The organism is Streptomyces sp. NRRL F-6676 (assembly GCF_000725625.1).
Classification (GTDB): Bacteria; Actinomycetota; Actinomycetes; order Streptomycetales; family Streptomycetaceae; genus Streptomyces.
Window position 1 is genome coordinate 1 of record NZ_JOHS01000021.1, and the last position, 56,570, is coordinate 56,570.

General features: G+C 71.1%; 54 protein-coding genes and 1 tRNA gene (1 of these 55 running past the window's edge). 20 read left to right on the forward strand and 35 right to left on the reverse strand.

The features are described from left to right. Positions 1-164: 164 nt before the first annotated feature. The 3 genes from IO29_RS38530 to IO29_RS15545 all read right to left on the reverse strand — a co-directional run bounded on the left by IO29_RS38530 (position 165) and on the right by IO29_RS15545 (position 3,176). Positions 165-770 carry a hypothetical protein gene (locus IO29_RS38530; protein ID WP_158709341.1) on the reverse strand — a complete coding sequence of 202 codons (606 nt, stop codon included), beginning with the start codon at positions 768-770 and terminating at the stop codon, positions 165-167. A gap of 277 nt (positions 771-1,047) precedes the next feature. Further along, positions 1,048-1,317: a hypothetical protein gene (locus IO29_RS15540; RefSeq protein WP_106969829.1), complete on the reverse strand. Its 270-nt coding sequence runs from the start codon at positions 1,315-1,317 to the stop codon at positions 1,048-1,050. 1,097 nt (positions 1,318-2,414) lie between these two features. Further along, positions 2,415-3,176 (reverse strand): phosphoglyceromutase, encoded by a 762-nt coding sequence (locus IO29_RS15545; protein ID WP_030380050.1) that lies wholly within the window; start codon positions 3,174-3,176, stop codon positions 2,415-2,417. A 196-nt stretch (positions 3,177-3,372) separates the two neighbouring features. On the opposite strand from IO29_RS15545, the gene IO29_RS15550 reads away from it, so the two are divergent. Then, a complete protein-coding gene (locus tag IO29_RS15550) occupies positions 3,373-4,767 on the forward strand; it encodes an MDR family MFS transporter (protein ID WP_234307530.1) in 1,395 nt (464 codons plus the stop codon). Positions 4,768-4,952: 185 nt separating this feature from the next. Here the strand turns inward: IO29_RS15550 and IO29_RS38945 are convergent, their stop codons facing one another. Then, complete coding sequence (locus IO29_RS38945; protein ID WP_199806882.1) at positions 4,953-5,105, reverse strand: hypothetical protein; 153 nt, start codon at positions 5,103-5,105, stop codon at positions 4,953-4,955. A gap of 277 nt (positions 5,106-5,382) precedes the next feature. Next, a complete protein-coding gene (gene phoU / locus IO29_RS15555) occupies positions 5,383-6,072 on the reverse strand; it encodes a phosphate signaling complex protein PhoU (protein WP_030993958.1) in 690 nt (229 codons plus the stop codon). Between the two features lie 198 nt (positions 6,073-6,270). Here phoU and IO29_RS15560 point away from each other — a divergent pair, with 198 nt between their 5' ends. Together IO29_RS15560 and IO29_RS15565 are read left to right on the forward strand one after the other, a co-directional pair. Next, positions 6,271-7,638, forward strand: a complete 1,368-nt coding sequence (locus tag IO29_RS15560; RefSeq protein WP_030380053.1) for a sensor histidine kinase — start codon at positions 6,271-6,273, stop codon at positions 7,636-7,638. Continuing rightward, on the forward strand, positions 7,635-8,315 hold the full coding sequence (locus IO29_RS15565; protein ID WP_007382946.1) for a two-component system response regulator PhoP: 681 nt from the start codon (positions 7,635-7,637) through the stop codon (positions 8,313-8,315). The genes IO29_RS15560 and IO29_RS15565 overlap by 4 nt, the downstream gene beginning before the upstream one ends. Positions 8,316-8,462: 147 nt before the next feature. Here IO29_RS15565 and IO29_RS15570 read toward each other — a convergent pair whose 3' ends face one another. Then, positions 8,463-9,143 carry a copper chaperone PCu(A)C domain-containing protein gene (locus tag IO29_RS15570; protein ID WP_030380054.1) on the reverse strand — a complete coding sequence of 227 codons (681 nt, stop codon included), beginning with the start codon at positions 9,141-9,143 and terminating at the stop codon, positions 8,463-8,465. A 761-nt stretch (positions 9,144-9,904) separates the two neighbouring features. On the opposite strand from IO29_RS15570, the gene IO29_RS15575 reads away from it, so the two are divergent. From IO29_RS15575 to IO29_RS15600, 6 genes are all read left to right on the forward strand, one after another. Continuing rightward, positions 9,905-10,387: a CarD family transcriptional regulator gene (locus tag IO29_RS15575; protein ID WP_003953493.1), complete on the forward strand. Its 483-nt coding sequence runs from the start codon at positions 9,905-9,907 to the stop codon at positions 10,385-10,387. Positions 10,388-11,007: 620 nt separating this feature from the next. Further along, positions 11,008-11,712, forward strand: coding sequence for a 2-C-methyl-D-erythritol 4-phosphate cytidylyltransferase (gene ispD, locus IO29_RS15580; protein WP_037817916.1), 705 nt, complete (start codon positions 11,008-11,010; stop codon positions 11,710-11,712). A 28-nt stretch (positions 11,713-11,740) separates the two neighbouring features. Continuing rightward, on the forward strand, positions 11,741-12,283 hold the full coding sequence (gene ispF / locus IO29_RS15585) for a 2-C-methyl-D-erythritol 2,4-cyclodiphosphate synthase (protein ID WP_420705379.1): 543 nt from the start codon (positions 11,741-11,743) through the stop codon (positions 12,281-12,283). 437 nt (positions 12,284-12,720) lie between these two features. Further along, positions 12,721-14,121, forward strand: a complete 1,401-nt coding sequence (cysS, locus tag IO29_RS15590; RefSeq protein WP_030380057.1) for a cysteine--tRNA ligase — start codon at positions 12,721-12,723, stop codon at positions 14,119-14,121. Between the two features lie 173 nt (positions 14,122-14,294). Beyond that, complete coding sequence (rlmB, locus tag IO29_RS15595; protein ID WP_030380058.1) at positions 14,295-15,236, forward strand: 23S rRNA (guanosine(2251)-2'-O)-methyltransferase RlmB; 942 nt, start codon at positions 14,295-14,297, stop codon at positions 15,234-15,236. A gap of 127 nt (positions 15,237-15,363) precedes the next feature. Beyond that, positions 15,364-17,130, forward strand: coding sequence for a DoxX family protein (locus IO29_RS15600; RefSeq protein WP_234307531.1), 1,767 nt, complete (start codon positions 15,364-15,366; stop codon positions 17,128-17,130). Positions 17,131-17,256: 126 nt separating this feature from the next. Here IO29_RS15600 and IO29_RS15605 read toward each other — a convergent pair whose 3' ends face one another. The 3 genes from IO29_RS15605 to IO29_RS15615 form a co-directional block, all read right to left on the reverse strand. Beyond that, positions 17,257-17,988, reverse strand: coding sequence for a nucleotidyltransferase family protein (locus IO29_RS15605; RefSeq protein WP_030380060.1), 732 nt, complete (start codon positions 17,986-17,988; stop codon positions 17,257-17,259). A 217-nt stretch (positions 17,989-18,205) separates the two neighbouring features. Then, a complete protein-coding gene (locus tag IO29_RS15610; RefSeq protein ID WP_030380061.1) occupies positions 18,206-18,658 on the reverse strand; it encodes a hypothetical protein in 453 nt (150 codons plus the stop codon). A 242-nt stretch (positions 18,659-18,900) separates the two neighbouring features. Then, positions 18,901-20,037, reverse strand: a complete 1,137-nt coding sequence (locus IO29_RS15615) for an ABC transporter ATP-binding protein (RefSeq protein WP_030380062.1) — start codon at positions 20,035-20,037, stop codon at positions 18,901-18,903. A gap of 243 nt (positions 20,038-20,280) precedes the next feature. Between IO29_RS15615 and IO29_RS15620 the strand changes: the two genes are divergently transcribed. Then, a tRNA-Thr gene (locus IO29_RS15620) sits at positions 20,281-20,355 on the forward strand. A gap of 46 nt (positions 20,356-20,401) precedes the next feature. On the opposite strand, the gene IO29_RS15625 is transcribed toward IO29_RS15620, so the two are convergent. The 13 genes from IO29_RS15625 to IO29_RS15685 form a co-directional block, all read right to left on the reverse strand. Then, entirely contained in the window at positions 20,402-21,787 is a 1,386-nt protein-coding gene (locus tag IO29_RS15625; protein WP_030380063.1) for a tyrosine-type recombinase/integrase, read from the reverse strand. A 66-nt stretch (positions 21,788-21,853) separates the two neighbouring features. Beyond that, positions 21,854-22,057 (reverse strand): helix-turn-helix domain-containing protein, encoded by a 204-nt coding sequence (locus IO29_RS15630; protein ID WP_030380064.1) that lies wholly within the window; start codon positions 22,055-22,057, stop codon positions 21,854-21,856. Between the two features lie 452 nt (positions 22,058-22,509). After that, a complete protein-coding gene (locus tag IO29_RS15635) occupies positions 22,510-23,988 on the reverse strand; it encodes a hypothetical protein (protein WP_030380065.1) in 1,479 nt (492 codons plus the stop codon). Positions 23,989-23,990: 2 nt separating this feature from the next. Further along, entirely contained in the window at positions 23,991-24,836 is an 846-nt protein-coding gene (locus IO29_RS15640) for a bifunctional DNA primase/polymerase (protein ID WP_030380066.1), read from the reverse strand. An 89-nt stretch (positions 24,837-24,925) separates the two neighbouring features. Then, a complete protein-coding gene (locus tag IO29_RS15645) occupies positions 24,926-25,381 on the reverse strand; it encodes a hypothetical protein (RefSeq protein WP_030380067.1) in 456 nt (151 codons plus the stop codon). A gap of 15 nt (positions 25,382-25,396) precedes the next feature. Further along, the gene (locus tag IO29_RS15650; RefSeq protein WP_030380068.1) at positions 25,397-25,591 is read right to left on the reverse strand and encodes a hypothetical protein; all 195 of its coding nucleotides are present in this window, start codon (positions 25,589-25,591) and stop codon (positions 25,397-25,399) included. After that, the gene (locus IO29_RS15655) at positions 25,588-25,857 is read right to left on the reverse strand and encodes a hypothetical protein (RefSeq protein WP_030380069.1); all 270 of its coding nucleotides are present in this window, start codon (positions 25,855-25,857) and stop codon (positions 25,588-25,590) included. The genes IO29_RS15650 and IO29_RS15655 overlap by 4 nt, the downstream gene beginning before the upstream one ends. A 141-nt stretch (positions 25,858-25,998) precedes the next feature. Next, the gene (locus IO29_RS15660; RefSeq protein WP_030380070.1) at positions 25,999-28,221 is read right to left on the reverse strand and encodes a cell division protein FtsK; all 2,223 of its coding nucleotides are present in this window, start codon (positions 28,219-28,221) and stop codon (positions 25,999-26,001) included. Positions 28,222-28,299: 78 nt separating this feature from the next. Next, the gene (locus tag IO29_RS15665) at positions 28,300-28,638 is read right to left on the reverse strand and encodes an RRQRL motif-containing zinc-binding protein (RefSeq protein ID WP_030380071.1); all 339 of its coding nucleotides are present in this window, start codon (positions 28,636-28,638) and stop codon (positions 28,300-28,302) included. Continuing rightward, positions 28,635-29,246 carry a GGDEF domain-containing protein gene (locus IO29_RS15670; protein ID WP_030380072.1) on the reverse strand — a complete coding sequence of 204 codons (612 nt, stop codon included), beginning with the start codon at positions 29,244-29,246 and terminating at the stop codon, positions 28,635-28,637. The genes IO29_RS15665 and IO29_RS15670 overlap by 4 nt, the downstream gene beginning before the upstream one ends. After that, positions 29,243-30,301, reverse strand: coding sequence for a conjugal transfer protein (locus tag IO29_RS15675; protein WP_420705381.1), 1,059 nt, complete (start codon positions 30,299-30,301; stop codon positions 29,243-29,245). Before IO29_RS15675 ends, IO29_RS15670 begins: the two co-directional genes overlap by 4 nt. Before the next feature lie 56 nt (positions 30,302-30,357). Then, complete coding sequence (locus IO29_RS15680) at positions 30,358-30,807, reverse strand: Pycsar system effector family protein (protein ID WP_030380074.1); 450 nt, start codon at positions 30,805-30,807, stop codon at positions 30,358-30,360. After that, a complete protein-coding gene (locus IO29_RS15685; RefSeq protein ID WP_030380075.1) occupies positions 30,804-31,073 on the reverse strand; it encodes a DUF6284 family protein in 270 nt (89 codons plus the stop codon). Before IO29_RS15685 ends, IO29_RS15680 begins: the two co-directional genes overlap by 4 nt. A gap of 941 nt (positions 31,074-32,014) precedes the next feature. Between IO29_RS15685 and IO29_RS15690 the strand changes: the two genes are divergently transcribed. Both IO29_RS15690 and IO29_RS15695 read left to right on the forward strand, forming a co-directional pair. Beyond that, a complete protein-coding gene (locus tag IO29_RS15690) occupies positions 32,015-32,803 on the forward strand; it encodes a GntR family transcriptional regulator (RefSeq protein ID WP_030380076.1) in 789 nt (262 codons plus the stop codon). Between the two features lie 2 nt (positions 32,804-32,805). Further along, entirely contained in the window at positions 32,806-33,576 is a 771-nt protein-coding gene (locus IO29_RS15695) for a glycosyltransferase family 2 protein (protein WP_030380077.1), read from the forward strand. On the opposite strand, the gene IO29_RS15700 is transcribed toward IO29_RS15695, so the two are convergent. The 4 genes from IO29_RS15700 to IO29_RS15710 all read right to left on the reverse strand — a co-directional run bounded on the left by IO29_RS15700 (position 33,552) and on the right by IO29_RS15710 (position 37,689). After that, positions 33,552-34,127 (reverse strand): hypothetical protein, encoded by a 576-nt coding sequence (locus IO29_RS15700; protein ID WP_030380078.1) that lies wholly within the window; start codon positions 34,125-34,127, stop codon positions 33,552-33,554. The two genes, IO29_RS15695 and IO29_RS15700, sit on opposite strands and share 25 nt — an antisense overlap. A 37-nt stretch (positions 34,128-34,164) precedes the next feature. Continuing rightward, entirely contained in the window at positions 34,165-35,085 is a 921-nt protein-coding gene (locus IO29_RS15705; RefSeq protein WP_030380079.1) for an FkbM family methyltransferase, read from the reverse strand. Positions 35,086-35,157: 72 nt separating this feature from the next. Next, on the reverse strand, positions 35,158-36,543 hold the full coding sequence (locus tag IO29_RS38535; RefSeq protein ID WP_158709342.1) for a PIN-like domain-containing protein: 1,386 nt from the start codon (positions 36,541-36,543) through the stop codon (positions 35,158-35,160). A gap of 462 nt (positions 36,544-37,005) precedes the next feature. Continuing rightward, positions 37,006-37,689: a rhomboid-like protein gene (locus tag IO29_RS15710; RefSeq protein WP_030380080.1), complete on the reverse strand. Its 684-nt coding sequence runs from the start codon at positions 37,687-37,689 to the stop codon at positions 37,006-37,008. Positions 37,690-37,760: 71 nt separating this feature from the next. Between IO29_RS15710 and IO29_RS15715 the strand changes: the two genes are divergently transcribed. Continuing rightward, positions 37,761-38,264: a GNAT family N-acetyltransferase gene (locus IO29_RS15715; RefSeq protein ID WP_030380081.1), complete on the forward strand. Its 504-nt coding sequence runs from the start codon at positions 37,761-37,763 to the stop codon at positions 38,262-38,264. A gap of 8 nt (positions 38,265-38,272) precedes the next feature. On the opposite strand, the gene IO29_RS15720 is transcribed toward IO29_RS15715, so the two are convergent. After that, the gene (locus tag IO29_RS15720; RefSeq protein WP_030380082.1) at positions 38,273-39,766 is read right to left on the reverse strand and encodes an MFS transporter; all 1,494 of its coding nucleotides are present in this window, start codon (positions 39,764-39,766) and stop codon (positions 38,273-38,275) included. A 177-nt stretch (positions 39,767-39,943) separates the two neighbouring features. Between IO29_RS15720 and IO29_RS15725 the strand changes: the two genes are divergently transcribed. Continuing rightward, positions 39,944-40,615 carry a pentapeptide repeat-containing protein gene (locus IO29_RS15725; protein ID WP_234307532.1) on the forward strand — a complete coding sequence of 224 codons (672 nt, stop codon included), beginning with the start codon at positions 39,944-39,946 and terminating at the stop codon, positions 40,613-40,615. 16 nt (positions 40,616-40,631) lie between these two features. On the opposite strand, the gene IO29_RS15730 is transcribed toward IO29_RS15725, so the two are convergent. Further along, a complete protein-coding gene (locus IO29_RS15730) occupies positions 40,632-41,132 on the reverse strand; it encodes a hypothetical protein (protein ID WP_030380084.1) in 501 nt (166 codons plus the stop codon). Positions 41,133-42,370: 1,238 nt separating this feature from the next. Beyond that, entirely contained in the window at positions 42,371-42,946 is a 576-nt protein-coding gene (locus IO29_RS15740; RefSeq protein WP_030380085.1) for a TerD family protein, read from the reverse strand. A 191-nt stretch (positions 42,947-43,137) separates the two neighbouring features. Between IO29_RS15740 and arfB the strand changes: the two genes are divergently transcribed. Further along, on the forward strand, positions 43,138-43,575 hold the full coding sequence (gene arfB, locus IO29_RS15745; RefSeq protein WP_030380086.1) for an alternative ribosome rescue aminoacyl-tRNA hydrolase ArfB: 438 nt from the start codon (positions 43,138-43,140) through the stop codon (positions 43,573-43,575). Positions 43,576-43,921: 346 nt separating this feature from the next. On the opposite strand, the gene IO29_RS15750 is transcribed toward arfB, so the two are convergent. Beyond that, a complete protein-coding gene (locus IO29_RS15750) occupies positions 43,922-44,404 on the reverse strand; it encodes a flavin reductase family protein (RefSeq protein ID WP_234307533.1) in 483 nt (160 codons plus the stop codon). A 576-nt stretch (positions 44,405-44,980) separates the two neighbouring features. Here IO29_RS15750 and cdgB point away from each other — a divergent pair. Together cdgB and IO29_RS15760 are read left to right on the forward strand one after the other, a co-directional pair. Further along, on the forward strand, positions 44,981-46,726 hold the full coding sequence (gene cdgB / locus IO29_RS15755) for a diguanylate cyclase CdgB (protein ID WP_030380088.1): 1,746 nt from the start codon (positions 44,981-44,983) through the stop codon (positions 46,724-46,726). A 116-nt stretch (positions 46,727-46,842) separates the two neighbouring features. Beyond that, on the forward strand, positions 46,843-47,853 hold the full coding sequence (locus IO29_RS15760) for a carbohydrate-binding protein (RefSeq protein WP_030380089.1): 1,011 nt from the start codon (positions 46,843-46,845) through the stop codon (positions 47,851-47,853). A 58-nt stretch (positions 47,854-47,911) separates the two neighbouring features. Here IO29_RS15760 and IO29_RS15765 read toward each other — a convergent pair whose 3' ends face one another. The 3 genes from IO29_RS15765 to IO29_RS15775 form a co-directional block, all read right to left on the reverse strand. Next, positions 47,912-48,841, reverse strand: coding sequence for a 1-phosphofructokinase family hexose kinase (locus IO29_RS15765; RefSeq protein WP_030380090.1), 930 nt, complete (start codon positions 48,839-48,841; stop codon positions 47,912-47,914). Positions 48,842-49,022: 181 nt separating this feature from the next. Then, the gene (gene nagA, locus IO29_RS15770) at positions 49,023-50,192 is read right to left on the reverse strand and encodes an N-acetylglucosamine-6-phosphate deacetylase (RefSeq protein WP_030380091.1); all 1,170 of its coding nucleotides are present in this window, start codon (positions 50,190-50,192) and stop codon (positions 49,023-49,025) included. 7 nt (positions 50,193-50,199) lie between these two features. Beyond that, a complete protein-coding gene (locus IO29_RS15775; protein WP_267881989.1) occupies positions 50,200-51,309 on the reverse strand; it encodes an ROK family protein in 1,110 nt (369 codons plus the stop codon). 185 nt (positions 51,310-51,494) lie between these two features. Here IO29_RS15775 and IO29_RS15780 point away from each other — a divergent pair, with 185 nt between their 5' ends. The 3 genes from IO29_RS15780 (at position 51,495) to otsB (ending at position 54,136) form a co-directional block, all read left to right on the forward strand. Continuing rightward, positions 51,495-52,736, forward strand: coding sequence for an extracellular solute-binding protein (locus IO29_RS15780; protein ID WP_051707685.1), 1,242 nt, complete (start codon positions 51,495-51,497; stop codon positions 52,734-52,736). Between the two features lie 81 nt (positions 52,737-52,817). Continuing rightward, the gene (locus IO29_RS15785) at positions 52,818-53,078 is read left to right on the forward strand and encodes a DUF3263 domain-containing protein (protein WP_051707681.1); all 261 of its coding nucleotides are present in this window, start codon (positions 52,818-52,820) and stop codon (positions 53,076-53,078) included. Positions 53,079-53,230: 152 nt separating this feature from the next. Next, positions 53,231-54,136, forward strand: coding sequence for a trehalose-phosphatase (otsB, locus tag IO29_RS15790; protein WP_030380095.1), 906 nt, complete (start codon positions 53,231-53,233; stop codon positions 54,134-54,136). Between the two features lie 190 nt (positions 54,137-54,326). Here the strand turns inward: otsB and IO29_RS15795 are convergent, their stop codons facing one another. Both IO29_RS15795 and IO29_RS15800 read right to left on the reverse strand, forming a co-directional pair. Next, positions 54,327-55,715: an alpha,alpha-trehalose-phosphate synthase (UDP-forming) gene (locus IO29_RS15795; RefSeq protein WP_030380096.1), complete on the reverse strand. Its 1,389-nt coding sequence runs from the start codon at positions 55,713-55,715 to the stop codon at positions 54,327-54,329. Positions 55,716-55,914: 199 nt separating this feature from the next. Further along, positions 55,915-56,570, reverse strand: partial view of a glucosyl-3-phosphoglycerate synthase gene (locus IO29_RS15800; protein ID WP_030380097.1) — the 3' portion only. 289 nt of this gene lie beyond the right edge of the window; 656 of the gene's 945 nt are visible here — the last part of the coding sequence; its start codon lies beyond the right edge, outside the window — the gene reads right to left on this strand; its stop codon occupies positions 55,915-55,917.

The window sequence follows — 56,570 nt, forward strand, 5'->3', positions numbered from 1 at the left end:
ACGATCCACGGCCGAGTACTCACACCATCACGAACGGCCGAATCTTCACACCGGTCACGGCCAACCAGCACGTTTCACCAAGATCGTGTTACGAGCTCTAAGCACCGACGAAGACGCCCTCGTTCCCGCCGTTTCCCGACTGATCTGGCGTGGATTTGGCGCGATCAGCTCCCCGACGCTGGCGGCTCTGGTGCTGGGCGCGTGATCGGGCCGTCCGCCCACAGGCGAAGGCACGATGGCGTCGTCTCAAGGGCGCCGACAACAGCTCCGAATTTCCGTCCATCCTCGTGCGCGAACTCAAGGTCATATCGATGAGACTCAGCATCGATAGCGGACTGCACGAGAGTCAGCTTCTCGACCGCCACTTGGTAGTGCCTGTGCAGTCCCGACCGAGCCAACTGCTCGGCCTCCTCAAGACTTCGAATCTGCCAAACCCTCTGCTCTGCACGACTCTTAAGTTTCTCAAAGACGACCTTGATGGCGGCGGCAATGGCTGTCGCTCCGATGCCCCCGGCCGTCCCCGTAGTGACCTGCATGATCACTTCGGAGAAGGATCCTGACGCCCCCCAGTTGTGTACGCCGGTACGTGCTGACACTGTGCTGTGCAAAGGCACATCGCGCTCTTCTGCCCAAATCACAGTGTTCAGTTCGTCGATGACCTCTTCGACGAACATGTCGAGATGATTAAGTTCGAGCTCCCAGACTTCGTCCGGGTACCGCCCCAGGTCATCTCCAAGAGATACAGAGATACGAGACTCTTGTGCTCTCATGACTACTCCAGTCTCAGGGTGTAGCTGGTCGTGCCAGGTTCCTTTGCCGCTTCGCAGGCAAACTTCGCTCCCGATAGCGAAGCTGACGAACGATTTTGAGAACCGTCGTCGTGGCAACATGACCGTCAAGTCAAATGCCACCGCCTCCGCGCTGAGAACAGCCGAACGGCTCCTGGCCAGTTAAGATTGCTCAGGAGCCGTTCCGTGTTCCCTGCCCCGGAGTGGCCCGGTGTGTACCGGGATCCCCCGTAGATCGGGCACGGCTAGGGTGCGGCGCCTACATGTGGGTACGGAGCCAGTCCACGATCTCCTGGTCGAGGTAGCCGGAGTAGTCGTCACGCGTGATGTCCACGACCAAGATGAGGTCGTTGGTGTCCATGTGGCCCTTCAGTGCGGCGCGTACCTGCTCGGCCGACTTCAGGGTGTCGACCAGCCAAGTGGACTGGAGCGCGTGACACCAGGAAGAACCCAGCGACTTGATCTCCTTGATCAGCGTCGTGTAGTCCTGTCCCGGCCTCTTAAGGTCGTACGAGATCATCTGGATCACTACACACCTCTCTCTGAGGTGGGCATGCCAGGGGTGCGGGGCTTGGAATGCCTCGCGCCTCGTTATATGGTCCCCAGGCGCCTAGCAACGCATCTGAAGGCCCTATACCGGGCGGCCCAACCTCGATTGAGCCCCGGTGTGGGGCTTTCTTCGTTGTCCTGACGGTCCATTAGAGCACCACTGGCCGGAAGTGAGCAACCGGCGCCCGCACTCAAACCACTAGTTGTGGGGTGTTGAGGGGGCTCTAGCCACAACATCTTGTGGTCTGGAGCGAGCAGAGGTCAAACCACCGATTGTATCGGGCGGCACTGACAACCGAGCGATGGCCGATTCCTGCCTCTACCGCTACCCACCCCAGCTCCCATCCCGTCTGCCGTCATCCCACAGGCATGTGGTGCGTGCGTGGTTCAGGGGCGTCAAGGTGGAGCGCGCCACTGTACGAACGACCTTGACGCCCCTGGGCCCGCGTCTGCTCGGCTTCGCCTGGGTCGATGGCAGGCAGGTGGGATGGGAGCTCCCCGCGCCCGCCACACTCGACCGGCACTCGCCAGCGGCACCCCCCTCCATCTCGGAGCCTGAGCGCCCCCGCCGGAGGCATGCTCTGACCGGTGGCCGGGCTCTCGGTTGATCAACTCACGGCTTCGGTGCTATCTGTCCGTTGCCCCGCGGCCCGGGCGCCGGCCGGGCTGGAGCGGGGCGGAGACAGGAGCGCAGGCCCGGCCGGGGGTCGGGCCGCGCGCGGGGAGCGGAGCGAGTCGCCTTGGACCAGTAGAGAAAGTTGTAACTCAGTCGGTCGAATGAGAGCTGAAGGCGTATGCGCATGCCGGTAGTTGGGCGTCTTGGCGGTCTGCGAATGGCAGGTAGGTCACTCCTGGCCCCTGGTGTCGTCCATCCGGGTTTGCATCACGCAGCATGCCTAGGCGAGTAGGTAGCAGTGCGCCTGGCGCATCATCCGTGTGGAGACCTCGGCGGTCACGATCCTGCTGAACGGGCGGCCCTGAGTTGTCCGGCACCTGACGGCCCAGAGACGGCCCAGAGGCAGCAACAAGCCCCCTGCTCGCGGAGAACCCGCAGGCAGGGGGCTTGTTCGTGCGGGCTTACTTCTTCTTGCCCTGGTTCTTGACCGCCTCGATGGCTGCTGCGGCGGCCTCGGGGTCGAGGTAGGTGCCGCCGGGGTTGAGGGGCTTGAACTCGGGGTCGAGGTCGTAGGTGAGGGGGATGCCCGTCGGGATGTTGAGGCCGGCGATGTCGGCGTCCGAGATGTTGTCCAGGTGCTTGACCAGGGCGCGCAGGCTGTTGCCGTGGGCGGCGATCAGGACCGTGCGGCCGGTCAGGAGGTCGGGGACGACCGAGTCGAACCAGTACGGGAGCATGCGGGCGACGACGTCCTTCAGGCACTCCGTGCGCGGGCGCAGCTCCGGCGGGAGCATGGCATAGCGGGCGTCGGAGAACTGGGAGTACTCGGCGTCGCGGTCGAGCGGGGGCGGCGGGGTGTCGTAGGAGCGGCGCCACAGCATGAACTGCTCCTCGCCGAACTCCGCGAGCGTCTGCGCCTTGTCCTTGCCCTGCAAAGCGCCGTAGTGACGCTCGTTCAGGCGCCAGGAGCGGTGCACCGGGATCCAGTGGCGGTCGGCGGCCTCCAGGGCGAGCTGCGCCGTGCGGATCGCGCGCTTCTGGACGGACGTGTGGACCACGTCGGGCAGCAGGCCGGCGTCCTTGAGCAGCTCACCGCCGCGGACCGCCTCCTTCTCGCCCTTGTCGTTGAGGTTGACGTCCACCCAGCCGGTGAACAGGTTCTTCGCGTTCCACTCGCTCTCGCCGTGGCGGAGCAGGATCAGCTTGTACGGTGCGTCGGCCATGCCTGTGAGCGTAATGGACGCCCCTGGAGGGGTGCGTGCGGTGGTCGGCACGTGGACGCCGGGGGCGGCTCGTGGGTGATTCTTATTTCGGTGGCTCGGCTCGGTCGGCCTGCGTAAGGTGTGCTCGTTGGGTTCGGCGCTTACCTCGCTGTCGCTGCCCACGCCGTCGTCCATACATACGTTCGTGGGGGAGCCGATGTCAGTCGCCGGTCTGGGTCGCGCCGCGCGCGAGACCGTCTCGGGTATGCCGCGCGCCTTCTGGTGGCTGTGGACCAGCACGCTGATCAACCGGCTCGGCGCCTTCGTCGCCACCTTCATGGCGCTCTACCTCACCGTCGACCGCGGCTACTCCGCCTCGTACGCCGGACTCGTCGCCGCGCTGTACGGGCTCGGCGGCGTCGTCTCCTCGCTCGGCGCCGGGGTGATGACCGACCGGCTGGGGCGGCGCCCCACGCTGCTCATCGCGCAGTCCTCCACCGCGCTGTCCGTCGCGCTGCTCGGCTTCATGCGCGACCCCGTCGCCATCGCCGCCGTCGCTTTCCTGGTCGGCATGGCCAGCAACGCCTCCCGGCCCGCCGTGCAGGCGATGATGGCCGACATCGTGCGGCCCGAGGACCGGGTGCGGGCGTTCTCCCTCAACTACTGGGCGATCAACCTAGGGTTCGCCGTCTCCTCGGCCGGTGCCGGGTTCATCGCCGAGTTCAGCTATCTCGCCGGGTTCCTGATCGAGGCGACGATGACGATGGCCTGCGCGATCGTCGTCTTCCTCAAGCTGCCCGAGTCACGGCCCGCGCCGGCCGACGGCACCACGGCCAAGAGCGACGCCGTCGGCCTCGGGAGCGTGCTGCGCGACCGGCGGTACATGGGCGTCGTCGGGCTGTCGTTCCTCGTCGCCCTCGTCTTCCAGCAGGGGTTCGTCGGCCTGCCGGTGGCCATGGGCGCGGCCGGGTTCTCGCCCGCCGACTACGGCCTGGCGATCGCCGTCAACGGCGTGCTCATCGTCGCCCTGCAAATCCCCGTGACCCGGTTCCTCGTCCACCGGGATCCCCGCAGGCTGCTCGTCGTCTCCTCCCTCCTCGCGGGGTACGGGTTCGGGCTCACCGCCTTCGCCGGGTCGGTGGGCGTCTTCGCGCTCACCGTCTGCGTCTGGACGCTGGGCGAGATGATCAACGCGCCCACGCAGACGGGCCTCGTCGTCCGGCTGTCGCCCGCCCACGGGCGCGGGCGGTACCAGGGCGTGTACACCCTGTCCTGGTCCGTGGCCGCGCTCGTCGCACCCCTGATGGCCGGGTTCGTCATCGACCACCTCGGCGCGCGGTGGCTGTGGGGGCTGTGCGCGGCGGTGGGCACGGCCGCGGCTCTCGGCTACGGCGCGCTGATGCGGCGCCTTCCGGCGGAGGAGCCGGCGAGTACGAGAATCGACACCGTGACGGAGGCGACGGATATCGGCACAGTGACGGAGGCGACGGGTGCCGGCACCGTGACGGAGGCGACGGATACCGGCACGGTGACGGAGGCGACGAGCGTGGTCGCGGTGACCGACGAGGGCTCCGCCACGGGGCGCGACGAGCCGCGACGCACCCGGGCCTGACCCGCGGGCACGGTGACCCGCGGGCACGGTGACCCGCGGGCACGGTGACCCGCGGGCACGGTGACCCGCAGGCACGCTGACCCGCAGGCACGCTGACCCGCGGGCACGGGTCCGCGTCGGCGCCCCAAGCCTCCGGCCGCCGGCAGCGGTCTACCGCACCGCCGCGGCGTACCGCTCCGGCCCCCTCAGCCGCACTGGCACGGCGCCCCGGACTGGCACCCGCACCCGCACCCGCTGCCGCAGCCGCAGGCGGCTATCAGCGGGAGGCCGATGACCTCGGCCGGCGTCTGGGTCTCGCGCTCCTGCGTGGGGTCGGGCGTGCTGGGGGATTCGGCCATGGGTCTCGGTCCCTCCTCGTTGCCGCGGTGGCGCGGTGGCGGCGACGGGCCGGTGCCCGCGCTCCTGCCCAGTGCATGCCCCGTCCGTCGGGCGCATCAACGGCGCACGGAGGCGTTCGAGCACCTCCGCACCCGCCGCGCGCCCCCCGCGCACGCCTCCCCGACGGACCCGACGGACCCGACGGACGTGACGGACCGAGCGTCAGGCCCCCCGAACCCGGGGGGCCTGACGGACCCGAAGGAAGGAACCGGGGGCCGCGCAGCCCCCGAAGGCACCTCAGGCCCCCTCCACCCCCGTCACCGGCTGGATGTCCGCCGCGATCTCGTCCGCGTGCTCACCCGTCACCAGGTACACCACCCGCTTCGCGACCGACACCGCATGGTCCGCGAACCGCTCGTAGTAGCGGCCGAGCAGCGTCACGTCGACCGCCGTCTCGATGCCGTGCCTCCAGCGGTCGTCCATCAGGTGCTGGAAGAGCGTGCGGTGCAGCAGGTCCATGTCGTCGTCGTCCTGCTCCAGCTGCATCGCCAGATCGACGTCCTTGGTGATGATGACCTCCGCCGCCTTCGCCATCAGGCGCTGCGCGAGCTGGCCCATCTCCAGGATCGTCGCGTGCAGGTCGTGCGGGACCGCGCGCTCGGGGAAGCGCAGCCGCGCCAGCTTCGCCACGTGCTGGGCGAGGTCGCCGGAGCGCTCCAGGTCCGCCGACATCCGCAGCGAGGTCACGACGATCCGCAGGTCCGTCGCCACCGGCTGCTGCCGGGCCAGCAGCGTTATCGCCCGCGCCTCCAGCTCGTGCTGGAGGTCGTCGACCTTCTTGTCGGCCTCGATCACGCTCTCGGCCAGCTTCAGGTCGGAGTCGAGGATCGCCGTCGTGGCGCGCCCGATCGCCGACCCGACGAGCCGGGCCATGTCGACCAGGCCCTCGCCGATCGAGTCCAGTTCCTCGTGGTACGCGTCCCGCATCAGGTCTCCCTCTCGTTTCGGCCGGCGGGGCTCCGGAGCCCGGCGACCCCCACGCTCCCACGTTCCGGGCCGTACGCGTCCGTTTCCGGCATCCCAGGTGAATCAGCACTGGCGCCAAGGTGAACGCTGGGCGACGAGTGTTCGAGGTCGCACCCGGATGGCTGTGGTCAGAGCCGATCCCGTGCCTAACCTGGTCGCATGGACGTGAACGCGGCGGTCGCCGCAGCGGCAGCGATCGCCGGAGTGCTCACCGGCGTCATCGCCATGCTGGCGTTCCGCTGGAGCGAACGCGACCAGGCACGCCCCACCCGCACCTCCCTGCACACCGATCCCGTGCTCCCGCCCGGCGTGGACACCGTGCTCTCCGTGCTCCGCTCCTCGGCGGTCGTCCTCGACGAGGCCGACACCGTCGTCAAGGCCAGCTCCGCCGCGTACGCCCTCGGGCTCGTCCGGGGCGGCAAGCTGGCCGTGGAGCCGATGCTCCAGATGGCCCGCGACACCCGGCGGGACGGGGAGATACGGCAGGTCGAACTGGACCTCGCCCGGCGCGGCGGCGGACGCGGGGAGGCCCTCGCCGTCTCCGCCCGCGTGGCGCCGCTCGGCTCGCGGCTGGTGCTGCTCCTGGTCGAGGACCTCACCGAGGCCCGGCGCATCGAGGCGGTACGGCGCGACTTCGTCGCCAATGTCAGCCACGAGCTCAAGACCCCCGTCGGCGCGCTCTCCCTCCTCTCCGAGGCCGTCCTGGACGCCCGGGACGACCCGGAGGCGGTGGAGCGGTTCGCCGGCCGCATGCAGGTCGAGGCCACCCGGCTGACCAACCTGGTCCAGGAACTCATCGACCTCTCCCGGGTCCAGAACGACGACCCCCTGGAGGACGCCGAGCCGGTCCGCGTCGACGAACTCGTCGCCGAGGCCATGGACCGCTGCCGGCACGCCGCCGGCACCAAGCAGATCACCATGGCCGCCGGCGGTACCGCAGACCTCCGGGTCTGGGGCCACCGCGGCCAGCTCGCCGCCGCCCTCGGCAACCTCGTCGAGAACGCCGTCAACTACTCGCCCGCCCGGACGCGCGTCGGGATCGCCGCACGCCGGGTGAACGCGCCCGGCGGCGACCTCATCGAGATCGCCGTCACCGACCAGGGCATCGGTATCTCCGAGAAGGACAAGGAGCGCGTGTTCGAGCGCTTCTACCGCGTCGACCCGGCCCGTTCCCGGGCCACCGGGGGCACCGGCCTGGGCCTCGCGATCGTCAAGCACGTGGCCGCCTCGCACGGCGGGGAGGTCACGGTGTGGAGCTCCGAGGGACAGGGCTCCACCTTCACCCTCCGGCTTCCGCAGGCGGGCACGACCCGTGACCGCGCGCAGCCACCCACCGGCACATCCGGTATATCCGGCACATCCGGCAATTCCGAGATCGAGACCGACGAGATCGACGGGGCCGGCGACAGCGTCGACGCCGGCGCCGACGATCGTCTCGACGACCTCCGCGGCCTCGACGGAGAGGCCCGACGGTCCATCGCACCATCCCCGTACGCACCGCTCACCGCCCCGGAGGTCCTTCCGTGACCCGAGTGCTCGTCGTCGAGGACGAGGAGTCCTTCTCCGACGCCCTTTCCTACATGCTCCGCAAGGAAGGCTTCGAGGTCGCCATCGCGGCCACCGGGCCCGACGGCCTGGACGAGTTCGAGCGCAACGGCGCCGACCTCGTCCTGCTCGACCTGATGCTGCCGGGGCTGCCCGGCACCGAGGTCTGCCGTCAGCTGCGCGGGCGTTCCAACGTCCCCGTGATCATGGTGACCGCCAAGGACAGCGAGATCGACAAGGTGGTCGGCCTGGAGATAGGCGCCGACGACTACGTCACCAAGCCGTTCTCCTCGCGCGAGCTGGTCGCGCGCATCCGCGCGGTGCTGCGGCGCCGCGGGGAGCCGGAGGAGGTCACCCCGGCCGCGCTGGAGGCCGGCCCGGTGCGCATGGACGTCGACCGCCACGTGGTCACGGTCTCCGGCTCCAAGGTCGACCTGCCGCTCAAGGAGTTCGACCTCCTGGAGATGCTCCTGCGCAACGCGGGCCGCGTACTCACGCGCATGCAGCTCATCGACCGGGTGTGGGGCGCGGACTACGTCGGCGACACGAAGACGCTCGACGTCCACGTCAAGCGCCTCCGCGCCAAGATCGAACCGGACCCGGGCGCACCGAGGTACCTGGTAACGGTCCGAGGTCTCGGCTACAAGTTCGAGCCGTAGGCCGCGGTCGCCCGCGCCCTCGCATGAGGGGCGCGGGGAACCGCGCGTCTTTTACGGGCCCGGGGGCTTGCTCCCGGGGGCGGGATCGGGAAGGGGCGGCTGGGGCGAGAAAACCGCCCCAGCCGCCCCGCCGCTGTCTCGCCCGTCCTACTGCGCCGACGCGCTCGACGACGCTGAAGAAGATGCCGAAGAGGACGCCGAGGACGAGTTCTTCGGCGTCTTCGGCGTCTTAGGCGTCGACCCCGACGCCCCCTCCGCCGAAGAGGACGCGGAGGACGACGCCGACGCTGACGACGTCCCACTCGGCGTCGCGGGAATGTCGCTCGGCCCCCACTTGCTGAAGTAGCTCTCCGCCGGCACGACGAACGCCTTCAGGCTCACGTCACCCGTCTCGCTGAACGAGAACGTCACCTTCTGCGCGTCCCCGTCCCGCACGGCCTCGCGCCCACTGCTGAGCACCGCCGCGGCGTTCCCCTCGCCCCCGAGAACCACCGACCCGTGCGCCGGAACGGTGATCTTGCCCTTGCCCTTGGCGGGCGAGAGCTCGGCGGACGGCCCGCCGTCGATCGAGATGGAGTCCAGCGTCTGGGCGCTGCCGGCCGTGTTGAAAACGGTCGCGGAGACCACGGCCGGACCGGTGGCCTTCGGGTCGGGCTGAGTGATGACCAGCGCGTTCTGCACCTTGATGGAACCGACGGTGGTCGCCGCGTTGTCCGGCTTGACCTCGAGCGTCTGGGCGTCGTTGCCGGCACCGCACGCGGCGAGTGAGGCGAGCGAGAACGCGATGGCGGCGGCGGCGAGAGAGCCGCGTCGAAGGCTGCTGCTCACGGCGGCGGCAACTCCTTGAACGTGGGCGGAACGGACGGCTGCCTGAATAAAGCCGCCCTAAGCATCTGTCAGCGGCCTTAGGTTACCGAGCGCCTCCCGAGGGGTCGCACCCGACCCGCCCCTGCGCACCCGACACCGCCCGGGAAGCCCTGCGGCACGCCACGGCGGCACGGCGCCACGGCCGCCGCCCCGCAGCCGTTCCCGGGTGCGCCCGGCGTCGTACGGGAGCCGCCCCGGCGTCGTGTCGGAGCCACGCCGACACCGCGCCCGTCGCGCATTCACAAAAGTCCCGAGAACCACTCCCGCCCCACTTAACCGGCGCTATGCACCACGCCATTTCCGTAACACGGCCGGCGGAAGCCGCCGTACTCCGTGCTGTACTCCGTGCCGTACTCCATGAGTGCGACTTGAGCGCGACTTGATCGCCCCGTGATCACCCGTTCGGTCTGTCTTGATCAATTCCGGATTCGTCTCGTATCCGGCTCCGCATCACCGAACGGAGTAGCGAATGTCGATCACCTGGAGACGGACATTTGCGGACGTTTCCCTGCTGGTCACCGGCTTCCAGGGGGTGTGACGCGCGTGTTTCGCCCTGCCCGCACAGCCGCTCCGACCTGCGAATACCTCGTACCGCTCGACCCCCGCAGCACGTTCCTGTTGCGCTTGTCAAGCCCCGAGATATGCCCTGACCTGCGAAAACGCCATTCAGAAGACGTCGTTTCCGTGTTACCCTGGATAGCCACGGAAGGGGTACCTGTCACATGACGTTCAAGGTTGGCGACACCGTGGTCTATCCCCATCACGGGGCCGCGCTGATCGAGGCTATCGAAACTCGCCAGATCAAAGGCGTGGACAAGACCTACTTGGTGCTCAAGGTCGCCCAGGGCGACCTGACGGTGCGTGTGCCAGCGGACAATGCGGAGTTCGTCGGCGTGCGTGATGTGGTCGGTCAGGACGGACTGGACCGGGTCTTCGAGGTGCTGCGCGCGCCGTACGCCGAGGAGCCCACTAACTGGTCGCGTCGTTACAAGGCAAATCTGGAGAAGCTCGCCTCCGGCGATGTCATCAAGGTCGCCGAAGTGGTGCGCGACCTGTGGCGCCGCGAGCGTGAGCGCGGACTCTCCGCAGGTGAGAAGCGCATGCTCGCCAAGGCCCGGCAGATCCTGGTCAGTGAGCTCGCCCTCGCGGAGAACACCAACGAGGACAAGGCCGAAGCCCTGCTCGACGAGGTCCTCGCGTCCTGACGACGCCCGGTCCTCGCGTCCCGACGCCCGCCGCGTCCTGACGCAACAACGCACACCCGTGCCGCCACCGAGGCGGGACGAACGGCCCGGCGGACCGTACATGTGAGATGCCGCGGTGCCCGATGACGCAACAGCTGTCGCCGGGCGCTGCGGCATGTGCGTATCCGGGCCCACCGCGCCTGCCTGCCCTGTTGTCCGCCTCGCTGCCCTGTGCGTACCCGTGCGGCGCGTACTCATGCGCAGGTGTTCGCATGTCCTGCGCAGTCGTCCGACGCCGGCGTCCTACGCCGTCGGGGGTGGTCCCGGACCCCGGTGCTTCGGGAGAGGTGCTTCGCCCCCGATACTGAGCGTGCCGGGCGGGCAGCCCGCTCGACCGGATGTCACGGAAGGGTCCGGTCGAGGCGCGCACCCGGCACTCCCCAGGGCCATACCCACCCCGGCGGAGCACACAAACCTGACAGGAACCGATGTCCGACGATCCGCGCCCCTCGCCCTCAGGCGCCGCCCCGCACGCGCCCGAACCCGCCTCGCAGACGGCCGATTCCGCCGATGCGCGAAGGCCCGATCCCGCCGCTCCGCAGACGCCGGGCTCCGGCCGGCCCGCGCCCCGCGTGGCCGCGGTGATCCCGGCCGCCGGGCGCGGCGTACGGCTCGGCCCGGGCGCCCCCAAGGCGCTTCGCGCGCTGAGCGGCACGCCCATGCTCATCCACGCCGTACGGGCGATGGCGGCCTCCCGCGCCGTCCAGCTCGTCGTCGTGGTCGCCCCGCCCGACGGGGCCCCCGAGGTCAGGGCGCTGCTGGACGCGCACGCCCTGCCCGAGCGCACGGACTTCGTCGTCGTCCCCGGCGGGGAGAGCCGGCAGGAGTCGGTCCGGCGCGGTCTGGCCGCGCTGCCGCCCGGGCACGACATCGTCCTGGTGCACGACGCGGCCCGGCCGCTGGTGCCCGTGGACACGGTCGACGCCGTGATCGAGGCCGTACGGGACGGCGCCCCCGCCGTCGTACCGGCGCTGCCGCTCGCCGACACGGTCAAGCAGGTGGAGCCGGCGAGCGTGCCGGGGGCGCCCGAGCCCGTCGTCGCCACGCCCGAGCGGGCACGGCTGCGTGCCGTGCAGACGCCGCAGGGGTTCGACCGGGCGACGCTGGTGCGGGCGCACGAGACGGTGACCGGTGAGGTCACCGACGACGCGAGCATGGTCGAACGGCTCGGGCTCACGGTCGTGGTGGTGCCCGGGCACGAGGAGGCGTTCAAGGTGACACGGCCGCTGGACCTCGTCCTCGCGGAGGCGGTCCTCGCCCGGAGGAGGCTCAACGATGGGTTCTGAGACGGCTGCGACGGGAGGAGCGCAGGGCGTGCCGGGCGCACAGGGTGTGCAGGGTGTGCCGGATGCGCAGGGTTCGCAGGGCGTGCCGGGTGTCGTGCTGCCGCAGGTCGGGATCGGGACCGACATCCACGCCTTCGAGGAGGGGCGCGAGCTGTGGTGCGCCGGGCTGAAGTGGGAGGGGGCCGGGCCGGGGCTGGCCGGGCACTCCGACGCGGACGTCGTCGCGCACGCGGCGTGCAACGCGCTGTTCTCGGCGGCGGGGCTCGGTGACCTCGGGCAGCACTTCGGGACGGGGCGGCCCGAGTGGGCCGGGGCGTCCGGGGTGACGCTGCTGGCGGAGGCGGCGCGCATCGTGCGGGCGGCGGGGTTCGTGATCGGGAACGTGGCGGTGCAGGTCGTGGGGGAGCGGCCGAAGGTGGGGAAGCGGCGGGAGGAGGCCCAGCGGGTGCTGGGTGAGGTGGTGGGGGCGCCGGTGAGTGTGTCCGGGGCGACGACGGACGGGCTCGGGTTTCCCGGGCGGGGGGAGGGGCTGATGGCGGTGGCCACGGCGTTGGTGGCGCGGGTGGGATGAGCGGGGGGTGTCTTTCGCCCCCGCCGCCCCTACCCGTCCCATCCCTTCAAGGGGCTCCGCCCCTTGGATCCCGGGGGGAGCTCGGGTGGGTGGGGTTGGGTGGCTAGTGCGGGTGGGTGGGGGCTGGTCGCGCAGTTCCCCGCGCCCCTTACGGGGCACGGTGAGTGCTCGCGCCCCTCGCGGCGGAGCCGCGCAAAAGACACAGCCCCGCGCCCCTTACGGGGCACGGTGAGTGCTCGCGCCCCTCGCGGCGGAGCCGCGCAAAAGACACAGCCCCGCGCCCCTAACGCGGCACGGTGGCTTCTCGCGCCCCCGCGGCGGAGCCGCGCAGCAGACACAGCTCCGCGCCCCTTGCTCGGGGCGTCCTCGGTCACGAAAACGCACAGCTTGGGCGGAACGGTCCTGAGGCACTGGCCTGGGGCCACTACCCTGGTGGGGTGACCATTCGTCTGTACGACACCAGCGCCCGGCAGATCCGTGACTTCGTCCCGCTCACACCGGGTTGTGTCTCGATCTACCTGTGCGGTGCCACCGTGCAGGCCGCCCCGCACATCGGGCACATCCGCTCCGGGCTCAACTTCGACATCCTGCGCCGGTGGTTCGCGTACCGCGGGTACGACGTGACGTTCATCCGCAACGTCACGGACATCGACGACAAGATCATCGCCAAGTCCGCCGACCAGGGCCGCCCCTGGTGGGCCATCGGCTACGAGAACGAGCGCGCCTTCAACGACGGCTACGCCGCCCTCGGCTGCCTGCCGCCCACGTACGAGCCGCGCGCGACCGGCCACGTCACCGAGATGGTCGAGATGATGCGCACGCTCATCGAGCGCGGGCACGCCTACGAGGCCGACGGCAACGTCTACTTCGACGTCCGCTCCTTCCCCGGCTATCTCCAGCTGTCCAACCAGGAGCTGGACAACCTCCAGCAGCCCTCGGGCAGCGGCGAGACCGGCAAGCGGGACCCGCGCGACTTCGCGATGTGGAAGGCGGCCAAGCCCGGCGAGCCGACGTGGGAGACGCCGTGGGGCCACGGCCGCCCCGGCTGGCACCTGGAGTGCTCGGCGATGGCGCACAAGTACCTCGGCTCCGCGTTCGACATCCACGGCGGCGGCCTCGACCTGATCTTCCCGCACCACGAGAACGAGATCGCCCAGGCCAAGGCATACGGCGACGAGTTCGCCCGGTACTGGCTGCACAACGCCTGGGTGACGATGAGCGGCGAGAAGATGTCCAAGTCGCTCGGCAACTCGGTGCTCGTCGCCGAGATGGTCAAGCGCTGGCGTCCGATCGTGCTCCGCTACTACCTCGGCACCCCGCACTACCGTTCGATGATCGAGTACAGCGAGGAGTCGCTGCGCGAGGCCGAGTCGGCGTTCGCGCGGATCGAGGGCTTCGCGCAGCGCGTGGTGGAGCTGGCGGGGGGCGTCGTCGAGCCGTCCGCCGAGGTGCCGCCGGCGTTCGCCGAGGCGATGGACGACGACCTGGGCGTCCCGCAGGCGCTCGCCGTCGTGCACACCACGGTCCGCCAGGGCAACAGCGCGCTGGCCGCCGACGACAAGGAGGCCGCCGTCGCCCGCCTCGCCGAGGTGCGCGCCATGCTCGGCGTGCTCGGCCTCGACCCGCTGGACGAGCAGTGGGCCGGTGCGGGCGGTGAGGGCGACGACCTGCACGGCGTCGTCGACACCCTCGTCCGTATGGTCCTCGACCAGCGCGAGGCGGCCCGCGCCCGCAAGGACTGGGGCACGGCGGACGCCCTCCGCGACCAGCTGGGCCAGTCCGGACTGGTCGTCGAGGACGGCCCGCAGGGACCGCGCTGGACCCTCGGCCCGCGCTAGGAGCGCGGCGTCGGCGTGAGCCTCCGGGCGTGCGCCGGCGCACGCGGGGGGCTGTCCGCCTTCCGCAAGATCGATTGTGCCGTCCGGGCCTCCGGGCGGCACACTGCACAGACGTACGAACTTCAAGAAGCACTCCCTCCTCACTCACCCACTCACGAACAGACAGGCAGGTCATGGCAGCCAACAACCGCCGCATGTCCGGCAAGAAGGGCGCGCAGGTCGGCAGTGGCGGCCAGCGGCGCAAGGGCCTGGAGGGCAAGGGTCCGACCCCGCCCGCCGAGATGCGCAAGGGCCACAAGAAGAACCGCGTCGCCACCGCCAAGGCGAGGCAGACCACGCGCCGCCCGGCGCCCCGGGGCCGCGGCGGCAAGTCCGCCTCCGAGCTGGTCGTCGGCCGCAACCCGGTCGTCGAGGCGCTGCGCGAGGGCGTGCCCGCCAACACGCTGTACGTGCAGCAGTTCATCGACAACGACGAGCGGGTGCGCGAGGCGCTCCAGCTCGCGGCCGAGCGCGGCGGCATCAACCTCATGGAGGCGCCCCGCCCCGAGCTCGACCGGATGACGAACGGGCTCAACCACCAGGGCCTCGTCCTCCAGGTGCCGCCCTACGAGTACGCGCACCCCGAGGACCTCGTCGGGGCCGCCCACGACGCGGGCGAGGACCCGCTGATCGTGGCGCTCGACGGCGTCACCGACCCGCGCAACCTGGGCGCCGTGGTCCGCTCCGTCTCCGCCTTCGGCGGGCACGGCGTGGTCGTGCCCGAGCGGCGCGCGGCGGGCATGACGGCGGGCGCCTGGAAGACGTCCGCCGGTACGGCCGCCCGTACGCCGGTCGCGCGCGCCACCAACCTGACGCGCGCCCTGGAGACGTACAAGAAGGCCGGGATCACGGTCGTGGGGCTGGCCGCCGACGGGGAGGCCACGCTGGGCGACCTGGCGGTGCTCGACGGGCCGGTGGTCATCGTCGTCGGCAGCGAGGGCAAGGGCCTGTCGCGGCTGGTCGGCGAGACCTGTGACGTGCGGGTGCGCATCCCGATGCCGGGCGGCGCGGAATCCCTCAACGCCGGTGTCGCGGCGGGGATCGTGCTGTACGAGACGGCGCGCCGCCGGGCCTGAGCGCCCCCGAATGCCCGTTCGCCCCGTCGCCTGATCGGGGCGAAGCGGGCAGGGCCGCCCACCTTGACGCGGTCCGGACAGATCGACGGGGTCAAAGCAGTGTCCTAACGACACGTCACTCGGTTAGATGAGTGTGGACACCAGAACACCCCGCACACCCTCGGGGGACCGAGCGCCGGGCTTCGGGACGCCGGCCCCGGACGACACTCCCGCGCTGAGCATGGTGAAGGTGCCGAGCGATCCGGCGCAGGTCATCGTCAACCATGCGAGCTTCCGCGTGGAACTGGGCGCGTCGACCCGCCGCGCCCGTTCGACCGCCGTCGCACGGCACTTGAGCGCCACGCAGGGCACCGCGCGCCCCGCGGGCCGGCCCGGCGAGGCCCGGCGCCGCCCCGTCGTCTGGAGCGGCCGCTCCGCCCCCGACGACACGGGCGCCCACCGGCTGCTCCAGGCCGTGCGGGCGGGCGGCGTGCGCCACGGCGAGGAACCGGCGGGCGACACCGGGGCGACGCAGGTCATCCCCCGCGTCGACGGCTTCTCCGGGGACGGCGGCTACGACGACGACATGGGCGACGCGACCGTGCGCACCCCGGTCGTGGGCGGCCCGCGCACCCCCGACTCCGCCGCCGGAACCCGCCTGCTGCCCCAGATGCGCCGCATGGGCAGCGCCTACGACGAAGAGACGTACGGCGAAGAGACCTACGGCGAACAGAAGTACGACGAGCAGGCGTACGGCACGGCCGGGTACGGCGACGCGGGCCAGGACGGCCACGACGGTTACGGCGACGGCGGGTTCGCGGACGACGAGACCGCCGAGGGCGCCGACGGCACCGGACGGCACGCCGGCACCACGCAGGCCGACGTGCGCCACGCCTACTACCCCGGCCGCCGCATGAACCTCGGCGTGGTGCTGCTGCCGCTGCGGGTCTTCCTCGGCTTCATCTCCATCTACGCCGGCATGGGCAAGCTGTGCGACCCCGTCTACTTCGACGGCGGCGAGCGCGGCTCCATGGTCAAGTGGCTCAACTCCCTGCACCCCTGGGAGGCGGCCGAACCGCTGCGGCAGTTCGCGCTGGAGCACCCGGTCGGCGCCGGGCTCGTCATCGCCTTCCTCCAGGTGCTCGTCGGGGTCCTGACCGTGCTGGGGCTGTGGCAGCGGGTCGCGGCCGTCGTCGGCGCCGGGCTCTCGGCGGCGCTCATCGTCACCGTCAGCTGGAAGACCGTCCCGGTCTACGACGCGCCCGACATCATCTGCCTCGCCGCCTGGTCCCCGCTGATCATCGCCGGGGCGCCCGTCTACTCGGTCGACGGCCGGCTCGCCGCCGGGGCCTGGCGCCGGCTCGGCCCGCGCTCCGACATCTGGGACCTGCGGCGGTACGTCCTGCGCCGGGGCGCCCTGCTCACCACCGTCGTCACCGGGCTGACGCTGCTGATCGGCTCGCTGCTCGGCGGTGCGGTGCGGGACGCCGACCGGGTCGTCGTACCGGGGCCCGGCGAGGCGCCGCACAACGAGCAGCCCGGCTCCCCGCTGCCGGAGACGCCGGGCGCGCGGCACCGCAAGGCCAACCCGTCGGCCTCGGCCGAGGCGCCGTCGCAGGGGGCCACGTCCTCGCCGTCGCGGTCCGCCTCGGCACCGGGCGCGAGCCGGACGACGGGCGCGGTCACCGGCGGGCAGCCCAGCCAGACGCAGGGCACGGCCGGGCAGGCGCCGCCGCAGAACCAGACACCGGCCCAGCGGGCGCCGAGCACCAGCGCCGGGCCGTCCACCGCGGGCGGCGCGGGTGGCGCCGGCGGCACGGCGAGCGGCGGGACCGGCAGCACCGGAGGGTCCGGAGGCAACGGTTCCGGTGGCTCCGGCGGCTCGGACCGGCTGGTGGGCGGGCTGCTGGGGTAGGGCGCGAGTACGCCGTACCTCGGTGAACGGCAGGGGCCCCGCGCGGACTGTGCGCGGGGCCCCTGCCGTCGTGTGCCGTCCCGGGGACGGGTTTCCGCGGGGCTTCCGCGGGGCTTCAGCGGGGCTTCAGCGGGGGAGCCCCGCCAGTTCCTTCGCGGCCTCGCGGAGGTCCTTCGCCGTGTCGATGGCGCGCCAGTACGCGCCCTGCGGCAGCGGGAAGCCGGCCAGGCGCCGCTCCCGGGCCAGCCGGGGGAACGTGGTGCGCTCGTGGTCGCCCCGCTCGGGCAGCAGCGAGGCGAACTCGGGGGAGAAGACGTAGACGCCCGCGTTGACCTCGAAGGGCGAGGGCGGGGACTCGATGAAGTCCGTGATGTGGCCGAAGCCGTCCGTCTGCACGGCGCCCCAGGGGATGCGCGGGCGGGCCAGTGCGAGGGTCGCGACGGCGTCCCGCTCGGTGTGGAAGTCCGCCATGTCGCGCAGTGGGAAACGGGTCCAGATGTCGCCGTTGGTGGCGTACCAGGGCCGGTCGGGGTGGGGCAGGTGCGCGGCGGCGTACTTCAGGCCGCCGCCGCGGCCGAGCGGCTCCGTCTCGACGACGGTGGTGACGGAGACGGGCAGGTCGGCGGAGTCCAGCCAGTCCTGCAACACCTCGGCGAGGTGGCCGCAGGAGACGACGGCGTCCGTCACGCCCGCCTCGGCGAGCCAGGTGAGCTGGTGGCCGATGATCGGCGTGCCCGTGCCGGGGATCTCGACCATCGGCTTGGGACGGTCGTCGGTGTACGGGCGCAGCCGGGTGCCTTGGCCTCCGGCCAGGATGACGGCTTGGCGGGGGCGGGAGGCGGTGGTCGGATCGGTCATGCGGATAGGTTAGGGGGCCTTTTCAGGGCTGCGCCCTGATGGCCCTCGCTTGGTGCCTGGGGTCTCGGGGGTTTTGTGCGTGGGCGGGTGCAGGTGCGTCGTGGCTGGCCGCGCAGTTCCCTGCGCCCCTCACGGGGCGCTGCCCCTCACGGGGCGCTGCCCCTCACGGGGCGCTGCCCCTCACGGGGCGCGCCCCCTGCGGGGCAGCGCCCCCCGCTCAGCCCAGCGCTGCCACGCCCGTCGCGAAGGACGTGTCGCAGACCGGGCGGGCGTAGGACTGGGCGCGGGTGGGGCCGTAGACACGGACCGCGGCGCGGCCCAGGGCCCGGGCGATGGACGCGCAGTGCTTCGCCAGGGAGGGGCGCGCGTCGACCGCCTGCTGGAGGTGGGTCAGCGCGACGGCCGGGTCCTTCTCCTGCATCTCGAGCAGGAGCTTGTCGCGCAGCACGTCCTGCGGGGCGCGGGCCTTGGCGTGACCGGCGGGGCGGGACAGCTCGGCGTCGGACGCGGCCAGCACCGAGTCGGAGGAACTCCCGGACCAGTTGACCCGGGTGACCGCGAGTGTTCCGGAGAGCACCATGACGACGGGCAGGACGAGGGCGAGGGAACGGCCGATCCGGCGGGCGGGGCCCGGACCGCGCCGTGTCCGCGAGGTAGTGGAGTGCTTCACGCGAGTGAGCGTAGCGCGCGGTGATGACAAGGGGACATTCCGTCACCGGTTCGGGGGATGTCGAACCCCATGATTCTGGGTACGGGGTTGACGCACACGGCTCGAAACGTCCGGTCTGCCGGGGTCTTTCCGGCATCCGTGCGGGCAGCGAAGAGGGCCCCGCGGCCGGCCGCGGGGCCCTCTTTCGTTCTCTCGGGTGAATCGCCGCGGCCGTCGGTCACACGGCGGCGCGGGTGCCCGGGTCAGTCCGTCAGGCGCTCGCCCGTGGAGGTGGAGAACACGTGGGTCTCGCCCGCACGCGGCACGACGTGCAGCTGGGCGCCCTTGTCCGGCACCTGGCGGCCGTTGACGCGGACCACGAGGTCCTTCGTCTCGCCGCCGACCTCGGCGCTGCCGTAGACGTAGCCGTCGGCGCCGAGCTCCTCCACGACGTTGACGGAGACGGCCAGGCCGGCCGGCGCGTCCTTGGACTCCTTGGAGAGCGCCGAGGCGGCGCCGCCGTTCTGCTCGACGATGTCGAAGTGCTCGGGACGGACGCCGACGGTGACCGTGCGGTCGCCCTTGTCGGCGGCGGCCTTCAGGGCGTCACGGTTGACCGGGACGACGCTGTTGCCGAACTTGACGCCACCGTCGGTGATCGGGACCTCGACCAGGTTCATCGCCGGGGAGCCGATGAAGCCCGCGACGAAGAGGTTGGCCGGCTTGTCGTACATGTTGCGCGGCGAGTCGACCTGCTGGAGCAGACCGTCCTTGAGCACGGCCACCCGGTCGCCCATCGTCATGGCCTCGACCTGGTCGTGGGTGACGTAGACGGTGGTGATGCCGAGGCGGCGCTGGAGCGAGGCGATCTGCGTACGGGTGGAGACACGGAGCTTGGCGTCCAGGTTGGACAGCGGCTCGTCCATGAGGAACACCTGGGGCTCACGCACGATGGCGCGGCCCATCGCGACACGCTGGCGCTGACCACCGGAGAGCGCCTTCGGCTTGCGGTCCAGGTACTCGGACAGGTCGAGGATCTTGGCGGCCTCCTCGACCTTCTGCCGGATCTCCGCCTTGTTGACGCCGGCGATCTTGAGCGCGAAGCCCATGTTGTCGGCGACCGTCATGTGCGGGTAGAGCGCGTAGTTCTGGAACACCATGGCGATGTCCCGGTCCTTGGGCGGAAGGTGGGTGACGTCGCGGTCACCGATGCGGATGGCGCCGCCGTTGACGTCCTCGAGCCCCGCGAGCATGCGGAGCGAGGTGGACTTGCCGCAGCCGGACGGGCCGACCAGGACGAGGAACTCGCCGTCCTCGATGTCGATGTCGAGCGCGTCGACGGCGGGCTTGGTGGAACCCGGGTAGATCCGGGTCGCCTTGTCGAACTGGACAGTGGCCATGGTGAATGGGCCCCCTTCTACCGGCAGGAACGTGCCGGACGATCCGTTGTGGAAGGTGGTGCGCCACTACGGCTGATTCCGTTGTGGTGTGGTCCACACGAGTGAACTGGCACAGGACGGTACCTGTAGTTCACCTGATCTGTCAGTAGTTCCGGTCCTGTGAACTTCGCGGTAATTCCTGACAGGGCCCCCGGAGCCGATGGGTACACTGCAACACGCACGCCCGTGCGGTACCGCGTGCACGCCTCCTTAGCTCAGTCCGGCCAGAGCAACGCACTTGTAATGCGTAGGTCGTCGGTTCGAATCCGACAGGGGGCTCTGCTGAAACCCCAGCTCAGATGCGCTCTGAGCTGGGGTTTCGTGTTCAGCGGACGCGACGGCGGCGCCGGGCACGCTCGGCTCGGCGGTCCCCGGTCTCAGTTGTGGTCTCAGTGGGGGGTTCCTGGCGCGGCATGAAGGCGTCTCCCATGCGGCGCATGGCGTCCTTGGAGAGGTGGGAGCGTCCCTTGACGTAGCGCCGTGTCTGGCTGATCTGGGTGTGCCGCAGGATCTCCATGATCGTGGGCATGTCGACCCCCAGCTCATTGAGGATCGTCCCGGCGGTGTGCCGGCTGCCGTCGTACAGGCGCCGGTCATCGATGCCCGCTTCGGCCAGCAGCTCCTTGAACTCCTCCCAGTCGACACGGGGGTCGATCGGCCGGCCGTCGGGCCGGGCGAAGACGGCGTCGGACTCCTGCCAGTCGTCGCCGGCCGCCGCGCGCATGGCGTCCTGCTGTTCCTTGTGCGCGATCAGGTAGGGGATGAACGGGGGCGGGATCGGTACCGGATTCCTGCTTTTCTTGGTCTTGGGCCGGGTGAAGACCAAGCCACCGCCCTTGCGCTCCGGGCACGTGCTCGCGTGGCGGGCGCAGCCCTTCGGGCACGGCTTTGGACACCCGCGCTTGTAGCCCTTGTGCGTCGCGCAGTCCGGCGGGCAGGGCTCGAAGCGGTGCAGCCGGGACCCACAGGCGTGCGGGTCGGCGCAGCCGTGGCGCCAGGTGAGCCGTTGGAGCTGCCATTGCGGGTGGAACAACTCGTTGTCGAGGTCGACGTACGCCCACCGCAGCCCGAGCGTTTCCCCCTGCCGGAATCCCATGCCGACGCCGACGCACCACCGCATGAAAGTGGGCCGCTTGGCCGCTGCTTCGAGGAAGGCTTTGGCTTCCTCGGTGGTGAAGGGATTCGCCTCCGTCTCGTCCACGGTCGGCGGGTCCACCAGCGTGGCCACGTTTTCACTAATGATCCGGCGACGGTGGGCAATCTTGAGTGCGCGGGACAGGATGCGGTGCACTTTGAGGACGTGCGAGGGGGCGTGGCCCTCGTCGAGCATCGCGCGGTACATCCGTTCCAGATGCTCCGGGGCGAGTTTGTCGAGCCGGTGCTGTCCTACCCCGGGGATGATGTCGTTGCGCGTCTTGGACCAGTAGTCGTCAAGGGACCGCGGCTTGAGCTTGAGACTCGCAATTTCGGTGAGGTAGGTCTCCATCCATTGCGCCACGGTGGGTTTGCGGCCGGCCTTCGGGGCGCGGCCCTTGTCGCGCAGCGCTTCCAGCGCGCGCACCTTGCGGCGCACTTCCGCCTCGGTCTTGCCGCGACGATGACGCCGGTCGGGGCTTCCGTCGTTCTTGACGCCCATCGTGACGCGACCGTGCCACCAGCCGTCACCGCCGAAGTAGACGGACGATTCCATGTTGGGCTTGCGGGGGCTCATGTACTCCTCCGAACACGCGAAAGGGACCCTGGGCGGGCGGCCCGGGGTCCCTTTCGCGCTGCTGGATCAGTGGGACTGTGGTTCGAGGGCGTTGACGAACTCTTCGAGGTGGCTCCGCTTGATGCGGCGGGAGCGTCCTCGCTTGACGAACTTCAACTGGCCGGCGGCCATGAGTTCGTAGACGGTGGAGCGGCCGAAGCTGAGAACTTCGGCGGCTTCCTCGGGGGTGTAGAGCAGACGGTCGACGTGAGCGGCTATCGCGGTGCTCATCCGGGTGTCTCCTAAAGGCTTGGCGCTCCCAGGGCGCGCGTGTGTCCGAGGTGTGGATTTCTGCGTCACCCGCGTCATCTGCGTCATTCGCTGTGTTGACCTGCGGTTTTGTGGTGACGCAGCCGGGCGGGGGTGTGTCATCGGGTGACGCGTGCGTCCGTCATCGGGTGACGCGGGTGACGCGGGGTGACGCAGGATTTGGGGGGCTGCGTCACCCGTCTTCCGGCAGGTCATCGCCTGTTTTCGGGGTGTGGGTGACGCAGGTGACGCAGCGTCTCTCTACTTCGGACAGAGAGGGGGTGGTGTCTGTTGTGGTGCGCGGCTCAGAGACTGAAGAAGGAGCCGCTTCGCGGCGCGTCCATCGCAGGGCGGCGGTGCCGCCGAACAGCAAGAGGAGCACGCGTCACCGGGTGCTCCTCTTGCTTGTCCTGTCGGTCTAGGGGGCCGGGCGGTCAGAAGGCCGCTTCCTGCTCGGAGGACGGCGGCGCGGCCGGGCGCGCGATCTCGATGTAGCGAGACGTCTTGGTGCGCCCCCAGTCAATGAGGACGCCGCGGGCCGCGAGGGTGGGCTGTAGGCGCTTGAGACGGTCTGAGAGCACCTTGCCCGTGGTCGGCCAGCCTTTGGGCAAGGGGCGGCATTCCTCGCCGCTGTAGAGGCCCGTGAGGGCGTGCAGCCATTCGGCGGACGTCATCCGTTCCTCGGTACCCGGCTCGATGGCGCCGGCCGCGTGCTTGAGAACCGTCTGTGCCAACAGGTCGCCCTCGATGACGTCGTCATTGAGGTCATCCAGGCTGGCCCGGTAGGCGGCCAGCGCCCCCAGACCGGTGGCGGCGTCGAGCTGCGCGCACAGGTGCGCGAAGTCCGCCATCCGCAGGTCCGTCGGGATGTCCGCCTCAGCCGCGCGCACCTGAACGGTGAGATCCAGGAGCGAGCCGAGGATGACGGGCAGCACCTCGGCGAAGTCGGACCACAACTCCGCCTCCGTGCGCCGCACCCGGGGCCGTTCCAGGCGGAGCGGCAGGAGTCGTTCTGCGAGGTCGGGGCGGATGACGCCGACGTCGATACCTGTGAGCAGCAGGGGGCGGCGGTAGCCGATGCGGAAGACGTCCCCGTCGGTGAACAGCGCCCGCTTGACGTTCTCCGCCCCTGTCACGATGCAGCACATCGCATCCGAGAGTTCCGGGGTCATGTGGGAGAGGTTGTCCAGGGCGGTCACCCATCCGGCCGCTACGGCCGTGATCAGGTTTTCCTCGTCTTTGGGGGCCCGGCGTAGGTCGCCGGTCATGCCCTCGATGATCCGTACGAGCATCCGGCCGCCCGTCGATTTCCCCGCGCCCTGGGGGCCGGTGAGGAACGGCGCCGGCACGGGCACCGTGGGGCCCAGGCAGCCGATGAGCCAGGCGATGGCCAGGCACTCGGTTTCGGCGGTGGCGAAGTTGCACAGCCGCATCAGCAGATCGATGCCCTTGCCGTTCGTGTCCTTGGCGGGCAGGGGCAGTTCCCCGGTGAGCTGGGTGCGCCGCCAGCTCACTTCCTGCGGGTCGGGGGTGCGGATGTCCCACCCTGTGGGGTGGATGCGCACCGACTGCCCGTCGGCGCGTCCGAGGTCCAACCACGTCGCCCCGTCGGATCCGGGGGCCACGCGGATGTGCACGGGCTGCACATCCTCGGTCAGCGCGAGCGCTTCGATCAGGTCGAGTGCTTCCTTCATGGCGGTGCCGTTGAAGACGCCGACGCCGTCGCGGAACAGTCCGACCATGAGTTCCTGGCGGTGGCTTCCGGTGGTGCCCTGGGAGCGGATGGGGCGGGCCACGGGGTGGCCGTTGCGCTGTGCGTAGACGGTGCCGTCGGCGGTGCGGAAGTAGCGGAAGTGGGATTGTGCGTAGTCGGTGATGATCTCGCGTGCCGGGGTCTTGTCGTCGTCGGACATGGTCACAGTCCCAAGGTGGTGCGGGCGTTGTTCCACGCGTCCGCGCAGTGCCGGGCCCTCTCGCCCTTGCTCTGCGCGGCGGTGAACAACCGGGTGACGTGGGTGTCGGTGAGGCAGCCGCACCGGCCGTGCCGGGACAGCACCGCCAGGAACGTCCGGTACACGGTCGCGTGCACTCCGCCGGACGCCTCGGTGATCTGCTGCTCGGCCATGGCGATGCCGCGTTCCAGGTAGGCGGGCGTGCGGTGCGGGCACTCCCCGCCGACGCTCGCGGGCACAGCGGCGGTCGGCGCCGGACGGGCGGGCGGCGGCGTCTTCGCGGCCAGTGCGCGCACGGTGTCCGGCAGGGCAGTCAGGGGGCCGGTTCCGGGTCCGAGGTAGCGGGCGTAGGACATGGACGACTTGATGTCGACGCCGGGGCGCGCGGCGTTGCGGGAGAGCATGACGCCCCGGTAGATCCAGTGCTCACCGCGCGTCGTCTTCACGGTCCGTGTGGCGGGCAAGGTCTGGCGTGCCCAGTCGACGGCGGCCGGGTTGTCCAGGTCCACCACGGTCAGCCCGGCGCCGCCGGGGTGGTAGCCGACGCACACCGCGCGCCGCCACGCCGCCGCCCACGCCGGCGAGCCGATGACGGTCGGGTCGGTGGTGGCGGCGGCCCACGCGTGGCAGACACCGGGGCACCGGCACGGGCCCGGCACCTTCATGTTCGGCCGGCCGCCGCACGCGTTGTCCGCGCAGAGACGGCAGTTGCCGAACGGGACCTTGCCACGGCGCAGAGGCAGCACCGGGACTCCGGACGCCGCGAGGCTCAGTGCCGTGTGCTGCGGATCGGGCATGGGTTGCGTCATGCTGGGGTGTCTCCAGTTCCTTGAGGGGTTCTGGCGGGCAAGGGCGGCCCCGCTTCTTTGGCGAGAGGGAGGGGCCGCCCTTGGCGTAGTCAGCCGTGGAAGTGGTTCCGTTTGATCACGGCCTTGCGGATGTTCACGGTGGTCCCGCTCCGGTGGCCGCCGCCGCTGAACACCTGTACGGCGATCCAGCCGCCGAAGATTACGGCAGCCAGGATGATGAGCTGGCCGATGAACGCGGTGAGTGCGGCGATGAACGAGGTGAGCAGGAACAGTCCGCCGCACACGGCGAGGAACCCGACGCCCCCGAGGGCGAGGTTCACCGCCGCGCGGGAGACGGCCGGCTTGGCGGCGAGCGGTTCCGGCTGAGCCGGTGCCACGGCGTAGCCGGTGACGATGCGGCCGTCCGGCAGGACAACGCTCGCGACGGCCGGGACGGCGCCCGACTGAACGGGAACGACCGGTGCCGGGTGCATGGCCGCCAGGGTGAGCGGGGTGGGGTGGTGGACCACGAGGGACGCGGCGTGGTGGGTGGTGGGTTCATTCACGGCCGGGTGCCTCCTTCAGTTGCCGAGGGCGGACAGGGCGTCGGCGGACGCCTGCACGAGGTTGTGGATGGGCTCGTAGGCGCCGGTGCCGGCGGTGAAGAACCCGAACAGGAACAGCACGAGGGCGGCGCCGCCGCCGGCGGAGCGGGTGCGGACGGCGAAGGCGGAGGCGGCGCCGAACAGCAGCACGGCGGAGATGTTCAGGATCATCGGGACCCTCCTGGGGTGTCGGTGCCGGCGCGGTAGATGCGCGCCCAGCGGTTGTAGAGCCAGCGGCCAGTACGGACGCGCTTGCCGGTGGCCTTGCAGCGGCGGCAGTCCTTGCCGCGCTTGAGGCGGCCCTTGCGGTCAGTGGTGAGCTTGTGGCCCATGCCGTGGCACTTGCGGCAGTTGCCGAACGGCGAGGCCGCACACAGTCCGCCGTAACCGAGCGTGACGGTTATCAGGCAGGCGATAGCAGCGAGGATGGGGGTCATTGGGGGCCCTCCGGGCGGGTTTCCAGGGGTTTTAGCTGGTGGGGTGCTATCCGCTAGATCGCAGATGGGTGCGGGTTTGGGCTGCTAGCGGGGGTGCTACCGGTAGCAGGTGCGGGTGCTACCGGTAGCACCGGTTCGGCCCTACGCGGCGCCCGGCTTTCCGTCACGCTCCGCAATCACCTTGAGGACGTCGGCGCGGACGATGCCGCGCCGGGTGGTGCGGGTGCCGTCCTCGGTGGTGCCGGCCACGTCGCGGGTGCGGATGCCGTGCGGCTTGAGCGCGCTGGTGACGTTCTCGCCCTTCCAGCCGCCGTAGACCTCGGGGCGCAGTTCGGCGAGGCGGGCGGCGATCCGCTCGTTCCACACCCGTTCCTCGCCCTCGGGGACGACGGCGGCGACGTCGGCGAGCAGGTCGTAGGTGGGGCCGGTGACCGCCTCCGGTGCCTCCCCGAGCGCGTAGCCGGACAGCATCCCCGCCTTGTCCCGCACCTTGCGGGCGCGGGCGGCGACGCGTTCGGCGAGGGGCGCGTCAAGGAACGTGCTGGAGACAATGCGGGCGTCGGAGCCCTCGCCCACGAAGTAGTGCAGGCCCTTGTCGCCCCACGCGAACATCGTCGCCCGCACCCCGCGCTTGTAGCTGCTCGTGCCGAGGACCATGTCGTTCTCGGTCTGGCCCATCACCTTCAGGCAGAACCGCGTGCTGGCGTTGGCGCTGATGCCGGTGGGCAGCGACTTGGCGTCCGGGCGCTGCGTGGCGAGCAGCAGCACGATCCCGGTGGCGGGGCCGCGCTTGACCAGGTCGGTGGCGATCTCCTCGAACTCCTTGCCGTACTCGGGGTGTTCGAACATCACCTGGCACTCGTCCACCCCGACGACGATCGGGTGCAGGCCGAGAGAGCGCTTGTCGGCAAGCTGGCTGGTCACCTTGGACTCGGGGCAGATGTCCCGGGGCAGGGAGCGGATCACCTTCGTGCGGCGGCGCAGTTCCTCGCGCAGCGCGCGGAAGTCGGCCAGCGCGTACTTCAGGGTTTCGTCTTCCTCGCCGACGCCGTGGCGGTGGGAGACGGCCTCGCCGACCGGGTCGAGGTCGCCGGTGCCCTTCATGTCGTAGGTGTGCAGCTCCGCGCGCGGGTCGAGAGCGGCGATGAGCAGCAGCAGACGCAGGAGGAACGTCTTGCCCATACGCGGGATGGCGCCGATGATGCCGGCGATGAACATGAGCGTGACCGCGACCCAGCGTCCGCGCTGGTCGGTGCCGTAGGCGACGGGCTTGAACAGGTCGACCGTGCCCGACTTCAGCAGCGGCCACGCGGGCTTGGGCGCCGCCTTCAGGGTCTGGTCCCCGACCCACAGCACCAGGTGCCCGGGGTGCTCCTCGGACTCCGCTTCCGGCCACACACAGCCCAGCGGGCGGCGCAGACCGGAGGCGAGGCGTTCGCGCTTCTCGATGACGTCCGTAACGGTCACGCCGAAGGGGAGGTTGCCCTCCGCGCGCCAGCCGGGGCCGTCGCGGCTGATGGGAGCGGTGAACTCGAACCCGTCCCGGCCCTTGGACTGCGCCTGATTGATCGCCGGAATGCCGATCGCCCCCAGCGCGCGCAGCACGATGTCACTGGTGAGCTTGGTGGCCTTGGGCAGCTCCACCGCGCGGTGGATGACGGGTGCGTCCGCCTTGCGGCCGGCCGCTCCCAGCGCGAGGACCAGGGCGCTGACCGAGACGGCTTGCAGCCAGTCGGGGGCGAGCACGTACAGGGCGAGCGCGAGAGCGAGGCCGACGAACATGCCCAGCACGGCCACCAGGGTCCGCAGCCGTACGCGGCCGTCGCGCTGGCGGGAGAGCTTGAGGTATCCGGCGGCGTCCTCGCGGCGCACCGCGGCGAGGCGAACGGGCTCGCCCTCGCGGTCGGCCATCCACCGCATCGTGCCGCCCACGAAGCGGGCCAGACCGGCAGGGGCCTGCATGGCGAGACGGGCGGCGTAGACCGGGGTGCGCAACGCGTGGTACCCGGTGGCGTGGACGTAGTGCCGGGCCACCCACGCGGAAGCGGTCTTGAGTTCGGCGACCGAGCGCAGCCACAGCGGGACCACGTCCCGCCGCTTGGCACCGGCCAGCCGACCGAGGTAGCCCGGACCGGTCACGGCCGGCGCGGGGCGGTCGACCATAACGGGCGCGGTCGAGTCCTCCGACTCGGCATCGGCGGGGGCCGTCTCGCGGGCGACACGGGCCTTGTGCAGGTCGACCACGCGGGAGTCGAGGTCGCGGAACGCGTCGAGGTCACGGCCGGTGTCGACGACGTGGACGTCGTCGGCCGTCATCTCGGCTTCCAGTCGGTTGAACAGTTCGTCGTCGTCGGGGTGCTTCACTGAGGGTTCCTTCCTGAACAGGGGAGGGACGGGCGGGCCCGGCCGGCGCTGTGAGAGGTGAGCGGCCGGGCCCGCCGCTCATGCGGCGCGCTGTTCCTCGGGGTAGGCGCATGGCACGCAGGTGCCGAGCGAGGCGGGGATGACGTATCCGGCGTCGCGCCGGCACTCGGGGCAGGTGCGGCGGGCGGTGTTTGCGGTGGCGAGCGCGGCCCACTTCGCCGGGGTCATCGGGCGGACCGGCAGCGCCAGGTCGACGCGGTAGAGGTAGGCGACCAGCGGCGCCCGGCGCCGTCGTGGGCGTTCGAGGGTCGCGGCCACGTCCTGCCCGCCGGGCCGAAGCCCGCGTGCCCGCAGCTGGCGCCGGGTGGCCAAGCCGTCCGGCGCCAGGTGCCAGGGGTGGACAGGCAGCGTGTTCATGCCGCGCCGCGCCGGCCGGAGCGGCGCCCGGCAACGGAGGCGAGCAGACGGCCGATCCGGGCCCGGCGCAGTCCGTGCGGGGTGCGCTTGGCCGCGTACATCGCCTCATCCGCCCGCCGCAGCAGGGCGGACAGGTCCTCGCCCGGGTGATCGGATCGGCGTACCCAGCCCAGCGACACCGTGGTGTGCACTTCGGGGGCGCCGTCGATCGGACGGGCGAGGACGCGGGCCAGGGTGGCGAGGCGTTCGGGGGCGTTGTGGTCGCGGTCGACCAGGACGGCGGCGAACTCGTCCCCGCCCAGTCGGCCGACCACGCCGTCACGGCCGACGCCGTGGGCGAGGCGGCCGGCGACGGCGGCGAGCAGGGCGTCACCAGCGGCGTGGCCGTGGGCGTCGTTGACCTGCTTGAACCGGTCGACGTCCGCCAGCACCACCACCGCCCGCTTGTCGCGCAGCAGACGGCGTGCCCGGCGGGTGAAACCCTCCCGCGTCCACAGCCCGGTCAGCGGGTCACGACGCGCGGCATGCAGACGGCGCACCATCCACACGGCGTGGACGGACCACGCGACGGCAGGCAGCGCGGCGGCGGCAACGGCGAGGAGACTCACGCGCTCGCCCCCGCCCGCTCGGCACGCAGGGCGTCACGCAGCTTGCGGGCGTTCACCGGCGACGTGCGGACGGCACGGCGGATACCCTCAGCCGTCACCTTCCCGTCCGGCAGACCAGCCACGGCCGCGCGCGCCTCGCTCAGCAACTCCTCGTAGGTGCGCTTGGAACGGGGCGACTTCGCCGCGTCGGGGACACGGCCGGTTGTCCCACGCGGCCGGGTCGATTCCGCCGGGACGCTCCGCCGCGAGGGTGTCTCGATCGGGGCGGGAGCCGGGGCGGGGATGGCGGGGTACGGCTTGAGGGTGGGAATCGACTTGCCCGCGTCGACCGCGACCGGTTCCGGCACGGTCAGCCGGGCCAGCGTGACCACCGGCGCCGGGGTCGATCCACGCAGGTCAGCCGTAGACCGTTTCCTTGTCGTCTCGGTAGATTCCTCCGCATTCGTGCCCGGAGTCGGATCGAGGGCGGGCACGGTGGCCACGCCGACGAACATCGACGCGAGAGCGGCGTCCGCGCCATCGGTGATCCGATCGCGCTGGACGTCCAGCAGCCTCGATCCCAGCGCCACATCACCGACCCCGACCCTGCGGGCCAGCCGCCACGACTTGCGCTCGGACCACTTCTTGACCCGGTCACTGGGGTGGTGGGCGGCGCGGGCCCGGTGGTAGGCGAGCGCCTGCACCAGGTCGGCGGTGCGCCGCTCGTTCTCCGCGTCGCGGCCGTCGGTGTGGACCACGATCCGCCGGGCCAGGAACGCCATGCCCTCGGCCGAGACGGACATGCCCATAGGGGTCAGGGCGTAGATGATCGTGCGGCCGAGGTCGGGCGCGGCCATCGCACCCATGACGGCGGCCCCCGCCGGCAGCGCCCACAACCCCGCCCGCACGATCCCCGGCGAGGACTGACCCAGCATCGTCAGACCGAGCAGGACCAGCGCGAGGACGGCCGTCGCACCCTCACCGGCGGCGAGCGCCCCCAGCGCGGTACCGGCACCGTAGGCGTGACCGATGTTGCTGTAGGTGCCGATCCCGCCGACCACGCCGGTGGCGAGCATCGGAACGAACGCGGCCGTCAACACCCCGACCTGCACCCGCGACAGCTTGGCGGCACTCACAGCGCACCCCCTGCCGTGATCAGCGCAGCGAGGATGAGCAGGAGTCCGCCGGCGGCGATGAGGTCGACCGCGCGGCGCAGACTGGCGAACTTGGCGACCGCCAGCCGGGACAGCCCGGCAATGTCGGCGGCCATCTCCCGCTGCACCGTCGCCGTGATCTCCTCAGCCGTGAGCTTGGCCCACAGCGGGAAACCGTGCCGACCGGACAGGTTCGGACGGACCGACCGCAGCAGCAGACCAGCCGCGCCGACCAGCAGCGTCAGACCGGCGCCGCCGGTGAGGTAGGCGGCTGTGTTGAGCGGGAGGTCGCGGGCGACCGTCCAGGCGCCGGCGAGGACGGCGCCGACGAACGCCAGCAGCAGCGCCGTTTTCGCGTCCGTCCGTGCGATCTCCGCCTTGACCTCCGCGTGGGCGGCGCTCAGGTTCTTCTCTGTCGCGGTGTTCACGCGGCACCCCCGGCCAGGTTCGTACCGGCCGTGCGGTTGACCAGCGCGACCTGTACGGCCAGCGCCCGGCGCCGGGCCCGGCGGATGCGGCGGTCGTCCAGCTCGCTCGGGGTGCGGTCCAGGGTGGCGATGTGCGCGTCCAACAGGTCGACGTCCGCCAGGATGACGGGCATCTCCTGCTCGATCGCGTCCAGTTCCGCGTCCGTCGGCTCCATGAAGTCGGCGAACGCGGTAACAGCGTCCTGAACAGTAACGATGTCTTTCATTGGGTCGTGGTTCCTCTCGCAAGGTGGCAACGGCCCGAACCGCACCCCCGGAGTAGCCGCTCCGGGGGTGCTCGCCGTTGTGGTGGGCCCCTGCCGCATGTGCGACAGGGAGCGGAGTGCCCCGGCCGGGAGTCGAACCCGGCCTGCGACCATCGGGGCGGTAGAAGCGGCGGCTGTTCAGGCCGCGTGCGGGTGCGGACGGGGTGGACGAACGGGCAGCGGCGGTTTGGTGCGTTCGTGCTCGGTGCTGGCCATCAACGACCACCCCGAGCCCGGGCGTTGTCCTCGCTGCGCTTGTTCGCCTCAGCGGCCTTACGGGCGAGTTCCGCCCGCTCCGCGTCTGTCAGACTCGTGACCACAGGTGCCTCCTATGCAGGTGCCTGTACGCGGTCCTCGGGGTGCCACCCGGGGGCCGCTCCTGTTGTGGAGCGGTACTTCCGGCTCCCCGCGCTCCCACCCGTACGGCCCCACGCTCAAAGCGAGGTCCGGACAGGTGGGAGAGGCAGCCGGCCGCAGCGTCAGCGCTGCGAAACCAGAGGCGGACCGAAGTGCTGTACAGGCGCCGCCGGCTGGTCCATCACGGCGACGCCCGAAGTTGTCGTTGGTGCATGAGGTCTCCCGTTGGTCGAAGGGGCACGAAAAAGCACTGCAAGGGGGACCACGTCCCCACCCTCCGGCCGTTGCTCGCGGTCACCGGGCCACCTCGCCAGTACGGGCCGAAGCCCTGTTCCACCTGGCCTTTAGCGGAGTTGCAGCGTCCCCGCCCTCTGCCGTTCGCTCGCCTTCTCGTGCCGCAAGGGCACAGGAATAGCAAGACCTCAACTCCTGTTGAGGAGAAGTCCTCTTTAGGAGTCGGCCACGACTATGGCCTGTGTCGCAGTCAGTCGTCAAGACCTCATGAGGACTTAGGCTGTGGGGGCTACGAAGTGAGGAGAGATCGCATGGCGAAGCGGTACGAGAAGATCGCGGACGAACTGCGCGAAGAGATCCGAAGCGGGCGGCCGGCCCCTGGGGAACGGCTGCCCGCGGAAACCGCGCTCGCGGAGAAGTACCGGGTGAGCGTGCCGACGATGCGGCAGGCGATGAGCGTGCTTCAGGCCGAAGGGCTTGTTGAGCGCGTCCATGGCCGCGGCACCTTCGTGCGCAAGGAGCGGACCCGCAACCTGCGGTCGAACGAGCGACACCAGTGGGAGAAGGACCGCGCTCGCAACCCCTTGGAGGAGCGTGCCGAGACGGGATCGACGGAGCACGACACCGGTCTCACCCTCTCCGACCTCGTCTTTCATGCGGAGTACGCCGAGATCGCGGCGGACGACGAACTAGCCAGCGTCTTCGGCGTCGAGGCAGGGACGAGGCTGCTCGAACGGCGTTACCGGACGCGGCAGCGGGATGAAGACGCGCCCTTCTCGCTCATCTCCTCATATCTCGTGCACGAGATGATTGCGCCGAACCCGGAGCTTCTGGACGCCGGCAAGGAGCCTTGGCCGGGCGGTACCCAGAACCAGCTCTATACCGTCGGCATCGAACTTGGCTCCATCGAGGAGCAGGTCACTGCCCGGCCGCCTACGGTCGAAGAAGCCGAGGAACTGGCAGTCTCTCCGGGTGTCTCCGTCATCGTTCTCCGCAAGACGTCGAGAGCGACAGACGGCCGAGTTGTGGAGTACTCGCGGGTCATTCTCCCCGGTGACCGGACCGAACTGACCTTTGTGACCCCCCTGCGGAAGTGGTGAAGGTGGCTCCCACACAGACGATCTCCGTCCTTACGGCGGTGCACGCTCCCGGCGCGCACTACCTCCCGGACGCGTACAAGTCCCTGCTCGCACAGGAGCTTCCGCCCGGGTGGGGATGGGAGTGGATCGTGCAGGAGGACGGCGAGAGCACAGACGTCGAGCCGCACGTGCCGGACGATGCCCGGGTGTCGTTCGGGCAGGGCCGTTCGGGACGAGCCGCGATGGCGCGCATGCTTGGCCTGGCCCGTGCGCGCGGCGAGATCGTGAAGGTGCTGGACGCCGACGACCAGCTGCCGCCCGGCACGCTCGCGCGAGACATTGACGCTCTCCAGCGGCGACCGGATGTCGGTTGGGCCACGTCCCGCGTGCTCGACCTGCTTCCGGACGGCAGCACGGTGGGATTCGAGGGGGACCCGCCCGAGGGGGAACTGGCCCGGGGCAGCGTCCTCGAGTACTGGCAGACGCACGACTTCCGCGCCCCTGTGCATCCCGCGACCTTGGCTGTGCGCAGTGACTTGCTGCTGTCGCTCGGAGGCTGGATGGCTCTTCCGGCGAGCGAGGACACCGGATTGCTCCTCGCGCTCAGTGCTGTGAGCACGGGATGGTTCCACGCGGAAACCGGACTCTTCTACCGGAAGTGGCCCGGCCAGGTCACGAGCGACGCCGCACATACCGCGCCGGCCGAACGGGAGGCCCGAATGGCAGTGATTCAGGCGCGAGCCGAGGCGTTGGCGGCCACGAACTGGTCTTACTCCCCGGCGGCGGGCGGCTGACTCTCCCGTCGGCTCTCCGGAAGAATCAGAGCGCGGGCCGAGTGGTCCGCGCTCTGGAATGTGCCCAACACCCCCAGGTCTGCGCGCGCGGCCTCGTGGAACGCGTTGATGGCACGGAACGCCTCACGATTGAGGTCTCGCCACTCCGACAGCGGCCCCTCCGTCGTCCCGCGGGCTCGCCAGTCCACCGCTTTCGTTGCGGTGTTCACCGCGTGCGCGGCCTCAATCACGTCCTCGTGCGCAAGGAGCATGACCCGCTCGAAAGCCCGACTCCGCGCGGCCTCCGCATCCGTCAGGTCCTCCGTGAGGCGGTCGTTCGGGCGGATCGGCTGGGCGAGACCGGTACGTGCTTCGTAGAGTGCCACGGCGCTGTAAATGCACGTACGCACGGCGTCGACATACTGCGCGTACGTCTCCAGCTTCCGTTCGTCCCAACGGGTGAGCAGGACGTGCCGGACACGCTGCCGCTCCAACAGGTGGTTCGTGAGGTGCGTCGTCAACGCACCGATCACGACGGCTGCGATTGTGACGACCTGCCCGACAAGGTCCACCCCGGCTCCCCCTGTGTCCGCGACCGCGGACATGATCTCAGGGCAGGCGGTCGGCATCCACCCGGGAGAAGACGAGATCCGATTCCCCGGTCACGTCGCCCTCCAGGCGCGGCAATGGGGACAGCGGCGCGTGTATCGCGGCCGGGTAGGAGGCCGGTGAGTAGTCGTTCGCGAGGCGGTACGGATGGAAGCCGGCGGACGCGAAGGTGCTCAGCAACTCAGCGGCCGAGTCCCCCAGCTCTGCCATCCGGGACGGCGTGACTTCCACGGTGATCTCAGCGTCGGGCCGGAGCCGGCCGAGTAGGGGAGCGAGGCCCCGCACGGCCTTCCCTTCTGCGCCTTCCACGTCAATCTTGATGACGCGGGCCCGCTGAACCTCGTCGTCGGACAGCAACTGATGCAACGGCGAGGCGGGCACCTCGTACCGGGCCTCAATCGGGCCCTCGTACGGGACGATGCTGTTCGCCCCCATGTTGGCGGAACTGGCGAGCACGAGACTGAGCGTCTCCTCGCGGTCGGACACGGCCTGATTGGCCACGCGTACGTTCCCCGCGCCGTTCAGCCGCAGGTTCTCCCGCAGTAGCTCCGCGAAGGGCGGTGACGCCTCAACCGCGACGACACCGCCGCTCGGTCCGACCAACCGCGCCCCGAGCACGGAGTAGTACCCCACGTTCGCCCCTACGTCTACGAACACGTCTCCGGGCTTGAGACGGCTACTCAACCAGCCCGTGAGGTTCGGCTCCCACACGCCGAACACGTAGATGTACCGCTGAATGAGGTCCCGCGTATCGACGTTGAACCGCGCCCCAAAGCGAGTACGGCACTGCCGACGCCTGGCCGCTTCCCGCAATGAGTTGTTTAGATGGGCGCCGACGATGCGCGGCTTGGCTACGGTGCCGGGGGCGTATCGGACGTAGGCCCGCGTCACGGCCAGAGGAAAAATAGTAAAACTCGCCATAGTGATCTCCTGCGGCTGCTGAAGACGGGCGCAGCAAGGCTGGGGCCCAGTTGCCGAGCAGACCGCTATCGATTATTGGGGTACTTGGGACGATGCCTCAATGAATTGCTTGATCTGCAACCTCAAAGTTTCCTGACTTTCAGGGGTGTCAACGTTTGATTCGCGGATCCTTACCCACGATGCTAGCGTTTTTGATTCGCGCGTCGATTCCGTGAGGTACTGCAGTGCCGCAGGTGAAAGTGGCGTATTTGACACGATCAGTACTGCCTGTAGGTCGTGTCTCTCAATCATCTCTGGGAGGTACTGAATGTCATCATCTTCGACATTTTCGATGTATCTCTTCACCTCAAGTCCGATTTTTATTCTCGGATGTATGAAAGTGATGTCCGGGATGGGTGTCCGTGCCCCCATGTGAATCTGTTTGTCAAGACTCAGTGTCTGCGCCTCGGGGAAAAGCTGACGAAGAATCAGCTCAATTGTGCGGTTATAAAAGCGGGGATGGTGATCTCGCTCGTTCTCTGTCGTTTGCAGATCGCTTACAGATCTTTTGTCTACCCGCATGTCGAATATTTCGTTGGCGTGTGCGAGTAGTTGACTAGGAGTGATCATATATAGTTGGGAGCCGGCTCTCTTGCGGAGCTCAACTGTTAGCTCAGGCCGAGGGCGTGCTGGTGCATGGTTAGACCCGGGGTGCCACCAGTCGGCCTTCACGTCACCGGTTACCAATAGTACGTCGCTCCTGCGTTTCTCTGCTTCATCGAGAAGCTGAGCCCAGACCAGGTAATCGCCAGCAGCCTGTTTTGCGGGCTTGTCTTTGAAATCTTCATACCCTGGCGGTACGTGTCTGGCTGCTCGGGCTTCAGCCTCGCGAATCGCAGCCTTCAGTGCTTCGTCTGAGAACGGATCTCCGATTCGCCCACGCAACAATCCATCAAGTTCAAGAAGCACTGGATCGGTCTGTGTGGACGAAGCTCCCTTCAAGGCATCTCGTACTGCCTGTGCTTGGATGAAAGACTTCAGCTCGGTTACTGCCTTATTGATCGAGGCCCTGCTGCGACGCTGGCGTTCTATGGCGTTGGCGTCGCTGGACAGGTGGACGTCTCTGAGCCATCGATCCAACGCGTCCCCCATAGAGCGGTGTGCTTTGTCTAGTGCCGCACACGTGTCTCGCGCTTTTGTGCGATGGTGCCCTCGTACGGAAGGGAGGTCGCGATTTCGCCAGAATTCAGAAAGGACTTGATGTGGTATCCATAGGCGATCGCGAAGTCTCCTCAGGACGAGCAGGGTATCTCTCCTAGTGCGTTCGTTACTCCGGTACAAGTTCAGTAGGACGTTGGTGTCTAGCACCACAATTCCGGAATCAAAAAGGTTCTCATAATCCTCACGGAGTGGGGTCCTGTAGGCGTCATCACAATCGAAGATTCCCCGTGAGGATAATTGGTTGGCGGTCTTAGTCATGTCTTGATTTTCGGCGGTCAATGTTGCTCCCCTGTCTCAGTGACGATGCGTTCGACGTATCGTGTGCACAGAGAAGTTTGGCACGCTTGCTTTCCTGGTGTCCGGGGATTCCGGACGAGTGCGGAAGCAGGCTGGGGCGTACGGGCGACGAGACTTGGCGGTACGGCGCGGCGTGGCGCGCGGGGGTAGCTGACGCCACGCTCCCGATGGCAAGGCTTGGAGATGTGTGTCCCGCATGGCGGCGATGGTCTCAATCCTGGTCTCAACGTCCTGCGGTTCCGCACCCGTCCGTTGCCGTCCAGTGAAGTCCACGAAGGGGCCTGAGCAGGCGCGGAGCGCGGTTGGTGACTGCCCCCGGACACCCCCGGACCAAGATCGGACAACTTGTAATGCGTAGGTCGTCGGTTCGAATCCGACAGGGGGCTCGGTCGCACAGCAGTGGAGCGGATGCGAGGGCCCGGGTCAGTCGATCCGGGCCTTTCGCGTGGGCGTCGTCGTGCGGGTGCGGGGGTGGGTCAGGGGGCGGCAGGCCAGGCCGATCAGGACCGAGGTGAGGTGGCCGAGGTCGGTGACCGTGCGGCCGGTGGCCAGGGGGACGGCGAACGCGGTGAGCAGGACGGCGGCGTAGGCGTACCGCCAGGGGCGCGGCACGCGGTACGTGAGGACGCCCAGGACGCCGGCGAGCGCGTAGCTGACGCCCGTGTCGAGGGTGTCGACGGCGGAGTGCGGGGCCGCGCCGAGGTGTATCGCCCACAGCAGGGCGCCCTCGCTGACGAGCGTGGCCAGGACGTGCGCCAGGGCGCACACGGTGAGCCAGCGCGGGGTGCCGAGCCAGTGCTCGGCGCGGGCGTGGAAGAGCGTGTAGAGGGCGGCGTACGGGAGCCAGTGGCCGTCGCCGGTCCACAGGGCGCTGGAGAGCAGCACGCGCAGGGGGTGCTCGGAGAGCTCGTGGAGGTTGGTGGAGCGGTGCCGCAGGAACTCGTGTGCGAACCCGGGGGACATGCGGTGCAGCGCGACGGTGGTCCCGAAGAGGGCGAGCAGCCACAGATACGTGCCGGGGGCGCGCCGTATGTACGTCCACAGGCGGGCGCCGCACCTGCGCGGCGCGCTCCACGCGCGCGTGGCCGTCGTCGCACGCTCACCCATGACCTCAAGGGTCGCAGGGGGGCCGGTGGACCGCAGTGGGGCGTGCGCGGACCATGTGTGACACTGCCCGGGTGATCCGTACCGCGACCCCCGACGACATCCCCGTGCTGCACGCGATGATCCGCGAGCTGGCCGAGTACGAGAAGGCGGCCGACCAGGCGCGGGCGACCGAGGAGCAGCTGCGTGAGGCGCTCTTCGGGGAGCGCCCGGCGGCCTTCGCGCACCTCGCGGAGGCCGGCGGCGAGCCGGTCGGGTTCGCGCTGTGGTTCCTGAACTTCTCCACCTGGCGCGGTGTCCACGGCATCTACCTGGAGGACCTGTTCGTACGCCCGCACGCGCGCGGGGGCGGGCACGGCAGGGCGCTGCTGACCGAGCTGGCCCGGATCTGCGTGGCGCGCGGCTACGAGCGCCTGGAGTGGGCCGTACTGAACTGGAACGCCCCCTCGATCGCGTTCTACGAGGCGCTGGGCGCCCGTCCGCAGGACGAGTGGACGACGTTCCGGCTGACGGACGGGGCGCTGGCGGCGCTCGGCGGGACGGACAGCGGGAGGACGGGCGCCGGGGCGGCGGACTGACTCGCGGGTCAGCGGACCGACTCGGGGACCGGGGTCTCGGCGGGGGTGGTGTGCTTGGGCGCCCGGGCGGTGACCATGAGGCCGGCGACCACGGCGGCCAGCAGGAACACGGCCGCCGCCCACCACAGGGCGGTCGTGTAGCCGTGCACGACGCCCTCGCGGACGACCAGGTTCCGGCGGGCCGGGCCGGTCAGGTGGGCCGCGATGTACGCACTCGCGCTGCTCGTCGCGATCGTGTTGAGCAGGGCGGTGCCGATGGAGCCGCCGACCTGCTGCGAGGTGTTGACGGTGGCCGAGGTGACGCCCGAGTCGCGGGCGGCGACCCCGGCGGTGGCGGTGGAGAAGACCGGCATGAACGTCAGCCCCATGCCGAGGCCCATCAGCAGCAGCGGGGCCAGGATCTCGGTGGTGTACGAGGAGTGCACGGTCATCCGGGTGAGGATCACCATGGCGATCGCCGACAGGAGCATGCCCGGCACCATGAGGGCGCGCGGCGGCACGTGGTGCAGCAGCCGGGCGGAGATCTGCGTCGAGCCCACGATGATCGCCACGGTGAGCGGCAGGAAGGCGAGGCCCGCGCGGACCGGCGAGTAGCCGAGGATGACCTGGAGGTAGTAGGTCATGAACAGGAACATGCCGAACATGCCGATGACGGCCAGGGCCATGGTCAGGAAGCAGCCGGCCCGGTCGCGGTCGCGGATGATGTGCAGCGGCAGCAGCGGGTCGGGGGCCCTGGTCTGCCACCACACGAACGTGGCGAGCAGCGCGGCGGCCACCGCGAACAGGGCGAGCACGAACGGGTCGGTCCAGCCGCGTGGCTGGGCCTCGCTGAAGCCGTAGACGAGGGCGACGAGGCCGCCGCAGCCGAGCAGGACGCCGGGCACGTCGAGGCGGGCGTCGCCGCGGCGCGGACGGTCGTGCAGAAGGGCGAGCCCGCCGAGGACGGCGACGGCGGCGATCGGGATGTTGACGTACAGGCACCAGCGCCAGTTCAGGTACTCGGTGAGCAACCCGCCCGCGATGAAGCCGATCGCCGAGCCGCTGCCGGCCAGGGCGCCGTAGATGCCGAAGGCCTTTCCGCGTTCCCTGGGATCGGAGAACGTGGTGGTGAGCAGGCTGAGCGCGGACGGGGCGAGGACGGCGGCGAAGACGCCTTGCAGGGCGCGGGCGCCGAACAGCATGCCGGAGCCGGACGCGGCGCCGCCGAGCGCGGAGGCGACGGCGAAGCCGGCCAGGCCGACGAGGAAGGTGCGTTTGCGGCCGACGAGGTCGGCGATCCGTCCGCCGAGCAGCAGCAGACCGCCGAAGGCCAGCGTGTAGGCGGTGATCACCCACTGCCGGTTGGCGTCGGACATGTGCAGGGCGTGCTGCGCGGAGGGCAGGGCGATGTTCACGATCGTCGCGTCCAGAACCACCATCAGCTGGGCCAGCGCGATGATCACGAGGACCCACCAGCGGCGGGGATCGGTCTCCGTTGATTCGCCCATTCGGGTGGCACTCATGGGGTTCAGAACATCACGAATACGGTCATATCGCATCTCCGCTGGTGGGTCCGGCCCGGCTGGGGGCCGGGGCGTTGTCAGTGGGGTGGTGCAGCATGAGGGCGTGGTGGACGAGGGCGCGGTGAGGGCGGCGGCGGGAGTGTCGGACGCGGTACGAGTGCGGGGAGGTGAGAGCCGGTGAAGAAGGCGCGGGTGGTCGCGGCGGCGCGGCGGCCGGAGGTGCGGCTGCCTCCGCTGGAGCCGTACGGGGGCGGGCCGCTGGAACCGGAGGGGGACTACGACGGGCTGGAGTTCGCGGACGCCGACCTGGCCGCGCAGGACGGCAGGGGCTCCCGGTTCATGGACTGCGCGCTGACGGGCTGCGCCCTGGACGAGACGCGGCTGGCGCACGCGCGGGTGTACGACAGCCGGCTGACCGGCATACGCGGGGTGGGGACGAACCTGGCGGACGCCACCCTGCGGGACGTGGAGCTGGTGGACGCGCGGCTGGGCGGGACGCAGCTGCACGGGGCGGTACTGGAGCGGGTGCTGATACGCGGCGGCAAGATCGACTACCTGAACCTGCGGGCGGCCCGGCTCCGGGACGTCGTCTTCGAGGGCTGTGTCCTGGTCGAGCCGGACTTCGCGGGGGCGCGGCTGGAGCGGGTCGAGTTCGTGGACTGCGTGCTGAAGGAGGCGGACTTCGGCGCGGCGCAGTTGAAGGACGTCGACCTGCGCCGGGCGGCCGAGCTGGGCATCGCCCGGGGGGTGGAGCGGCTGGCGGGAGCCGTGATCAGCCCGGCCCAGCTGATGGATCTGGCGCCGGTACTCGCGGCGGAACTGGGGGTGAAGGTGGCGGCGGTGGACTGAGGCGGGAGGTGGGCCGTCAGGCGACGCGGGGGAAGCGGGCCTCCAGGGTCCAGATCGCCGGGTTGTCGCGGAGCGGCTCGTGCAGGTCGGTCAGGTCGGCGAGCAGGTCGTGCAGGAAGTCGCGGGCCTCGCGGCGCAGTTCGGTGAACTGGAAGGTGAGCGGGTCCTCGTCGCCGGGCATCCAGTCGGCCTCGATGTCCACCCAGCCGAAGCGGCGCTCGAAGAGCATGCGGTCGGTGGACTCGGTGAAGTCGATCTCGGCCTGCTGCCGGCGGGCGGACCGGCTGCCGAGGGGGTCCCGGTCGAGATGCTCGACGATGTCGCACAGGGCCCAGGCGAAGTCGAGCACGGGCACCCATCCCCAGGCTGTGGACACCTCCCGGTCCGACCGGGTGTCGGCGAGATAGACGTCACCACAGAAGAGATCGTGCCGCAGGGCATGGACGTCGGCGCGGCGGTAGTCCATCTGCGGCGGATCCGGAAAACGGGTGGAAAGGGCGTAGCCGATGTCGAGCACGGCCTGATGGTGTCACGGCACGACGGGGGGCCGTTGGTGGGGGAGGCGGCCGGGGCTGGGGGCGCGGCCGGTCCCGTCCCGGCCGGCGGCGACCGGATCTCGGCCGTCGCCGGCTGGACCTCCCGGCCGCCGGCGCGCGCGACGCGGCCCGCACGGCGGAGCCGTAGCCTGCGGCGGGACTTCCCGGCACGAGGGCCGTCTGCGCCGCGCGGCGGCGGCCGTCGTCGGCTGGGCCTCCCGGCCGTCGGCGCGCGCGGCTACGGTCCCGCACGGCGGAGCCGTAGCTGCGGCGGAGCTTCCCGGCACGAGGGCCGTCTGCGCCGCGCGGCGGAGGCCCTCGGCGGCGGGGCCTGGACGCCCCCACGCACGGTGGAGCTTCCGCCTGTGGGCGGACGTCCGCGTGCGACCGGACCTTCGGGCGGTGGAGGCTGCCGCCGTCGGCCGGGGCCGGGCGCCGCTCGCGGCAGAACCGGCGCCTGGTGGACGCGCGGCTGGGCGGGACGCAGCTGCACGGGGTGGGACTTCCGCGCGGGGGAGACGGCCGGCCGTCAGCGACCGGATCTGTCCGGATACGGCCGTCACGGCCGTCACGGCCGTCACCGGTCGTATCCGGACGCCTCCTGCGCCCGGCGGAGTTTCCCGCCGGGGTGCCCCGTCCGGGGCGGAACCCTCGTTCGGCGGAGTTCCTTCGTGCGGCGGGACTTCCGGGCGCGACAGGGCCCACGCCCGGGAGATGCGGCTGCCGTCGGTTGTCACCGGACGCCTCCTGCGTCCGGCGGGGTTCCCCGTCGGGGGGGACCCCGTTCGGCGGTGCTCCTTCGTGTGGCGGGGCTTCCGGGCGCGATGGGACCCACGCCCGGGAGATGCGGCTGCCACCGGCCGCCGCCACCGGCCGCATCCGAACGCGCCCCCGTGCGCGGGGCCGCCCCGGAGCTGCCTCCGGGGCCGATCACGCCGTGCCTCGGACGCCCCCGTGCGCGAGGCGGCCGCCCGCAGGGTGCTGGTCAAGCAGGCCCCGGACTGCGGACGCCCCCGTGCGCGAGGCGGCCGCCCCGGGGGAGCGGGCGACGTTGGCCCGGGTTGAGGCCGGACGCCCCGGCGCGAGGCGGCCCCTCGCGAGGGCGCGCCTCCGCGCGAGGCGCGTACCGCGCACCCGCGCGCGGCGAAGCCCCCGCGGTGACGGCTCGGTGCGGCGGGGGCTTCGGGGTGGTGCGGTGGGGCTTCGGCGGTGGTGGAGGTCAGACGTTGACGCCGAAGTCCTGGGCGATGCCGGTCAGGCCCGAGGCGTAGCCCTGGCCGACCGCGCGGAACTTCCACTCCGCGCCGTTGCGGTACAGCTCGCCGAAGACCATGGCCGTCTCCGTGGCCGCGTCCTCCGACAGGTCGTAGCGGGCGATCTCCGCGCCGCCGGCCTGGTTGACGATGCGGATGTACGCGTTGCGGACCTGCCCGAAGTTCTGCGAGCGGGACTCGGCGTCGTAGATGGAGACGGGGAAGACGATCTTGTCGACGTCGGCCGGGAGCCCCGCCAGGTTGACGTTGATCGCCTCGTCGTCGCCGGCGCCCTCGCCCGTGCGGTTGTCGCCGGTGTGGACGATGGTCTGGTCCGGCGTCTGCTTGTTGTTGAAGAAGACGAAGTGCTGGTCGGAGTAGACCTTGCCCTGGGGGTTGACCGCGATGGCGGAGGCGTCGAGGTCGAAGTCCGTGCCGGTGGTGGTGCGGACGTCCCAGCCGAGGCCCACGGTGACGGCGGTCAGGCCCGGAGCCTCCTTGGTGAGCGAGACGTTGCCACCCTTGGACAGGCTTACAGCCATTGTTGGGAGTCCCTTCGCTTGGTTCGTTCCCATACGTGTGGGCCGCGGTGCGGCTAACCCATTGAACGCGGTGGGGGGCCCGGATGGTTCCGGGCGCTTTACCTTTTTTACCCGAGAGGGGGGCGCGCCCGAGAGGTCGGGTGGCCGGGGCCCCGAAAACCTGGTGACGTACCCCCGCCCCGACCGGGAACATGGAGGGCATGTCCGGTCCCTATGTCGTGCGTGGTTCCGTCGTGCTGCCCGAGAGCGAGCTCGTGTGGAGGTTCTCGCGATCCTCGGGGCCCGGTGGGCAGCACGTCAACACCACCGACACCCAGGTCGAGGTGCGGTTCGACGTGGCCCGGACCGAGGCGCTGCCCGAGGTGTGGAAGCGGCGTGCGCTGGAGCGGCTGGCCGGGCGGCTGGTCGACGGGGTGCTCAGCGTGCGCGCCTCCGAGCACCGTTCGCAATGGCGCAATCGCGAGGCGGCCGCCGTGCGTCTCGCCTCGCTGCTCGCCGAGGCGACCGCGCCCCCGCCCAAGCCGCGCAGAGCGACGCGGATTCCGCGCGGAATCAACGAACGACGGCTGCGCGAGAAGAAGCAGCGTGCCGAGACCAAGCGGGGGCGTTCCGGCCGCGGCTGGCAGTGAATTACCGCACCCCGTCCGTGAATTCACCGGGTGCGAATGCAACGCCCCCCGGTCGTCGGGTGCGAATGCAACGCTCCCCTGTCGCCGGGTGTGAATGTGACGCCCCCCGGTCGTCGGGTGTGAATGCGACGCCCCCCGCGTCATCACACTCCGGGTCATCACACTCCGGGTCATCACAACTCGCGTCATCACACTTCGCGTCGTCCCACTCCGGTTCGTTCCACCGGGCCGTCCTCCCGGGCGTCCCCCTCGCGCCGGCAACCCGTTGCCGTCCCACCCGTTGCCGTCCCACCAGTTGTCCGTCTCTCCGTTGTCCCCCTGTCCGCCCGCCCCCTGTCCCCCACCCCTATCCGAGCGCCCGATACCGCCCCCGGAAGTACGTCAGGGGACCCGCCCCCGAATCCGGTGCGGTGGCGGTGAGGACGCGGCCGACGACGAGGGTGTGGTCGCCCGCCGGCACCCGCTGTTCCGTGCGGCACTCCACGGTCGCCAGCGCACCCCCCACCAGCGGCGCCCCCGACGCCCGGCCGCGCACGTAGGCGATGTCCTCGAACAGCAGCCGGTCGCTGATGCGGCCCTTCATCGCGAACCGCCCCGCGATGTGCCGCTGGCTCTCGGCGAGCACCGAGACCGCCCACAGCGGCTGTTCGTCGAGCAGTTCGTCCATGCGGGAGCCCTCGCGCAGGCTGACCATGACCAGCGGCGGGTCGAGGGAGACCGACAGGAAGGCGGTGGCCGTCATGCCCACGTCCTCCCCGCGCGGGCCCTCGGGGTCCAGCGCCGGTTCGTGCGCGGTCACCAGGACCACGCCCGCGGCCAGGCGGGACATGGCGGCACGGAACTCGTCGTCGCTCACCCCTTCAGCATGCCCGCCGACGGCGGGACCGGGGCCGGCGGAACGGTCGGACGAGAGGGGCTGCGGAGGGATCTGCGAGGTGTTGAGCACGGTCACGACGGTAGTTCCCGTGTGCGCGAGGGCGCATCGGGCCAGGGGTCCAGACGGGTCCTAGGACCGAGGCCGCAGCCCGGACCGGTGACGGGCGGCTGCCGGCACCCGGCGACCGGCGCCCCTCCGCGCGAGGATCCGTAACACCCACGCGCGATGATCCGTAACGCCCACGCGCCCGCCCCCGGCGTCGTATGCTCGCAGTCGTTCACGGGGACCCCACAGGGCATTGAATTGTGTTCCGTAAAAGACCGCGTTCCGTGAAGAAGACGGGAAAAGCAGAAACCCCTCTCAAATGCTCACCTTTTACTGTGACTTGAGTCACAAGGTGCGTATTTTGTTGACCCTGTGTGCCGAGTGGGCAGCGCGCTGTGATTCAGTAGCGGTGAGGATGCAGGGCGTACGCCGAAGACAACCCTGGGGTTACGGAGTTACCGCGAGATCTCGAGGGGAGGGCGCATGGAGACCGACTCGGAGCCGTACGTCCGTCTTGCGACTCTGCGGAAGCTCCACGAGGTCATGGCGGACATCCATACCGCCCGCAGTCTGGCGGACACGCTCCAGACCGTCGCCGACGGCGTGGTCAACGGCCTCGGATACGAACTGGCGGCCGTCAACCTCGTACGCCCCGACGGCGACCTCGTGGTCGCGGCCCTGGCCGGAAACTCCACCGTCGAACAGATGATGGCGGGCCGGGTCGGCTCCCGCGCCGCCTGGAACCGGCGGCTCAACATGGGCGAGGCCTGGGGCGACCTGCGCTTCATATCCCACGCCGAGGGCTGGATCCTCGACGACGACGACGTTCCCCAGTGGCGTTCCGACGGCCCCGAACCCCGCTTCGAGGACGAGTGGCACCCCTCCGACCGCCTGTTCGCGCCCCTGTACGGCCCGGGCGGCAGCGGTTCCTCCGGCGAGCTGATAGGTGTGCTTTCCGTGGACCGGCCGCGCAACGGCCGGCGGCCCGGGGCCTGGGGCCGTGAGGCGCTCCAGATGTACGCGTTCCAGGCGGCCACCGCGATCAGCAATGCCCGGCTGCGCGCCAACATGCAGCGCGCGCTGGTGCGGCTCGAACGGGACCAGCAGGCGCTGCGCGCCAGCGAGGAGTCCTTCCGGCAGGCCTTCGAGTACGCCCCCTCCGGCATGGCCATCGCCGAGATGGGCGGCGACCAGCACGGCCGCATCCTGCGCAGCAACGACGCGCTGTGCCGACTGCTCGGCCGGCCCGCCGCCTCGATGCGCCGCTACTCCTTCTCCGACCTGGTCCACCCCGAGGACATCAGCACCCTGCTGCGCACCTCCGCCGAGGGCGGCCGCGCCGAGCTGCGCCTGGGCCGCCGGGACGGCACCTACGTCTGGGTCTCGCTGCGCAACTCCGTCGTCGCGGACGCCGCCGACGGGCCCCGCTTCCTGCTCACGCACGTCGAGGACATAGAGGAGCGCAAACGGCGCGAGCTCCAGCTCGCCCACCGGGCCTCGCACGACTCGCTCACCGGACTGCCCAACTCCGCCGAACTGCGCTCCCGGCTCTCCGCCCGGCTCTGTCAGCGCCCGTACGCCGTGGCCGCCGACGGGGCCGAGTCGGCCGACGCGGCGCACGGGCAGTACGGCGGGCACACGGCGTTCGGCGGGCACACGGCATTCGACGGCTTCGGCGAGCCGGGCCTCACGGACACGCCCCCGGGCGGCCACCCCGCGGTCTACGACACCGGCGGGCACGGCTTCGGCCCGCTCTCGGCCAGGGGACCGTACGACGGCTTCGACCACCATGTGCACACCGTCGCCCCGTCCGACGGGACGGACGACGGCACCAAGGGGCTCGCGGTCCTCTTCTGCGACCTCGACGGCTTCAAGTCGATCAACGACCGCTTCGGGCACAACGCCGGTGACGCCGTCCTCGTCGAGGTGGCCGGCCGGCTGACCCGGGGCGTGCGGGACGGCGACACCGTCGCCCGGCTCGGCGGCGACGAGTTCGTGGTGCTGGCCGACGGCCTCGGCCGCGCCGACGCCCAGGACCTCGCCGTACGGCTGCGCAACGAGATCATCCAGCCCATCCGGGTCGACGGACGGGTCATGCGGGTGGGCGCCAGCTTCGGCATCGGCTGGGCACACTGCGGCATGACGGCGGACGAGGTGTTGAAATCCGCTGACGAACGGATGTACGTCGAGAAACGATCCCGTCCCAAACAGCACAGGCGTGCGGGATAGCTCCAGCTCACCGCGGGGGTGAGCAGGAAGACACCGGTACGGGCCTCCGGAAGCGGGTACGCTCGCAGTTCAGCCCAGCACGCATCCGCACCCCCACCCGCTAGGAGCACCAAGGGATGACGCCCGGCAACAACGGCGCGAGCACGCCCGAGGACGACGACCCGTTCGGCTACCTCTACGCCGACGGTCAGGCCAACGGAGCCCAGCCGCCGAGCGGCGGCTACGGCTACCCCAACTCGGTCAACAGGGTGCGGGCGGTCGGTCAGCGGCAGTACGGCGGCGCACAGCAGCCGCAGCAACCGCAGGCGACCGGCCAGTACGGGCAGGCGGGGGCACCGGGGCAGACGGCGGCGTACGGACAGGTCCCGCAGCAGCAGGCGTACGGCACCTACGGGCCACCCGGACAGCCGAACCCGCACTACGCGGCCCCCGAGACCGTCCCCGGCGGGGCGCCGCCCAGCCACCGGGACCCGGCGGGCGGCAACGGCGGCGGGCGCGGGCGGGGCCCGAACACCAAGGGCCTGCTGATCGGCGCGATAGCGGTGGTGGCCGCCGTGGTGATCGGCATCAGCATCGCCGTGCTCGGCGACGACTCCGACGGCGACAAGAAGAACACCGCGGGCGACACCACACCGTCGGCGAACCAGAGCCCCTCCCCGAGCGGCTCGGACTCGGACGCCTCCGGTGACACGGAGGAGCTGCCCAAGATCGACGCCAAGGCGCTCAAGCTGGAGGGCGGCGCCACCATCGCCTCGGAGGTGGAGGGCGCCGAGGCCGACGGCGGCAGCTATGTGACCGGCCTGAACACCGTCGGCTCCCAGGTGACCTGGACCGTCAACGGCATCCCCAAGGACGGCGCCTACACGGTGTTCGCGCACTACAGCGCGGCGGGCGACGACCAGTCGATGACGATGACGGTCAACGGCAAGGAGTTCGGCAGCAAGATGAACCTGGGCAACTTCGCCCACGCCAAGGACGGTGACTTCGCCAAGGGCTGGACCAAGACCTACGTCTGGCCCACGCTCAACAAGGGCACCAACACGATCACCCTCTCCTGCCAGGACGGCGACAAGTGCGACGTCCTCCTGGACCAGCTCTGGCTGAAGGAAGGCCAGGTCAAGGACTGAGGCGCCGTTACGCGGCCGCTGTCTCGGATGCCGTCGCCGTCGCCGTCTCCGGATGCCGTTACGCCGCCGTCGTCTCCGGGGTCACCGCGACCCGCGTGAGCAGCTCCTCGTAGTCCCGCCGGTCGAACTCGCCCGCCGTCGGCGACAGGACCGTCGCCGCGGACAGGGCGGTGGCACGTGCCAGCCGGTCGGGCCACGGCAGGCGTTCCACCAGGGCCGACAGCAGGCCCGCCACCGCCGAGTCGCCCGCGCCCGTCGGATTGCCGCGCAGTCCGCGCGGCGGCACCGCGCGCCAGCGGCCCTCGGCGTTCACCGCGAGCAGCCCCTGCGCGCCCAGCGAGGCGACCACCGTGTGCGCGCCCCGGCGCCGGGCGTCCCGGGTGGCCTGCGCGGGGTCGTGCGCCCCGGTCAGCTCGGCCAGCTCCTCCGCGTTCGGCTTGACGATGTCGGGGCGGGCGGCCACCCCCCGGCGCAGCGGCTCGCCGCTGGTGTCCAGGAGCACCGGCACCTGATGCGCCCGCGCGGTACGGACCAGCCCCGCGTACGCCCCCACCGGCACCCCCGGCGGCAGGCTCCCGCACAGGGCGACCGCGGCGGCCGAGCCCAGCAGCTCCTCGTAGGCCCGCTGGAACGCGGACCACTCGGCGGGAGAGATCAGCGGCCCCGGTTCGTTGAGCTGGGTGGTGTCGCCGGTGGCGGCGTCCACCACGGCGACGGTCCGCCGGGTCGCCCCGGCCACGGGTATCAGCGCGTCCACCACGCCGGGGCAGTCGGCCAGCCGCTCCCGCAGGGCGTCGCCGGTGCGGCCGCCGGCGAAGCCGGTGACGGTCGCCCGGTGGCCGAGCGCGGCGAGCACACGGGCCACGTTCAGGCCCTTGCCGCCGGGCCGTTCGGTCACCTCGGTCACCCGGTGCGCGGTGTGCGGGCGCAGCGCGGGGACGCGATAGGTGAGGTCGAGAGCGGTGTTCAGTGTGACCGTGAGGATCACCCGGGCCGACCTCCCTCGGATCGTGCGGTGACGCGTGTGCGTACTCCCAGCGTGCGTGCTGTCTCCACAGTGCGCGCGCCGGTGGCGGTTGAGGAGACTCGATCATGCCAAAGAGTCGGTGGTCGGCCCAGACCCCCGGGCCCACCACCGACCCCCGAGGGGCAGTCAGAAGCTGGGCGAATCAGCCCAGTTGGGGATCGATCACCCACTCGCCCCGGCGCATCACGCCCTTCAGCGTGAACTCCTCGTCGAGAACGACCAGGTCGGCATAGGTGCCCGGCGTCAGCGAGCCCACCTCGTCGGCCCTGCCCAGCAGCCGCGCGGGGTTGACCGAGAGGGCGGCGACGACGTCCTCGACCGGGAGCCCGTCGACCGTGACCGCCCGCTGGAACGCCCGGTCCAGGGTGAGCGTGGACCCGGCGATCGAGCCGCCCTCCACCAGCCGCGCCACGCCGTCGCTGACCTCGACCTCCAGCGGGCCGAGCAGATAGCGGCCGTCGCCGAAGCCGGCCGCGTCCATCGCGTCGGTGATGAACGCGACTCGGGCGGCGCCCGCGTGACGGAACGCCAGTTGGAGGGCGGCGGGGTGCAGATGCGTGCCGTCGTTGATCAGTTCGACGGTGACCCGCTCGTCCTCCAGCAGCGCGGTGACCGGGCCGGGGGCGCGGTGGCCCAGAGTCGGCATCGCGTTGAACAGGTGCGTGGCCACGGTCGCGCCCGCGTCGATGGCGGCGACGGTCTGCTCGTAGGTGGCGTCCGTGTGCCCGACCGCGGCGATCACGCCCTGTTCGACGAGCAGCCGTACGGAGTCCAGGCCGCCGGGGAGTTCGGTGGCGAGGGTGACCATCCGGGCCTGCCCGCGGGCCGCGTCGACCAGCTTGCGCACCTCGGCCGGGTCGGGGTCGCGCAGCAGGGCGGCGGAGTGGGCGCCCTTGCGGCAGGGGGAGATGAAGGGGCCCTCGAAGTGGATGCCGGCCAGGTCGCCCTGTTCGGCCAGTTCGGACAGGAGCCCGGCGCGCTGGGCGAGCTGGTCCGTCTCCTCGGTGACGGTGGAGGCGACGAGGGTGGTGGTGCCGTGCTCCCGGTGGGTGCGGATGCCGGTCAGCACGTCCTCGACGGAGCCGGAGGTGAAGGAGGCGCCGCCGCCGCCGTGGTTGTGCAGATCGACGAAGCCGGGGACCAGCCAGTGGCCGGACAGGTCGACGGTGGCGGTGCCGGGCCCGGTGGCGGGCTGGGCGTCGGCGCCGGACGCGGCGGTGATGCGCGCGCCCTCGACGACCACGCGGCCGTCGTCCACGATCCCGGTGGGCAGCACCGTCCGGGCACCGGCGAGAACCTTGCTAGGGGCCATCAGGTGGTTACCTCCGAGGAATCGAGGGATCGGTAGCGGGGTCGGTCGAGGGAGCCGAGGGAATCGAGGGAATCGAGGGATCAGCGGTGTCGCGGACGGGGGGAACGACCGGCGCGGGTTCCTTGCCGGGGGGAACGACCGGCGCGGGTTCCTTGCCGGGGGGAACGACCGGCGTGGGTTCCTTCCGCGGGCCGCCGCCCGCGGCGTGCAGGTCCCAGGCGAGCAGCCCCGCGCCCAGACAGCCGGCGTTGTCGCCCAGGCCCGCGTGGACGACGGAGGGCAGCTTCTGGAAGGTGACGCGGTCGCGCAGGGCCTGACGCAGCGGGTCGAACAGGGTGGGCCCGGCCTCCGCGAGCCCGCCGCCGATGATCAGCGTGCGCGGGTCGAGCAGGGTGAAGGCGGTGACCAGGCCGTCGGCGAGCGCGTCGACGGCGGCCTGCCAGACCTCCGCCGCCCGTGCGTCCCCGGCGGCCACGGCCCGGGCGCAGTCCGCCGCGTCCGCCTCCGGGTTCCCGCAGGCGGCGGCCCAGGCCTGGCCGACGGCGGAGGCGGAGGCGTACCGCTCCAGACAACCGCGCTGCCCGCAGGGGCAGTCGACGCCGCCGGGCCGGACGACGACATGGCCGATCTCGCCCGCGAAGCCGTGCGCGCCCGCCTCCACCCGGCCGTCGATGCCGATGGCGCCCGCGATACCGGTGCCCAGCGGGACGAACAGAAAGCGGTCGGCGCCCTGACCGGCGCCGATGCGGCCCTCGGCGAGGCCGCCGGTGCGTACGTCGTGGCCGAGGGCGACGGGGACGCCGCCGAGCCGCTCGCTCAGCCGGGCGCGCAACGGCACGTCGCGCCAGCCGAGGTTGGCCGAGTAGACGGCCACGCCCCGCTCGTCGTCGACGATGCCGGGGACGGCGACACCGGCCGCGACGGCCGGTTCACCGAACTCGCTGAGGCCGTGGGCGCGGAGTTCGGCGGCGAAGTCGAGGACCGCCGTCGTCACCGCCTCGGGGCCCCGTTCGCGGCCGGTGGGCCGGCGCGCGCGGTACAGCAACTCGCCTTCCGCCCCTACCAGGGCGGCCTTCATCCCGGTGCCGCCCACATCAAGGGCGATGACGTGTTTCACGTGGAACAGTGTGACGCTCGGACCCGGAGAGGTCTAGTCCACTAGTGTGGTGTAGACCTTATAGCTGAATCGTTTCGGCATACGAGACGGTAACCACACACAACCAGCGGAAACAGGAGTGGTCGGTGCGGCGGCGCGGGGCGCGGAGGACGACGGTACTGGGCGCGGCGGTCACCGCACTGGGGATGACGGCGACCCTCGCCGGCTGCGGGGGGCCGGGCGGCTCCGGGGACGTCACCCTGAAACTGGTCGCGGCCGACTACGGCGACTCGGCGGCCAACTCCTCCAAGAAGTACTGGGACACGCTGGTCGACGCGTACGAGGACAAGCACCCGGGCGTGAAGGTCGACGTCAGCGTCTACTCGTGGAACGACGTCGACCGCAAGGTCAAACAGATGGTCGACGCGGGCGACGCCCCCGACCTGGCGCAGATCGGCGCCTACGCCGACTACGCGGCCGCCGGCAAGCTCTACCGGGCCTCCGATCTGCTCTCCATCCCCGTCCAGGCCGACTTCGTCCATGAACTGAGCCAGGCGGGGGAGCTGAACCGGGTCCAGTACGGGATGCCGTTCGCGGCCTCCACCCGGCTGCTCTTCTACAACAAGAAGCTGTTCGCCAAGGCCGGGATCAGCCACCCGCCCACCACCTGGAACCAACTGGCCGCCGACGCGCGCGCGTTGAAGTCGGCCGGGGTGACGACGCCGTACGCGCTGCCGCTGGGGCCCGAAGAGGCGCAGGCCGAGACGTTGCAGTGGCTGCTCAGCGGCGGTGGCGGCTACACCGACAGCATCGGCAACTACGACCTGGACTCGGTGGAGAACGTCGCCACGTTCGGCTGGCTGAAGGACGAGCTGGTCGGCAAGGGGCTCACCGGGCCCGTCGCGCCGGCGAAGCTCAACCGGGCGGACGCGTTCGCCGCGTTCGCGCGCGGCGAGGTGGGGATGCTCAACGGGCACCCCACGCTGATGAAGGCGGCGCGGGCCAAGGGCCTGAAGTTCGGCATGGTCCCGATGCCCGGGAACGGCAGCGGGAACGGGGACGGGGACGGCCAGGAACGGGCGTCGATGGGCGTGGCCGACTGGATGATGGCCTTCAAGCAGCACGGCCACCAGGAGCAGATCGGGGACTTCCTCGACTTCGTCTACAGCGAGAAGAACGTGCTGGCGTTCTCACGCGAGTACGACCTGCTGCCGGTGACGACGTCCGCCTCCGAGGACATGGCCTCCTCCGCCCAGGACGCCGACCTCGCGCCGTTCCTGGAGCAGCTGCCGGGCGCGGAGCTGTACCCGGTGGGCAAGACGTCGTGGGCGACGGTGAGCGCGGAACTCAAGAAGCGGATCGGGACGGCGGTCTCGGAGCAGGGCAGCGCGGCGGCGGTGCTGGGGCAGCTCCAGCGGTCGGCGATCCGGGAGGACGTAGGGGAGTAGGGCACCGGGCCCGGCCCGGTGTCCGCGGCCCGGGGCGTTGTCAGTGGGGCGTTGTCAGTGGTGGGCCCTACTGTGGAACGCATGGAGGAACCGGAGAGCGTCGGGGGAGAGCGGCCGGAGGAACTGGGCGCGCGTGAACGGGCCGTGCTGGCCATGGAGCGGCGTGGCTTCGCCGGCCCCGGCGTGAAGGAGCGCGCGATACGTGAGCGGCTCGGGCTCGCCCCCGTCCGCTACTACCAGCTGCTCAACGCCCTGCTCGACGATCCCCGGGCCCTCGCCCACGACCCGGTGACCGTCAACCGGCTGCGGCGGGTGCGCGAGGCCCGGCGCGCGGAGCGGTAGGCGGACGCAGCGGTAGGCGGACGCAGCGGTGGGCGGCCCGGCGGCCGGGCCGGGCGCACGGCTCAGGCGTACGGGCGGCTCGGCGTACGGGCCGGACAGGCGTACAGGCGGGACAGGCGTACGGTCGGGCCCGCGCGGATAGTGTCGAAGACATGGGCAGCCACACGGACTCCATGGACCCCGGGGACGCGTCGCACCGCACGGGTGACGCCGTCCCCACCGATCCGACCGTTCCGACCCCCGCGACCGCGGCCGGGCGCGAGGGGCTGGAGGCGATCCTCGCCCGTCCCGGCCGGGCGGTCCTCGCCTTCGACTTCGACGGGACGCTCGCCCCGATCGTCGCCGACCCCGAGCAGGCCCGGGCACACCCCGACGCGGTGCCCGCGCTCGCCGCGCTCGCGCCGAAGGTGGCCTCGGTGGCCGTCGTCACCGGGCGCCCGGCGGGGGTCGCCGTCCGCCACGGGGGGTTCGCCGGGGTCGCCGGGCTCGAACACCTGGTGGTGCTCGGGCACTACGGCGCCGAGCGGTGGGACGCGGTGACCGGCACGGTCAGCGCGCCGGCGCCGCACCCCGGCGTCGCCGCCGTGCGGGCCGAGCTGCCGGGGGTGCTCGACGGGGTCGGGGCGTGGCGCGGGACCTGGGTGGAGGAGAAGGGCGGCCGGGCCGTCGCGGTCCACACGCGCCGGGCGGCCGATCCGCAGGCCGCGTTCGAGGCGCTGCGCGTGCCGCTGTCCGAGCTCGCGGCCCGGCACGGACTGATCGTCGAGCCGGGGCGGATGGTGCTCGAGCTGCGGCCGCCGGGGATGGACAAGGGGGTGGCGCTGTCGGAGTACGTGCGGGAGGTGGGTGCGGGGGCGGTGCTGTACGCGGGGGACGACCTGGGGGATCTGCCGGCGTTCGCGGCGGTGGAGGGGTTGCGGGGGGAGGGGGTGCCGGGGGTGCTGGTGTGCAGTGGCAGCGAGGAGGTGGCGGAGCTGGCGAAGCGCGCGGACGTGGTGGTCGACGGCCCCGCGGGCGTCGTGCGGGTACTGCGTGCGCTGGCGGCGCGGCTGGGGTAGACGGGTCTTTCGCCCGCCGCCCTTACCCTTCCCGTCCCTTCAAGGGGCTCCGCCCCTTGGACCCCGGCACGGGGCTTCGCCCCGTTTCGCGCGCTTCGCCCCGTTTCGCGCCCACGCGGCGGAGCCGCATGGTGACACAGCCCCGCGCCCCTGTCAGGGGCGCGGGGAACCGCGCGATCCAGTCCTGCGCTCAGTCCTCCAGCGCGTGCAGCTGGTCCAGGAACCAGCGGGACGGGGGGAGGGCCGTGCCCGCCGCCGCGAGCCGCTTCGCGCGTTCGGCGCGCTCGCCCGCCGGCATGGACAGCGCCTCGTGCAGCGCCTCCGCCGTCGCGACCACGTCGTACGGGTTCACCACCACCGCGTCCTCGCCCAGCTCCTCGTACGCCCCCGCCTCCCGCGACAGCACCAGCGCGCACCCCTCGTCGGAGACGAGCGGCACCTCCTTGGCGACCAGGTTCATGCCGTCCCGTACCGGGTTGACCAGGGCGACGTCGGCCAGCCGGTACGCCGCCAGCGACCGTGCGAAGTCGTCCTCGACGTGCAGCAGCACCGGCGTCCACCCGTCCGTGCCGTAGCGCGCGTTGACCGACTCGGCCACCCGGCGCACCTCCTCGGTGTACTCCCGGTACACCGCGAGATCCTGGCGGGAGGGGTAGGCGAACGCCACGTGCACCACCCGCTCGCGCCACTCAGGGCGGGAGGCGAGCAGCTGCTCGTAGGCGAGGAGTCCGCGCACGATGTTCTTCGACAGTTCCGTCCGGTCGACCCGGACGATCGTCTTCCGGTCCGGGCCGATCTCCTCGCGCAGCACCGCCATCCGCTCGGCCACGTCGGCCTCGTGCGAGCGTGCGCGCAGGAAGTCGGCGTCGGCGCCGAGGCCGTGCACGCCGATCCGTGTGGAGCCGAGCCCGCCGACGAGCGCGTCCGCGCACGCGGTGAACGCGTCCGCCCAGCGGTGGGTGAGGAAGCCGAGCCGGTCGGCGCCGAGCATGCCGCGCAGCACCTGCTCGGCGATGTCGTCCGGGAGCAGCCGGAAGTAGTCGACCGGCGCCCACGGCGTGTGCGAGAAGTGCGCGATCCGCAGATCGGGGCGCAGCTCCCGGAGCATCCCCGGGACCAGGGTCAGGTGGTAGTCCTGCACCATCACGGCCGCGCCCTCGGCCGCCTCCTCGGCCAGCGCCTCGGCGAAGGCGCGGTTGTAGGCCTCGTAGGAGGCCCACTGGCGCCGGAACTCCTGATCGAACACCGGTTCGAGTGGGGTCTGGTACAGCATGTGGTGCACGAACCAGAGCACGGAATTGGCGATGCCGTTGTACGCGTCCGCGTGCACATCGGCCGGGACGTCCAGCATCCGTACGCCGTCCTCGCCGGCCCCGCGCCGCACCGCCTCGCGGTCGCCGTCGCTCAGCGCCGAGCAGACCCACAGCGCGCCCGCGTCCGGCCCGATGGCCGACAGCCCGGAGACCAGCCCGCCACCGCCCCGTTTGGCGTGCAGCGAACCGTCCTCCCGCACCGTGTACGAGACGGGCCCCCGGTTGGAGGCGACCAGGACCTGAGCAGCACCGAACGTGGAAGCCATACGCCTGAACCTAGCCCGGCCCCGAAACCCTCAAACGTGGTGGAGGCGGATCACGGTGAGGGTCGCGCCACGTATCCGGCCCGTGCGCCCGACGACGACGGCCGCCGGCGCCGATGGAACGGCGTCTCCGGCCGACGGGACGGCGTCTCCGGCCGGGGCACACGTCCCGCGCGACCCGCGACCCGCGACCCGCACCCCCCTACGCCACCCTCCGGTCCGCGTACTCCGCGATCTGTGCCATCGGGGGGCGCTCCTCCGTGTCCACCGGATGCGTGTGCGGCTCGAAGCCGTTCGGGCCGCGGTCGAACTGGGTGAGGGTGGGGCGCAGCAGATGGCCGCGGGCCAGGCGGAGCTGGGCGGTGCGGTAGATCGCGGCGGCCATGCGCCCCAGCGCCTGGCCGTCCTGGTGGCGGTGGCGGCGCACGCCGACGTCGACCTGGGCGAGCGCGTCGAGGCCGACCGTGTGCAGCGCGTCCACCAGCATGCCCAGCTCGACGCCGTAGCCGACCGGGAACGGCAGCTGTTCGAGCAGCGAGCGGCGGGCCGCGTACTCGCCGCCGAGCGGCTGGACGAAGCCGGCCAGCAGCGGCCAGTGCATGTTGAGCAGCGGGCGGGCCATCAGCTCGGTGACCCGGCCGCCCTGCCCGGCGGCACCGGCCAGCGGACGGTCGTACATCGCCTTGACCAGCTGCACCTCGGGATCGGTCAGCAGCGGTCCGACGATGCCGGTGACGAAGTCGGAGGAGAACTCGCGCAGATCGGCGTCGACGAAGCAGACGACGTCGCCGCGGGTGACCAGCAGCGAGCGCCACAGCACCTCGCCCTTGCCGGGGACGGCCGGGATGCGCGGCAGGA

Bases quoted from the DNA above. Each gene is read 5' to 3' on its own strand.
- IO29_RS15690 (WP_030380076.1), top strand. From the start codon at position 32,015: ATGGCGAAGCGGTACGAGAAGATCGCGGACGAACTGCGCGAAGAGATC.
- phoU (WP_030993958.1), bottom strand. From the start codon at position 6,072: ATGCGGGACGCGTACCACGAGGAACTGGACTCGATCGGCGAGGGCCTG.
- IO29_RS15760 (WP_030380089.1), top strand. From the start codon at position 46,843: ATGACGCCCGGCAACAACGGCGCGAGCACGCCCGAGGACGACGACCCG.
- IO29_RS15740 (WP_030380085.1), bottom strand. From the start codon at position 42,946: ATGGCTGTAAGCCTGTCCAAGGGTGGCAACGTCTCGCTCACCAAGGAG.
- IO29_RS15655 (WP_030380069.1), bottom strand. From the start codon at position 25,857: ATGACCCCCATCCTCGCTGCTATCGCCTGCCTGATAACCGTCACGCTC.
- IO29_RS15720 (WP_030380082.1), bottom strand. From the start codon at position 39,766: ATGAGTGCCACCCGAATGGGCGAATCAACGGAGACCGATCCCCGCCGC.
- IO29_RS38945 (WP_199806882.1), bottom strand. From the start codon at position 5,105: ATGGCCGAATCCCCCAGCACGCCCGACCCCACGCAGGAGCGCGAGACC.
- IO29_RS15780 (WP_051707685.1), top strand. From the start codon at position 51,495: ATGACGGCGACCCTCGCCGGCTGCGGGGGGCCGGGCGGCTCCGGGGAC.
- IO29_RS15710 (WP_030380080.1), bottom strand. From the start codon at position 37,689: ATGGGTGAGCGTGCGACGACGGCCACGCGCGCGTGGAGCGCGCCGCGC.
- IO29_RS15615 (WP_030380062.1), bottom strand. From the start codon at position 20,037: ATGGCCACTGTCCAGTTCGACAAGGCGACCCGGATCTACCCGGGTTCC.
- IO29_RS15550 (WP_234307530.1), top strand. From the start codon at position 3,373: ATGTCAGTCGCCGGTCTGGGTCGCGCCGCGCGCGAGACCGTCTCGGGT.
- IO29_RS15630 (WP_030380064.1), bottom strand. From the start codon at position 22,057: ATGAGCACCGCGATAGCCGCTCACGTCGACCGTCTGCTCTACACCCCC.
- IO29_RS15665 (WP_030380071.1), bottom strand. From the start codon at position 28,638: ATGAACACGCTGCCTGTCCACCCCTGGCACCTGGCGCCGGACGGCTTG.
- otsB (WP_030380095.1), top strand. From the start codon at position 53,231: ATGGGCAGCCACACGGACTCCATGGACCCCGGGGACGCGTCGCACCGC.
- cdgB (WP_030380088.1), top strand. From the start codon at position 44,981: ATGGAGACCGACTCGGAGCCGTACGTCCGTCTTGCGACTCTGCGGAAG.
- IO29_RS38530 (WP_158709341.1), bottom strand. From the start codon at position 770: ATGAGAGCACAAGAGTCTCGTATCTCTGTATCTCTTGGAGATGACCTG.
- IO29_RS15545 (WP_030380050.1), bottom strand. From the start codon at position 3,176: ATGGCCGACGCACCGTACAAGCTGATCCTGCTCCGCCACGGCGAGAGC.
- IO29_RS15685 (WP_030380075.1), bottom strand. From the start codon at position 31,073: ATGAAAGACATCGTTACTGTTCAGGACGCTGTTACCGCGTTCGCCGAC.
- IO29_RS15640 (WP_030380066.1), bottom strand. From the start codon at position 24,836: ATGACGCAACCCATGCCCGATCCGCAGCACACGGCACTGAGCCTCGCG.
- nagA (WP_030380091.1), bottom strand. From the start codon at position 50,192: ATGGCCCCTAGCAAGGTTCTCGCCGGTGCCCGGACGGTGCTGCCCACC.
- IO29_RS15795 (WP_030380096.1), bottom strand. From the start codon at position 55,715: ATGGCTTCCACGTTCGGTGCTGCTCAGGTCCTGGTCGCCTCCAACCGG.
- IO29_RS38535 (WP_158709342.1), bottom strand. From the start codon at position 36,543: ATGACTAAGACCGCCAACCAATTATCCTCACGGGGAATCTTCGATTGT.
- IO29_RS15560 (WP_030380053.1), top strand. From the start codon at position 6,271: ATGGACGTGAACGCGGCGGTCGCCGCAGCGGCAGCGATCGCCGGAGTG.
- IO29_RS15625 (WP_030380063.1), bottom strand. From the start codon at position 21,787: ATGAGCCCCCGCAAGCCCAACATGGAATCGTCCGTCTACTTCGGCGGT.
- rlmB (WP_030380058.1), top strand. From the start codon at position 14,295: ATGGCAGCCAACAACCGCCGCATGTCCGGCAAGAAGGGCGCGCAGGTC.
- IO29_RS15650 (WP_030380068.1), bottom strand. From the start codon at position 25,591: ATGATCCTGAACATCTCCGCCGTGCTGCTGTTCGGCGCCGCCTCCGCC.
- IO29_RS15750 (WP_234307533.1), bottom strand. From the start codon at position 44,404: ATGTCCCGCCTGGCCGCGGGCGTGGTCCTGGTGACCGCGCACGAACCG.
- IO29_RS15675 (WP_420705381.1), bottom strand. From the start codon at position 30,301: ATGCTCGCCACCGGCGTGGTCGGCGGGATCGGCACCTACAGCAACATC.
- IO29_RS15705 (WP_030380079.1), bottom strand. From the start codon at position 35,085: ATGGCGAGTTTTACTATTTTTCCTCTGGCCGTGACGCGGGCCTACGTC.
- IO29_RS15600 (WP_234307531.1), top strand. From the start codon at position 15,364: ATGAGTGTGGACACCAGAACACCCCGCACACCCTCGGGGGACCGAGCG.
- IO29_RS15785 (WP_051707681.1), top strand. From the start codon at position 52,818: ATGGAGGAACCGGAGAGCGTCGGGGGAGAGCGGCCGGAGGAACTGGGC.
- IO29_RS15635 (WP_030380065.1), bottom strand. From the start codon at position 23,988: ATGTCCGACGACGACAAGACCCCGGCACGCGAGATCATCACCGACTAC.
- IO29_RS15575 (WP_003953493.1), top strand. From the start codon at position 9,905: ATGACGTTCAAGGTTGGCGACACCGTGGTCTATCCCCATCACGGGGCC.
- arfB (WP_030380086.1), top strand. From the start codon at position 43,138: ATGGAGGGCATGTCCGGTCCCTATGTCGTGCGTGGTTCCGTCGTGCTG.
- IO29_RS15605 (WP_030380060.1), bottom strand. From the start codon at position 17,988: ATGACCGATCCGACCACCGCCTCCCGCCCCCGCCAAGCCGTCATCCTG.